51 protein-coding genes (1 of these 51 running past the window's edge) are annotated in these 57671 nt (G+C 41.4%); 43 read left to right on the top strand and 8 right to left on the bottom strand.

Annotated features, from left to right (window positions below; all coding sequences use genetic code 11):
- From BXO88_RS12775 to BXO88_RS12760, 4 genes are all read left to right on the top strand, one after another.
- A protein-coding gene (locus tag BXO88_RS12775; RefSeq protein ID WP_078038115.1) for a glycoside hydrolase family 3 protein crosses the window boundary here: on the top strand, positions 1–980 show its 3' portion. 745 nt of this gene lie to the left of the window's left edge; the window shows 980 of its 1725 coding nt (coding positions 746–1725); its start codon lies off the left edge, out of view; it ends in the stop codon at positions 978–980.
- 14 nt (positions 981–994) lie between these two features.
- A complete protein-coding gene (locus BXO88_RS12770; protein WP_078038114.1) occupies positions 995–1828 on the top strand; it encodes an HAD family hydrolase in 834 nt (277 codons plus the stop codon).
- Positions 1829–2021: 193 nt separating this feature from the next.
- On the top strand, positions 2022–2396 hold the full coding sequence (locus BXO88_RS12765) for a VOC family protein (protein WP_078038113.1): 375 nt from the start codon (positions 2022–2024) through the stop codon (positions 2394–2396).
- A gap of 396 nt (positions 2397–2792) precedes the next feature.
- Positions 2793–3737, top strand: coding sequence for a phosphatase PAP2 family protein (locus BXO88_RS12760; RefSeq protein ID WP_078038112.1), 945 nt, complete (start codon positions 2793–2795; stop codon positions 3735–3737).
- Positions 3738–3789: 52 nt separating this feature from the next.
- Here the strand turns inward: BXO88_RS12760 and BXO88_RS12755 are convergent, their stop codons facing one another.
- Entirely contained in the window at positions 3790–4674 is an 885-nt protein-coding gene (locus tag BXO88_RS12755) for a LysR family transcriptional regulator (RefSeq protein WP_078038111.1), read from the bottom strand.
- A 264-nt stretch (positions 4675–4938) separates the two neighbouring features.
- On the opposite strand from BXO88_RS12755, the gene BXO88_RS12750 reads away from it, so the two are divergent.
- The 5 genes from BXO88_RS12750 (at position 4939) to BXO88_RS12730 (ending at position 9469) form a co-directional block, all read left to right on the top strand.
- Positions 4939–5970 (top strand): glutamate ABC transporter substrate-binding protein, encoded by a 1032-nt coding sequence (locus BXO88_RS12750; RefSeq protein ID WP_206099990.1) that lies wholly within the window; start codon positions 4939–4941, stop codon positions 5968–5970.
- A 180-nt stretch (positions 5971–6150) separates the two neighbouring features.
- Positions 6151–6810: an amino acid ABC transporter permease gene (locus BXO88_RS12745; protein WP_078038110.1), complete on the top strand. Its 660-nt coding sequence runs from the start codon at positions 6151–6153 to the stop codon at positions 6808–6810.
- Complete coding sequence (locus tag BXO88_RS12740; RefSeq protein ID WP_078038109.1) at positions 6807–7634, top strand: amino acid ABC transporter permease; 828 nt, start codon at positions 6807–6809, stop codon at positions 7632–7634. The genes BXO88_RS12745 and BXO88_RS12740 overlap by 4 nt, the downstream gene beginning before the upstream one ends.
- Before the next feature lie 206 nt (positions 7635–7840).
- Positions 7841–8614, top strand: coding sequence for an amino acid ABC transporter ATP-binding protein (locus tag BXO88_RS12735; protein WP_078038108.1), 774 nt, complete (start codon positions 7841–7843; stop codon positions 8612–8614).
- A 162-nt stretch (positions 8615–8776) separates the two neighbouring features.
- A complete protein-coding gene (locus BXO88_RS12730; RefSeq protein ID WP_078038107.1) occupies positions 8777–9469 on the top strand; it encodes a gamma-glutamyl-gamma-aminobutyrate hydrolase family protein in 693 nt (230 codons plus the stop codon).
- Between the two features lie 273 nt (positions 9470–9742).
- Here BXO88_RS12730 and BXO88_RS12725 read toward each other — a convergent pair whose 3' ends face one another.
- Positions 9743–12142, bottom strand: coding sequence for a bifunctional diguanylate cyclase/phosphodiesterase (locus BXO88_RS12725; RefSeq protein WP_168171703.1), 2400 nt, complete (start codon positions 12140–12142; stop codon positions 9743–9745).
- An 896-nt stretch (positions 12143–13038) separates the two neighbouring features.
- Here BXO88_RS12725 and BXO88_RS12720 point away from each other — a divergent pair.
- Positions 13039–13674 carry a hypothetical protein gene (locus BXO88_RS12720; RefSeq protein ID WP_078038105.1) on the top strand — a complete coding sequence of 212 codons (636 nt, stop codon included), beginning with the start codon at positions 13039–13041 and terminating at the stop codon, positions 13672–13674.
- A gap of 175 nt (positions 13675–13849) precedes the next feature.
- Positions 13850–14803, top strand: coding sequence for an Abi family protein (locus BXO88_RS12715; protein WP_078038104.1), 954 nt, complete (start codon positions 13850–13852; stop codon positions 14801–14803).
- Between the two features lie 82 nt (positions 14804–14885).
- Here the strand turns inward: BXO88_RS12715 and BXO88_RS12710 are convergent, their stop codons facing one another.
- Positions 14886–15740 (bottom strand): IS3 family transposase, encoded by an 855-nt coding sequence (locus tag BXO88_RS12710; RefSeq protein ID WP_305778331.1) that lies wholly within the window; start codon positions 15738–15740, stop codon positions 14886–14888.
- Positions 15704–16273 (bottom strand): helix-turn-helix domain-containing protein, encoded by a 570-nt coding sequence (locus tag BXO88_RS12705; protein WP_078038102.1) that lies wholly within the window; start codon positions 16271–16273, stop codon positions 15704–15706. Before BXO88_RS12705 ends, BXO88_RS12710 begins: the two co-directional genes overlap by 37 nt.
- A 421-nt stretch (positions 16274–16694) precedes the next feature.
- Here BXO88_RS12705 and BXO88_RS12700 point away from each other — a divergent pair, with 421 nt between their 5' ends.
- The 9 genes from BXO88_RS12700 (at position 16695) to BXO88_RS12665 (ending at position 27769) form a co-directional block, all read left to right on the top strand.
- On the top strand, positions 16695–17885 hold the full coding sequence (locus tag BXO88_RS12700; protein ID WP_078038101.1) for an ATP-binding protein: 1191 nt from the start codon (positions 16695–16697) through the stop codon (positions 17883–17885).
- Between the two features lie 212 nt (positions 17886–18097).
- A complete protein-coding gene (locus BXO88_RS12695; RefSeq protein ID WP_078038100.1) occupies positions 18098–19681 on the top strand; it encodes a DNA/RNA helicase domain-containing protein in 1584 nt (527 codons plus the stop codon).
- Positions 19682–19689: 8 nt separating this feature from the next.
- Complete coding sequence (locus BXO88_RS12690; protein WP_078038099.1) at positions 19690–20010, top strand: nucleotide pyrophosphohydrolase; 321 nt, start codon at positions 19690–19692, stop codon at positions 20008–20010.
- A gap of 11 nt (positions 20011–20021) precedes the next feature.
- Positions 20022–20189 (top strand): hypothetical protein, encoded by a 168-nt coding sequence (locus BXO88_RS16575; RefSeq protein WP_155889854.1) that lies wholly within the window; start codon positions 20022–20024, stop codon positions 20187–20189.
- 296 nt (positions 20190–20485) lie between these two features.
- The gene (locus BXO88_RS12685; RefSeq protein WP_078038098.1) at positions 20486–20701 is read left to right on the top strand and encodes a hypothetical protein; all 216 of its coding nucleotides are present in this window, start codon (positions 20486–20488) and stop codon (positions 20699–20701) included.
- A gap of 495 nt (positions 20702–21196) precedes the next feature.
- Positions 21197–21964, top strand: a complete 768-nt coding sequence (locus BXO88_RS12680) for a PrsW family glutamic-type intramembrane protease (protein WP_078038097.1) — start codon at positions 21197–21199, stop codon at positions 21962–21964.
- A 409-nt stretch (positions 21965–22373) separates the two neighbouring features.
- A complete protein-coding gene (locus tag BXO88_RS12675; RefSeq protein WP_078038096.1) occupies positions 22374–23537 on the top strand; it encodes an iron-containing alcohol dehydrogenase in 1164 nt (387 codons plus the stop codon).
- Positions 23538–23780: 243 nt separating this feature from the next.
- On the top strand, positions 23781–25748 hold the full coding sequence (locus BXO88_RS16895; protein WP_242945226.1) for an ABC transporter ATP-binding protein: 1968 nt from the start codon (positions 23781–23783) through the stop codon (positions 25746–25748).
- A 242-nt stretch (positions 25749–25990) separates the two neighbouring features.
- Positions 25991–27769, top strand: a complete 1779-nt coding sequence (locus BXO88_RS12665; RefSeq protein WP_078038094.1) for an ABC transporter ATP-binding protein — start codon at positions 25991–25993, stop codon at positions 27767–27769.
- A 106-nt stretch (positions 27770–27875) separates the two neighbouring features.
- Here the strand turns inward: BXO88_RS12665 and BXO88_RS12660 are convergent, their stop codons facing one another.
- Complete coding sequence (locus BXO88_RS12660; protein ID WP_078038093.1) at positions 27876–28469, bottom strand: GNAT family N-acetyltransferase; 594 nt, start codon at positions 28467–28469, stop codon at positions 27876–27878.
- Positions 28470–28499: 30 nt separating this feature from the next.
- Complete coding sequence (feoB, locus tag BXO88_RS12655; protein ID WP_078038092.1) at positions 28500–30836, bottom strand: ferrous iron transport protein B; 2337 nt, start codon at positions 30834–30836, stop codon at positions 28500–28502.
- Positions 30837–31091: 255 nt separating this feature from the next.
- Between feoB and BXO88_RS12650 the strand changes: the two genes are divergently transcribed.
- From BXO88_RS12650 to queF, 13 genes are all read left to right on the top strand, one after another.
- Positions 31092–32225: an aldo/keto reductase gene (locus tag BXO88_RS12650; RefSeq protein WP_078038091.1), complete on the top strand. Its 1134-nt coding sequence runs from the start codon at positions 31092–31094 to the stop codon at positions 32223–32225.
- A 93-nt stretch (positions 32226–32318) separates the two neighbouring features.
- Positions 32319–33965, top strand: coding sequence for an HlyD family efflux transporter periplasmic adaptor subunit (locus BXO88_RS12645; protein WP_078038090.1), 1647 nt, complete (start codon positions 32319–32321; stop codon positions 33963–33965).
- On the top strand, positions 33958–34665 hold the full coding sequence (locus BXO88_RS12640; protein ID WP_078038089.1) for an ABC transporter ATP-binding protein: 708 nt from the start codon (positions 33958–33960) through the stop codon (positions 34663–34665). Before BXO88_RS12645 ends, BXO88_RS12640 begins: the two co-directional genes overlap by 8 nt.
- A complete protein-coding gene (locus tag BXO88_RS12635; protein ID WP_078038088.1) occupies positions 34655–35905 on the top strand; it encodes an ABC transporter permease in 1251 nt (416 codons plus the stop codon). The genes BXO88_RS12640 and BXO88_RS12635 overlap by 11 nt, the downstream gene beginning before the upstream one ends.
- Positions 35906–35929: 24 nt before the next feature.
- Positions 35930–36637: a response regulator transcription factor gene (locus BXO88_RS12630; protein ID WP_078038087.1), complete on the top strand. Its 708-nt coding sequence runs from the start codon at positions 35930–35932 to the stop codon at positions 36635–36637.
- A gap of 81 nt (positions 36638–36718) precedes the next feature.
- Positions 36719–38167, top strand: coding sequence for a sensor histidine kinase (locus BXO88_RS12625; RefSeq protein WP_078038086.1), 1449 nt, complete (start codon positions 36719–36721; stop codon positions 38165–38167).
- Between the two features lie 58 nt (positions 38168–38225).
- Positions 38226–39041 (top strand): hypothetical protein, encoded by an 816-nt coding sequence (locus BXO88_RS12620; protein ID WP_078038085.1) that lies wholly within the window; start codon positions 38226–38228, stop codon positions 39039–39041.
- 177 nt (positions 39042–39218) lie between these two features.
- Positions 39219–40151 (top strand): carbohydrate kinase family protein, encoded by a 933-nt coding sequence (locus tag BXO88_RS12615; RefSeq protein ID WP_078038084.1) that lies wholly within the window; start codon positions 39219–39221, stop codon positions 40149–40151.
- 318 nt (positions 40152–40469) lie between these two features.
- Positions 40470–40892, top strand: a complete 423-nt coding sequence (queD, locus tag BXO88_RS12610) for a 6-carboxytetrahydropterin synthase QueD (protein WP_078038083.1) — start codon at positions 40470–40472, stop codon at positions 40890–40892.
- A 63-nt stretch (positions 40893–40955) separates the two neighbouring features.
- A complete protein-coding gene (gene queE, locus BXO88_RS12605; protein WP_078038082.1) occupies positions 40956–41609 on the top strand; it encodes a putative 7-carboxy-7-deazaguanine synthase QueE in 654 nt (217 codons plus the stop codon).
- On the top strand, positions 41606–42181 hold the full coding sequence (folE, locus tag BXO88_RS12600; protein ID WP_206099992.1) for a GTP cyclohydrolase I: 576 nt from the start codon (positions 41606–41608) through the stop codon (positions 42179–42181). The genes queE and folE overlap by 4 nt, the downstream gene beginning before the upstream one ends.
- Before the next feature lie 132 nt (positions 42182–42313).
- Positions 42314–42997 (top strand): 7-cyano-7-deazaguanine synthase QueC, encoded by a 684-nt coding sequence (queC, locus tag BXO88_RS12595; RefSeq protein WP_078038080.1) that lies wholly within the window; start codon positions 42314–42316, stop codon positions 42995–42997.
- A gap of 147 nt (positions 42998–43144) precedes the next feature.
- The gene (gene queF / locus BXO88_RS12590) at positions 43145–43627 is read left to right on the top strand and encodes a preQ(1) synthase (RefSeq protein WP_044996653.1); all 483 of its coding nucleotides are present in this window, start codon (positions 43145–43147) and stop codon (positions 43625–43627) included.
- A 195-nt stretch (positions 43628–43822) separates the two neighbouring features.
- Here queF and BXO88_RS12585 read toward each other — a convergent pair whose 3' ends face one another.
- Positions 43823–44206, bottom strand: a complete 384-nt coding sequence (locus tag BXO88_RS12585; RefSeq protein ID WP_078038079.1) for a hypothetical protein — start codon at positions 44204–44206, stop codon at positions 43823–43825.
- Positions 44207–44484: 278 nt separating this feature from the next.
- On the opposite strand from BXO88_RS12585, the gene BXO88_RS12580 reads away from it, so the two are divergent.
- From BXO88_RS12580 to BXO88_RS12535, 10 genes are all read left to right on the top strand, one after another.
- Positions 44485–45240, top strand: coding sequence for an alpha/beta hydrolase family protein (locus tag BXO88_RS12580; protein WP_078038078.1), 756 nt, complete (start codon positions 44485–44487; stop codon positions 45238–45240).
- Between the two features lie 108 nt (positions 45241–45348).
- A complete protein-coding gene (locus BXO88_RS12575) occupies positions 45349–46521 on the top strand; it encodes an iron-containing alcohol dehydrogenase (protein ID WP_078038077.1) in 1173 nt (390 codons plus the stop codon).
- 277 nt (positions 46522–46798) lie between these two features.
- Entirely contained in the window at positions 46799–47137 is a 339-nt protein-coding gene (locus tag BXO88_RS12570; protein WP_078038076.1) for a hypothetical protein, read from the top strand.
- Positions 47138–47494: 357 nt separating this feature from the next.
- Positions 47495–49990, top strand: a complete 2496-nt coding sequence (locus BXO88_RS12565) for a bifunctional diguanylate cyclase/phosphodiesterase (RefSeq protein ID WP_078038075.1) — start codon at positions 47495–47497, stop codon at positions 49988–49990.
- 216 nt (positions 49991–50206) lie between these two features.
- On the top strand, positions 50207–51490 hold the full coding sequence (locus tag BXO88_RS12560; protein WP_078038074.1) for a DUF3798 domain-containing protein: 1284 nt from the start codon (positions 50207–50209) through the stop codon (positions 51488–51490).
- A gap of 171 nt (positions 51491–51661) precedes the next feature.
- On the top strand, positions 51662–53248 hold the full coding sequence (locus BXO88_RS12555; RefSeq protein ID WP_078038073.1) for a sugar ABC transporter ATP-binding protein: 1587 nt from the start codon (positions 51662–51664) through the stop codon (positions 53246–53248).
- 26 nt (positions 53249–53274) lie between these two features.
- On the top strand, positions 53275–54339 hold the full coding sequence (locus BXO88_RS12550; RefSeq protein WP_078038135.1) for an ABC transporter permease subunit: 1065 nt from the start codon (positions 53275–53277) through the stop codon (positions 54337–54339).
- Positions 54336–55445, top strand: a complete 1110-nt coding sequence (locus BXO88_RS12545) for an ABC transporter permease (protein ID WP_078038072.1) — start codon at positions 54336–54338, stop codon at positions 55443–55445. The genes BXO88_RS12550 and BXO88_RS12545 overlap by 4 nt, the downstream gene beginning before the upstream one ends.
- The gene (locus tag BXO88_RS12540) at positions 55438–55917 is read left to right on the top strand and encodes a DUF6672 family protein (protein ID WP_078038071.1); all 480 of its coding nucleotides are present in this window, start codon (positions 55438–55440) and stop codon (positions 55915–55917) included. The genes BXO88_RS12545 and BXO88_RS12540 overlap by 8 nt, the downstream gene beginning before the upstream one ends.
- 533 nt (positions 55918–56450) lie before the next feature.
- Positions 56451–57197, top strand: coding sequence for a hypothetical protein (locus BXO88_RS12535; protein ID WP_139355589.1), 747 nt, complete (start codon positions 56451–56453; stop codon positions 57195–57197).
- A 139-nt stretch (positions 57198–57336) separates the two neighbouring features.
- Here the strand turns inward: BXO88_RS12535 and BXO88_RS16730 are convergent.
- On the bottom strand, positions 57337–57671 hold a 335-nt coding region (locus BXO88_RS16730), incomplete at its 5' end, for a hypothetical protein (RefSeq protein WP_206099989.1).

Genomic DNA, 57671 nt, shown 5'->3' with positions numbered 1-57671 from the left:
CTGAGATAAAGGATGAGGATATCCTTCCTGCAACTCTTTCACCTGAACTTTTACAGGGCCTTCTCAGAGGACAGCTTGGTTTCAACGGACTTATCGTAACCGATGCGACACATATGGCAGGTCTCACTGCTGCGGCAGACAGAAAGCATGCCATGCAGGGAGTTGTGGCAGCAGGCTGCGATATGATACTTTTCTTCCATGATCATGAAGAGGATATAGCTTACGTAAGAGAGGGTATAGAGGACGGAACCATCACAGCGGAAAGGCTTGACGATGCACTCCACAGGATTCTCGGTCTCAAGGCACATCTCGGTCTTGATGAGCTTGTGTTTCCTGAGAAGGAGGATCTTAACATCGTAGGCTGTGAAGAGCACAAGAGGCTCGCTGAAAAGGCTGCGGATGAAAGCATTACCCTTGTAAAGGATACCCAGAAGATCCTTCCTGTGGATCCTGAAAAGAAGAAGCGGGTTTTACTATATTTTATCGAAAGCGCACCTGTTTCATCACTTGACGGGGCAGATCCTGCGAAGAAGCTTCTGGTGGATGAACTTGAGAGAGCAGGCTTTGAGGTCGAGGCTCCCAAGGACTACTACGAGTATGAGATGGAGTCTCCGTCGAAGTTCAATAAGTTCAGGATGATGGAGCATGAAAGCAGGGAAGAGTTCAAGAAGAACACGGATCTGGTGCTTTTCGTCATCGACATGAAGGGCTATGCAAAGGAGAACAACACAAGGCTCACCTATTCCGTTTCTCATTCACATGAGATTCCATGGTTTGTCAGGGAAGTACCGACAGTGGCTGTCTCTCTTAACTACACCAATCATCTATATGATGTTCCTATGATGAAGACCTTTGTCAATGCCTACGGCTCAAGTCCTGAGTACATCCGTAAGCTGGTTGAAAAGCTTACAGGTAAGTCAGAGTTCAAGGGGCAGTACAACGATATCGTATGGTGCGACAGATGGGATACAAGACTTTGAATCGAGGTTTAAGAATGTTGGATTTTGAGAAAAAACATGATCATATCGTATGTATAGATTCAGATGGCTGTGCCATGGACACCATGAATATAAAACACATAAGATGCTTTGGACCCTGCATGGTGAAGGAATGGGAGCTTTCAGAGTGGGAGCAGGAAATACTTGAAAGATGGAATGAGATAAATCTCTATTCTCTCACCCGTGGAATCAACAGATTCAAGGGACTCAGCATGGCTCTTTCAGAGATAAATGAGAAATACAGGAAGATCGATGGTGTAGAGGAATTATGTGTATGGAGTGAAACAGCTCCTGAATTAAGTAATTCTGCTTTAGAGTCAATGATCGGCACTTCACCTGTTTTTGAAAAGGCTCTCAGATGGAGCCGGAGTGTCAATGAAGAGATAGAAAAGCTTCCTCAGGAGGAAATAAAGCCCTTTGAAGGTGTGAAGGAAGCCTTTTCCCTCATTCATGAATCAGCTGACATCGCTGTGGTTTCCAGTGCAAATCCTGAAGCTGTAAGAAATGAGTGGGAAAGATTCGGACTTCTCGAAATGGTGGATGTGGTATGTACTCAGGAGGTGGGCAGTAAGAGCGCCTGCATTAAGATGATTTCTGAAAAGGGATATGAGAAGGATCATATCCTGATGGTGGGAGACGCTCCCGGAGACAGAAAGGCTGCGGAAGAAAATGAAATTCTTTTCTATCCCATACTTGTAAAGCATGAGGATGAAAGCTGGACAGAATTCCGTACAACAGCTCTTGATAAGTTCATGAAGCTTTCATATGAGGACTACGGTGTAGAAAAGAAAAAGCAGTTTGAAAGAAATCTGGATACGGGAGAATCGTGAGCCTCGTGGCAGATTTCACAGGAATCCGGCATATAGCACCAGCCCTCGTGAAGCGAATTCAGATGGACTGGTGTTCCCGGAACCGCTCTGCGCGGAACGATTCGATGTCAGTTTTTGGATATGTGTATTCTTATATAGGACCATAATATGTCGATAACCTTAGAAGGAATATTTTTCGGAAAGGGGTACATATATGAAAATAACAACATTTAATCCACAGATCATTACAAACGACGCAGAATCCATAGTTAAAGTCTTCGAGGCTCTCGGTTTTGAGAAGCATCATAATCCGCAGGGAATCGGAGATTTGAAGGTTGAGGGTATCAGGATGAAAGATGCAAACGGATTTTATCTTGACATTTCTTCTCCGGACATGAAGCTTCCTCAGGATTTTACTGCCATCCGTATGAACGTGGATGATTTTGATGAGGCATACAGGTTGCTTACAGAACGTGGATTTAAAAATTTCTACGGAGATAAGACTGTGGAAACGAAGAGCTCAAAGTCTGCCATTATGATATCTCCGTCGGGATTTCCTGTTAACCTGGTACAGCATATCAAGCAGTAAATTAACAGATAAACTGAAATCAATATACGACTATCTTCGGGACCTCACTGTTTTGTGAGGTCCCATTTATATGTAATAAGAGAAATGATATTTCAATACACAAAAAAAAAGAACCTCGAATCCATGAAGCACTCGCCATTTCATCTACCGTTCTTTTCATCACGAATCGTCTTAGATCTGTGAAGCACTCGCCACATCTCTTTAACTTGTTTATATTGTATCAACTTTCATACAATTCGTCAACATGAAAATTTTTTTCATTTTGCGCTTCAGCCTTTCTTATATTGCCTGAAAAACAAGTCGAAATAGTAAAAGGAATAATTTACAGAAAAGGGAAAGGGCAGGATAGGTGCTGCATAGGTTGTATGATATGCATATTGCCCCGGTGGTAAACAAATGGATATTGATATTTTGCTGATATTACAGTCATTTCGTGAAGGGGCAGGTGGATGCCTTACGGATTTTCTCTCCAAGATGACCTGGTACGGAGAGATGAATATAGTTCTTATCATCATGGGTCTCATATACTGGTGTGTCTGTAAGGATATAGGAACATATCTTCTGATGGGCTGGTCAGGGAACCGAATCGTCAATGGTGTCCTGAAGGTGTCAGTATGCGCCTACAGACCGTGGATAAGAGATGCGAGGATAGTGCCTGATGAGACAGCACTTAAAACAGCAACAGGCTACTCCTTCCCGAGCGGACATTCCATGAACGGTGCTTCACTGTTTGGAGGTATGGCCATAAGACGGGAACTTACCAGGGGACTTCGTGTGCTGCTTTGGATGATGCTTTTCTTTGTGGCCTTCAGCCGCAATTTCCTGGGAGTACATACACCTCAGGATACTATCGTAGGCTCAGTGTCCGGTGTTCTGGTAATGTTTCTGACTGGAAAGCTTCTGAAATGGCTGGAATCACATCCCGAAAAAGAAGTATTGATCGCTGCAACAGGCATACTTATCGCCATAGTATCTGCAATTTATTCTGCCTATAAACCATATCCTGTCGACTATGATGCTGCAGGAAATCTGCTGGTTGACGGACTTAAAATGGCAAATGACACCTTTAAGGCAGTAGGCTGGATGGGTGCATTCTTTGCCGGCTGGCTCTTAGAGAAACGTTTTGTGGGATTTACCACAACAGGCATTTCCATGCAGCAGAGATTTTATCGTCTTATGGGCGGCATGATGGGTTACTATGCTGTTACACTGATCATAAACAGCTTAGTGAAAAAGACTGTTACCGGTTTTACAGCAACAGTCATAACCTGCTTTATCCAGATGTTCTACATCGTTTTTGTTTTTCCTTATATCATAAAACTCTTTAATAAAGCTAAATGAAAGAAGATCAGCGTAAGACTATAGATACCACATTCAGTTTAAGAAGATGCATTTACAGCAATGTGGCTTTCGCGATTCGTATGAATTCCAGCATTTCGGTCGTAACCCATTTATTTTCCATATATATGACCTGATGGAACATATCTATATGAAAATTTTTAACATGTATCTGGGAAAGATAATTGCTTTCCAGATGTTCTTTTATTGCGAAATAAGGTAAAAACGAGCATCCTCCTGTTTCATGGATCATTTTTGATATGACCTCAGTACTTCCAACTTCGAGAACAGGTTCGATGGAAAGATTATGAAAGGCCAGATACTGTGTCAATGCAAACTGATAGTTATCATCAGCCTCAGTCAGATAAAAGGGCTCCTTTACAAGCTCTCTAAGCTTGATATCATCCTTCTTTAAGATAGGATTCTGGGGGCCGCAAACGAATATGCAGGGCTCCTTTTTCTCTATGACTCTTTTCCAGTGAACATTATAGTACAGAGCATCCAGAATATAGATTATATCCACCTCGTTCTTTTCCATCATTTCGGTAAGCTCGGAAGGTGAACCTCTGGTTATCTTAATGTGGTATTCCGGATGATATTCCCTAAGAAGCGTCAGTATCTCAGTGAGAGTGAACATACATAAAGAGTCCAGAGTCCCTATATGGAGTGTATGAGTTCTGGCAGATTCATTGCCAAGAGTACCCTTCAGAGAATTTATCTCATTCATTATGTTTTCTACATATTTTAGAAGAAGCTTTCCGTCCGGTGTGATCTTTACATTTTTTCCGAATCTGTCAAAGAGTAATGTTCCGAGCTCCGTTTCCAATGCTTTTATCTGTACAGTCACAGTAGACTGAGAGTATCCAAGCTCATGACCTGCCTTGGAAAAGCTCTCAAGCTCGGCTACCTTCTGGAATGTTGTAAGCTGTCTGATTTCCATAATAAACTCCGTTCTGTCTTAAGGTCCGTTTATTATACAGGTAAAAGGGAGAATTTACCATATGTGCTAATGAGAGCTTTTCAATATATCGGCAAAAATCCTAAATAACGTGTTATGAATCGTGATATGGGTTAGTCTACAGAGCAATAAATTTCAGTTATATCTACAGATTAGAAATATGTATTACCCAGGATTCTGAACCAGCTGATAAAATGTGTAAATCGAATGACACATCCTCAGTGGATGAAAAAGGAGGAGACGATTATGAAGAAGAATTTCAAGAGATTTGCAGCATGCCTTCTGGTATCAGCATCTATGGCAGTTTCAACAGCATGCGGTAGTTCGGCACCGGCTGCTACAGAAGCTGCAACAAAGGCTACTGAGGCAGCAAAAGAAGCTGTGACAGAGGCTGCAAAGGAAACAGCTCAGGCTCAGGAATCTAAAGCTCAGGAAGTGACAGAGCCTCAGGCAGCACCTATCGACAAGGCTGCTTTTGATGAACTCCTCACAAAGGGACCCGTAGCAGATGATGCAGAGATCGCATCTTCAGAGTGGGCTTCTGCAGTAAAGGCAGCCGGTGTTCTCAAGGTCGGTGGAACACGTACATCACAGCTTTTCAGCCAGCTTGATGAGACAGACAACGGAATCCGCGGATTCGATGCAGGTCTCTATCAGCTTCTTACCAGATATATCCTCGGTGATGAGTCAAAGTTTGAAGTGGTTCAGGTCGACTCAAGCACACGTGAATCAGTTCTGACAACAGGTCAGGTCAATGCAGTATTCGCAACATATTCAATTACAGACAAGCGTAAGGAGCTTATCTCATTTGCAGGTCCTTACTACACATCCAGACAGGCTGTACTTGTAAAGGCTGATAATGCAGACATCGCAGGGGTTGACAGCCTTGCCGGAAAAGTAGTGGCAACTCAGGCAGGATCAACAGGTCCTTCTATCCTCGAGGAGTTTGCACCTGAGGCAACTGTAGAGGAGTTCTCTTCAGATATCGAAGCACGTACAGCTCTTGAGCAGGGAAGAGTAGATGCCTATGTGACTGACTATACTCTTATGCTCAATGCTCTCGTAAAGGAACCCGGCAAGTACCAGATCGCAGGCGATGTTTTCGGACCTGAAGATAATTACGGTATCGGACTTCCTAAGGATTCTGACGGAGTTCTGTTCGTGAACAACTTCCTCAAGAAGATCGAAGAGGAAGGTCTCTGGAAGGATCTCTGGAAGGTTAGTCTCGGAGACAGAACAGGAATCAGCGAAGCACCTGAGGCACCGGCTGTAGGCTGATGGAAGACGTCTGTTCGAATTTCATAAGATAAAGGTCTTCTTTTTAAAGTGGATTGTTTTTCTAAAAAGGATCTACATACACTTTGACATGTAATGATAATTAGTGAGCAATGAAGATTACGGCATGGCAGAACAGGGTTCCTGTTCTGTCATGTCGTATGTGTATTTCAAGGAAAAGTTATGACTATTAGTGAATTACTATCTCAATATGGCGAAAAATACATACAGGCTTTATTCACCACATGGCAGCTGACAGCATTGTCATTTGCAGGTGCTTTGATGATTGGCATCATCATCACCGTGATGAGAGTTTGCCCTATAAAACCTTTACGTATATTTGGCGATCTATATGTGCAGATATTCAGAAATATCCCCGGGGCATCTCTTCTGATAGTTCTGGTTTATGCATTACCGAACCTGAATATCATTCTTTCGTACTATCAGTGCGTGCTGACTGCCACCACCATGATACCTGCGGCATTCTGCTCGGAATATCTCATGAGCGGAATTGACGCCATAGGCATTGGCCAGATCGAAGCAGCGAGATCACTGGGTATGACCTTCGGCACAATGATGCGGAAAGTGGTCATCCCTCAGGCCGTTAGATTTTCAGTACTGCCAATGACTAATCTCCTGATCGCAACCATGCTCACCACATCTCTGGCATCTCAGGTTCCATTGAATCCGAAGGACCTGACGGGACTTGTTTCATATATAAACACAAGAGATGTGGGCGGAGTCACTTCGTTTCTGATTTCTTCAATTATGTATTGCGGAACTGCTGTCATCATCGGACAGATCGGAAGCTTTATAGATAAGAAAGTGAGGATCATACGATGAATGAACAAAGAACAGTCAGAGATGCGCTTTATGAGCAGCCGGATGCAGGAACCCGAAAGAAAATAACATTGGTGACGGTGGTTTCACTCTTTGCCATAGCGGTCTTCATGCTTTACATTTTGAAGCTGTTTAAGGATAACGGCCAGTTTGATGAAAAGTACTGGAGCTTTTTCATGAGACTTACTACATGGAAGTTCATCGGGGAAGGTCTTTTGGGAACCGTCGAAGCTTCACTCCTTGCGGGTGTTCTGGCACTTTTGATCGGATTCGTTTTCATGGTAATGAGGATAAGCTTTTACAAGCCTCTCAACATGGCGGGTACCGCACTTACCGAATTCACAAGAGGAGTACCGACCCTTTTGTTTATTTATTTCTTTTTCCTTTATGTGCCGAAGATGGGCATCAACCTTCCATCCATATGGCGCGTTTCCCTCCCTGTTGCGATTTCAGCTTCAGGTATGGTTGCGGAGGTTTTGAGATCAGGTGTCAATGCTGTTCCCAAGGGACAGAGAGAAGCGGCTTTATCCATCGGCATGCGGGAAACCATGGTATTCACGAAGATCATTTTCCCTCAGGCCATAAGATATGTGATACCGGCACTGGTTTCAGATCTGGTCATCGTTGTGAAGGATACGACATTTTCATATATCGTGAACTTTCCGGATCTTATGCAGAACGCAAAGGTCCTGATATCAAACTACGACGCGCTGCTTTCTGTATATCTCATGGCAGCGGTGATCTATGTACTTATAAATTATCTTTTGAATAAGGTTTCTGTCACACTTGCAAAACGAGGCGGTATGGTACCGGTGGTGGGGAGATGAAAAGCTGCCGCAGTGATGTGTGAGTGACATGAAAGAGATATGTAAGTGCAGAAAAGAGATGGCCGGGATACATTCCGGGTGGAAGATAAAGCAGAGTTTAGTATAGCGGGTCAAATGGAAGTATTTTACATATCGGAGAATATCTAAATCGGATCATCTCACAGAGAATTTGGAACAGTGGATAAAGGAAAATAAAGGAAAAAATAATGAATAGTGAAGTTAATGTTACTGAGAAGGACTCAGATAAAACTATAGTTGAATTAAAGCATGTTGAGAAATATTACGGGGAGCTTCATGCCCTGAAGGATATAAATCTTCAAGTAAAAAAGGGAGAAGTGGTTGTTCTTATCGGGCCATCGGGTTCCGGTAAGTCAACATTGTGCCGCACCATCAATCGCCTTGAGAGCATAAATTCAGGAGAGATACTGATAGAAGGCAAGAAGCTTCCTGAAGGCGGCGCAGAGCTTGCGGGCCTTAGGGCTGAAATAGGAATGGTGTTCCAGTCCTTCAATCTTTTTGCCCATAAATCCATCCTCGACAATGTCTGTATGGGGCCGGTGGATGTGCTTCATCGCCCGAAGGAGGAAGTGAAGAAGGAGGCTATGGAGCTTCTTAAGAGGGTAGGTGTCGACTCACAGGCACAGAAGATGCCGGCGCAGCTTTCAGGAGGACAGCAGCAGAGAGCAGCCATCGCCCGTTCCCTCGCCATGCATCCCAAGGTGATGCTTTTTGACGAGCCTACCAGCGCACTTGATCCTGAAATGATTCAGGAGGTTCTGGACGTCATGATCGAGCTTGCCAATGAAGGCATGACCATGATCGTGGTCACCCATGAGATGAACTTTGCCCGCAGAGTTGCCAACAGGGTGGTGTTCATGGCAGACGGTGCAATAGTGGAAGAAAATACACCTGAGGAATTCTTTACAGCTCCTAAGTCAGAAAGAGCTAAGGAATTTCTGGAGTCGATAAACAGACACTAAGATTCTTTGTTTATTTCTTATGCAACAGGTGATAAAGACAGATATTTTCATGGTGCTGTTACATATTGACTGCTAAGTGTGACGAGTATATAATGCCAAACTTAGAATCAGGACATGAGTTTCAAATAAAGTTTTCAGGAGGATGCTGCTTTTGCGGCAAATATGATGGATACAGTAAAAATAGTTATTCCGGCGCTCCCATGCGATCTTACAAATTATGTCAATGCTATCGAGGCTCAGGGAGCAGAGGCGACAGTTAAGCATTGCTGCCAGGATTTTGATATCAATGATTTTGACGGACTGCTTTTGCCGGGAGGGATAGACATTGACCCGATATGGTATGGATGTATCAATAAGTCCTGCGGCGAAATAAATGATGAACTTGATAAGCTTCAGGAAAGATATCTCAAGGCTTTTGTTGATGCAAAAAAGCCGGTGCTCGGTATATGCCGCGGTCACCAGCTTGTCAATGTCTTTTTCGGTGGCAAGCTCATTCAGGATCTTCCAACGAAAAAGTATCATGCAAGAGACATTCTTTCCGGTCCAGACAAGTTCCATACCGCAGAGATAAGCGGCGAAGATTCATGGTTCAAGCCGATCTACGGAGACAAATTCGAGATAAACAGTTCTCATCATCAGGCATCGGAAGTGCTGGGAGAAGGTCTCATAGTGGACCTCTACAGTGCCACAGGAGACAGAGTTATCGAAGGCACTCATCACTGCACACTTCCCATCTGGACCACACAGTGGCATCCTGAAAGATGCAGAGCTTCAAAAATGCATCCTGATGTGGTGGATGGATATAAGGTACTTGAGTTTTATATTGATAAGGTGAGAGAGCTTAAGGCTAAATAATATGAAATAATTCATAACAAGTGTCAGGTTCTGCAGGAATCTGATATATAATATCAGCCCCTTCGGGACCAGAGAAAAGGTCCCTAAGGGGTTTGTTATATAGCGCCTGCCCATCGCGAAGCGAATTTAAATGAAGCTGGTGTTCCCACTGAAGAAACTCAATATGAGCTAACATTCCCAATAGCGCAAGGCGCGAAAAGAATCGGCATCGACTATTTTCACTCAATCAAATTACGTGAGTATCAATAGGTAGTGTCAGGCGTAACTCTTCCTTTAATCGGCTGAATAGTTTATGGCCTCATCAGGGTCAAGGGGCTCTGAGAAGAAGTAGCCTTGTATCATATCAGCATTGAATTCTCGCAGTCTTTCAAACTGCCACTCCTCTTCAACGCCCTCTATGGTGATGAGCTTGCCTATATCGTGTACAAGCTGGATTACGTCTTTTATAAAGGCATCCTTGCCGTCAACAAGGTAGCTGTCCACCAGAGATTTATCCAGTTTTACATTTTCCACCGGTACATAGGTAAGATATGCCAGGGAAGAATAACCGGTTCCGAAATCGTCAAGGAGGAGACTGATTCCCAGTCTTTTAAGGTCGGCGAAAAGCTTTTCGGATACATCCGTCTTCTCCACCAGAAGACTTTCGGTGATCTCGATTTCTATGTACTTTGGTTCAATACCGTATTTTTCAAGCAGAGACTCAAGGAATTCAACATAACCTGTATCATTCAGCTGTCTGCTGGAATAGTTTATGGATACGGGATAAATAGTCCTGCCTTCAGATTTCCACTTAGCGATCTGCTTTATAACGATCTCTGTAATGATACGTCCGAGTTTGGATGTCCAGCCGTTTTTCTCTGCTATAGGAATAAACTGACCTGGACCGAAAGGTGCGTCCTTAAGTCGCACAAGAGCCTCGAATCCTATGAGTTCCCTTGTTTTTGCGGAAACCTTCGGCTGATATTTCATGTAGAACCCGTCGTGGTCGAATGCATTTAAAAAGGCATTCTTTATATTGGATTCTTCGGATAGTTTCTGCTTCATTTCATCGGCATAAACACATACTATATTTTTGCCGTTAGCTTTCGCCTCATATAATGCGATTTCAGAATTGATGATATGTTCCTGAGAATCAGAGCTGTTATCAGAGTGCGAGATGCCGACACTTATTGAAAGCAGAATGTTTACTTCTCCTGCAACAAAGGGTTTGCTGAAAAGATCCACCAGGTCCTTTACTATCTCAGAGTCTTTGTCCAGCCAACTGCCGCATTTAAGCATTATAAACTCATCTCCGCCGTATCTTCCTATGATGAGATCATGAGAATCTGAGAAATATTTAAGGCGGTCGGCTATATCGTTAAGGATAAGATCGCCGGTGACATGTCCGTAGTTTTCATTTACATCCTTGAAGCCATCGATATCAAGCAGGATGATGGAATATTTACTGTTTGATTTAACATTCTCCTGAAGATAATTTACTATACTTCTTCTGTTTAAAAGATCCAGCAGCTCATCGTGTTCGGCCTGATACTGAAGCAAGAACTTCGAGTTTTCGATCTCAGTCTTTGATCTTTCCAGATCTTTAACATGATTTTTCTCATTAATAAAAGCAAAACTTATGGATCCGACCAGCGAAAGCAGGGACAGCATAATAAAGACAGCAATGGGAAGAATGTCTTTATAGGTTTCGTATAAAGACATGGGCTTATTTATGTATACAGTGTCTTCAGGCAGCAGCTTTTCGCTGATCCCGTATTTTTTCATGAGACTGTAATTGAAGCAGGTAATGCTTGCAGCATCGGTCATGAGATCATAATCGGTGATTTTTTTGTTGTTATTCAGTATATCGTTAAGAATGATCGCAGCCTGTTTTGCCTGATCAAAAGCATTCATATAAGTACCGCCCAGAATGCCCATTTCTCTGCCTCCGACATAATTTCTCATGATGGGGGCATCTGTATACTCTTTGATGGTGTTGGTCAGATCAAGGAGAGAATACTTATGTCCGGTGGCGTCATTGTAACAGGCCATGTAAAAAACGACTGAGTCATCAGGGAGTTTTTTAAGTTCCTCTATGATCTCGGACATAGTGAGTCTGGCGGTATTGATTTCGATAATATCGTAATCAGGCAAATCCTGAGTGTATGCTAAAAATTCATCAATATCTACAAGGCCGGCTTCGGATTCGTCATGAAGTGCCACAAATGTCTTTCTGTGAGGCATAGTTGCAACAGTATATTTTATGGTGTCACCTATGTAGTCAGGTTCGAAGACGCCTGTTATATAAGGATTGGCCTCTGCCGTGTCTGCACGTTCCCGGTTATTGATCGCGAAGAAAACGATGGGAAGTCCATCAAAAAATTCTTTCTGATGGTCCATGGCAAACTGGAGGGCTTTATCATCACTTACAATGATTCCTGTATAGTCTGCAGAGTTGTTGTTATAGCGTTCTGAGAAAAAATTGTAGAAACTTGAGACATTAGAATCACCGCTGAAGCTTTTGACATCCATGAAGGCGATATCGAATTGTATGCCGTTGTCATAAAAAACACTTTCGATTCCGTTTTTCTTTTCGTCATAGTTAGCGTGCATGGAGTCAAAAGAGCTTAAGTACAGGACATTTTGCCTGATCTCGACAGTGGAGTGATCGGGCTCCTGGTCCCTGGTGTTCATAATGTAATATGAAAGCTGTGATAAGGCTAAAAATAGGCAAAGTATACCTGTTATGGCAAAAGCGAATCTAAAAAAATTGAAAAGATTATTTTTCCGCATACAGGTCCGTTCCTTAAGTGCTGTTGTTTCGTTTGCATGATAAGACTTATCGACTACTATGTATTTCGGCAGGGCGGAGATTTATATTACTTGATGTTTGTATAACTTGAGGGAGTAGGAGATTTCTATTACTTTTGAGTACAGTGGGGATAGGGGTATGTGTAGTGACTGCAGGACAGGCAGCAATTGCAAATAAGTAATTTGCAATAATTAATAATTCAGTTAGCTAACAAAAAATTTGTTTAGCCAATACATTTTAAAGGTAGAGAGTCCTTCGGGGCTCTCTATTTTTTACCCTTGTAGTGCCGCAATGCATCCCAAACGAAGAAAAAAGCATTTTGGGATGCATAAATTAGGGAGTAAATGCATCCCAATATAGGAATATTGCGATTTGGGATGCATTTTCGCTTATAGTAGAGCAACTTTAGAATGAGAATGTGGCATAACACCTTAAAATATGCATCCCAAATGATAAAAAACGTATATGGGATGCATACCGAGATTTTAAAGATATAATTTATGCATCTTACATCATTGAGTCGTATGGTAATTTTTGTCGGACAAATATGATGTAACCCAGCATCCGTTGTATAAGGAGACTGGCGAGTATGATGATAAGAACAAGTTGGATATCCAACAGTTTGTGCATTAGACACTGAAAGTTAGGCTAGGAGAGGTTTTTGATGTTGTAAAAGCTTAGAAATTGTATGTCTTCTCACTGCATTTCATGTATAATTGAATGCAGTGGGGAGAGGTATTCCCAATAAAGGTCTATAAGAATTGCGGGAGAATAAACTATGGATGCAAAAGGACAGACATTTGCTGAAAAACATCCTAAGTTAAATACTTTATTTGGCTTATTATTATTTTTATTACTAGTTGCAGGTGGAATATATCTGCTGAATTTAATTCTTGTTTTTTTGAAAAATCTTTTTACGACATTTGGTTCTTTTTTAAGTAATTTTGTTTCATCAACAGATAAGGTAATTGTTGTGGCAATGATAACTGGAACTGTTTCGATTACAGGTGTGGTTATTAGTTCTATTATAGCCAAAATTGTAGATTATCGTTTTAACGTTAAGAAGCTTTTATATGATAAGCGAGAAATACCGTATGAGCAGTTTATAGAAATGGTATATTCTATTATGGAAGACACAAAAAAGCCTGAAAAGAAGCGAATGAGTGAAGAAGAAATTAATAAAAGAGTTTCTGAATTTTCGAGAGGCTTAACGTTATGGGGATCGAATAGAGTAGTAAAAAAGTGGATTAAGTACAGAAAAAATGCTGCTCAGAATCCGGATAAGGAGAATTTATTCCTTTTAGAAGAGATAATTTATGAAATGCGTAAAGATGTCGGATTAAGAAGAAAAATGAAGAAAGGTGTCATGCTATCGTTTTTTATTAATGACATAGAGAAGGCATTAAAAAAATAGTTTTTATTTTGTGCAAACAAATTTATTTTGCTGAAAATTAGTGATATATTACATCTGTAGTGCTTGTTTTTGATAATGATTATGGCTTGACAGATAAGGGCAATCTATCTATAATATAAGCATAAGATTAGGTCAGGAAGCGTACGACGCCCTGGCCATTTTTTTTGGAGAAAATATGAAAGAGTATAAGACTTTTAACCAGCAATTAACGATATTACGACAGAGGGGGATGATAGTTCCAACAGATGGAACTCCCAAACGATTTCTTGAACAAGAAAACTATTATAACGTTATAAATGGATACAAGGATTTGTTTTTAAAAAAGGATGCTAATGGTATTCCTTTAGATCCAGAGGAGTACCAAACAAATACTCATTTTAAAGAATTAAGGGCGCTTTTTCTCTTTGATAGGGAACTAAGATTCTTGTTTTTAAAATATATTCTTATTTTTGAAAACTCCTTTAAAACTGTTTTTTCACATGAGTTTTCTAGAAAATACCCTAAAGCAAATTCATACTTGGAATTACAAAATTATGTCGATAATAATCCCAAGAATGTTTTGAAACAGGTGTCTATCCTAACTAAAACTATTCATGATCAAGTGGATAAGGAAGGGGCGATAAAACATTATATTGAAACTTATGGGTCTGTACCTTTGTGGGTGTTAGTTAATAATCTTACAATTGGAAACATGTCTCATTTATATAATGTTCTTAAGGATACTGAGAAGAACACAATCGCTAAATACTATTCAGATAAGTTCGCAAAACAATATGGCGCAACTAATTTGCTTAGAGTTAGTGCTGAAGATATGCAATCTGCACTCAAAATTTTCAATTTAGTTAGAAATAGATGTGCCCATGAAGAGAGGCTTTACAATTCTGACTTTGGCAATGTTAGAGTAGTTAATATGGCGAGTCATTTTGGAATGACAAACTATAATAACAGAAGAATTGTTGTGGCTATTATTTACTTAAAAATAATGCTTAATAAGAATTATTTTAAGAAGTTTTATTCTGAGTTGATGGATATTATTAGAAGATATCAGGGAGAATTTGTAACAGTTTCTTTTGATAGTATACTTGATATAATGGGAATTGATTTGTTGGATATTCAAAAATTAAATTAACAAAAATGATCCATACATAGGCCAGTGCACCTGGGGACGCCCAGATGATATGTACCCAGAATCCTGGACACATATTTATGAACTAGGCGGAACACATGGATGCTATCCTGTATTGTACAGGTGGCATCCATTTTGTTTTTGCCTGAATTCTTTTGTTATTGTAGTAATCTATATATTCTGCAACAGATCTTGAGAACTCTTCGAAAGAAGCATATTCTTTCTCATAGCCATAATACATCTCATTTTTCAATCTTCCAAAGAAAGTCTCCATAATACAATTATCATAGCAGTTACCTTTTCGTGACATGGATTGTATAATGCCATGTTCTTTTAGAGTGTTTCTGTAATAAGCATGTTGATACTGCCAGCCTTGATTAGAATGGAATATAAGGCCTTCAACTGAAGGAAACTTATCAAAAGCTCTATTAAGCATTCTTTCTATCTGTTCCAGATTGGGACTCCTCGATAAATCATATGAGATGATTTCATTTGTATTCATATCCAGTACTGGAGATATATAGCACTTTCCCCATGAAAAATTAAACTGTGATACATCTGTTGTCCATTTCTCTAAAGGCGCAGTTGTACTGAAGTCCCTATTTACTATATTATCAGCAATCTTTCCGACTTCACCTTTATAAGAATGGTATTTTTCTTTTGGTCTTTTTCCTGCCAATCCCGCTTCATGCATAAGGCGTTGAACTCGCTTATGGTTTATTTGATATCCGCGATTTATCAATTCATGATGGACTCGTCTCACGCCGTATCTACGTTTGTTCGACTCAAAAATACTTTGTATTTCTTCAAGTATTTTTTTATTACGTTCACCAACAACATTTTTCTTGTTTATCTCAAAATAGTAAGTCGATTTAGCCATATGCATAGCCTTAAGAAGATGTTTTAATTGGAATCCGTTTTCTCTGAGTTCTTTAATGATTGCTGATTTTTCGCCTTGAGTCGCGCAGCTTCCTTTTCTTCTCTCAAGGCGATCTCTTTTTTTATTACTTCGATTTCAGCTTTTATGTATGCATTTTCAGCTCTTAAGCGGATTAGTTCTTCATACTCAGATTCATTAGGTTTTGGTGGTTTTCTTGTTCCAATTTTTTTCATATCTGAGTCCTTCGGTTTACGCCCTTTCTGTTTTGGTATAAGACCATTGTAACCATAAATCTTATATTTGCGAACCCATTGTTGAAGTTGACTATAAGTAACTCCAATCGAATAAGCAACACTCTTGAGAGACTCACCTGCCAAAACACGCGCAACTAAGGTATAACGCTCCTCTGGAGTCCATTCTTTGTTCTGTGATTTGTGTCTTAGAGCATCAGGGCCGCAAGATTCTTCAATTCTGGCCCAGCCTCGTATAGTGTTACGAAAGTTCTTCGTACTAATACCATCTGGCGTATCAGGCCAAAGACCTTGACGATACAAATCTACTGCGTTTCTTTTGAAAAGATAGCTATAGTGCATAAAAATACCCTCCTTACTGGTTGTCCAGTAAAGAGGGTACATATCAAGATTCGTACTGGTCTATTATTATGCCCATTTTTAGCGCAGGAATGGACATGAGACGAAACTATTAATCATATTTTTAAGAAAGGAAAATTCGGAGGCTCGCTGCTTCCAGATGAAGGTATGAGTTATGAAGGTATTTAAGTGAATGAAGGGATGTTGGATGAAGGTACGCCATGCAGCGGCGAGTATCCGAAAGGGTATCAAAATGGCATTTTTCAATTCAGCAATCACAGTATTACAGACATTATTTAAGGATAATACTATAGATATGAATGCTATATACTTTCAAAAATGAAAAATATTGTTGATTTTGAAAGTAAATAGTATAATGTTTTCAAAAGATAAAAATTATTAAAGTTTTGAAAGCGAGATATGTATGAAAATCATAGATCGAAAAGATTATTTGAATAGACTTATAAGATTAAGAAATACTCCTGATATTAAGATAATAACAGGGGTAAGACGTTCTGGAAAATCGGAATTAGTACGTGCATATATGGATTGGATTCGAACTAATGAGGATACAAATATAATATTTGTTGATTTTGCAGATTTAAAATTTGACGATTTAAAGACATACAAGGAGCTGTATAGTTATTGCGAGGGGCAATACGTTACGGGCAAATCTAATGTTATTGTTGTTGATGAGGTTCAAATGTGTGATAAATTTGAGCTTGCTATTAATAGTTTATATAACAGCCGTAAGTATGATATCTATATCACAGGTTCAAATGCATTTTTATTAAGCTCAGATTTGTCGACATTATTTACTGGTAGATTCATAGAAATTCCAGTTTACCCATTTAGTTTCTCAGAGTATTGCGAATACTATGGATATGATTCTAACACGGCAGATGTTTTGGACTCTTATGTTATGAATGGTGGATTGGCGGGATCTTATGTATATGATGAAAACGATGATAAGGCATCATATATAAAGGATGTTTATACTACAATTATAAAACGTGATCTCGTAGATAAATATGGAATTAAAGAAGAGGCTCTGCTAGATTCATTAACCGATTATATGATGGATAATATCTCTAATCTTACATCTGCCAGTAAGGTTAGTAACATTTTTAAGCAAAATAAAGTTGAAACCAATCATATAACTGTTGGCAATTATATAAAATATCTTTGCAGCGCTTTTATGTTCTACAAAGTGAAACGATATGACATACGGGGGAAAAAGTACCTAGAAACATCAGACAAATATTATCTAAGTGATTTAGGATTTCGTTATGCTATGCTTGGAACAAGAAACATGGATTATGGCAGAGCTTACGAAAATATAGTTGCATTAGAGTTGCTTAGAAGAGGTTATGAGATTTATGTGGGTAAACTTTATCAGAAAGAAATAGATTTTGTGGCAATGAAGCAAAATGAAAAACTGTATATACAGGTATCTGATAATATTTCTGACCCAACTACTTTAGAAAGAGAACTTGCGCCGCTAAAGGCGATTAAAGATGCATATCCTAAAGTGTTAATCGCCAACACATCACATGAAGATTATGATATCGAGGGGATAAAAGTCTTGGATTTAACAAAGTGGTTATTGAAATGATTAGATAGTGGAAAAAGTGTCGTAGGATAGCACACCACTACAGGCTGCTATCGCCGAAAAACACTAATAAGTACCTAAAAATAAAAGGGATTTTGTAGAGGTTAAAAAAGTCGATTTTTCCTTTAATTTAAAGAAAAGATGAAATTATAAAAACCTTAAGAATTTCGAAAATGACGGTTTTAAAGTGGGTAATGTGATAATAGTGAATTGATATGTTTAAAATTATTACTGGGGATTTTAAAAATAGTAAATATAGCGATGAGGAATATCTTGATAACTGGCCGATGCTTTATATTTTGGAAAACGGAAAGCAGGCTTATGTAGGTGAGTCAACTCATGCGAAAACCAGAATGACTCAGCATGCTACCAATGAAGAAAAACGAATCTTTGATAAAGTTCATTTTATTTATTCTAAGATGTTCAACCAATCAGTGACATTTGATTATGAATCCAAATTGATTCAATACGTTGTTGCGGATGAACTTTATGAAGTAATGAATAAAAATAACGGAATTGCAGACAAGCAATATTATCGAAAAAAAGAGTACGATGAAATGTTTGCCTCACTCTGGAGAAAACTTCAAAAAGAAAAGCTGGTAAAGCATTCACTTGAGGAAATTGAAAACTCAGATTTATTTAAATATTCTCCGTATAAGGAATTAAATGATAGTCAGAGAAAATCGGTAGAAGAGATTCTGTCAAAGATAAAAGAAGGTTCGGTAAATCGTGTGGTTGTAAATGGAATGCCGGGAAGTGGAAAGACCATTGTGGCGGTTTACCTTATGAAGTATCTTTCTGATCTCGATGAATATGCGAATAAATCAATTGGATTTGTCGTACCGCAGATATCTCTAAGAAAGACCATGAAGAGAATCTTTAAAAGCATATATGGATTATCTCCTTCACAGGTACTATCACCATCGGATGTGACAAAAAAGCATTATGATATTCTTTTGGTGGATGAAGCGCACCGACTTCACCAGTATAAGAACATTTCTTATATGGGAACGTTTAAGGATAATTGTAAGAAGCTAGGTCTTACAACAGATGCAGATGAGTTAGATTGGATTATTAAACAGTCTGATTGTACGGTTCTGTTTTATGACAGTATGCAGGTGGTTGGACCATCAGGAATAGATTTTGAACGTTTTGATAAAAAGATGGAAGATGCATTCAATAAAAGAACGATTGCATATTTTAGTCTTTTGACTCAGATGCGAGTTCTTGGTGGAAATGGCTACGTCGAATTTATAAAGGATGTTTTGTCAGGCAGATGTAAGGAAAAATATTTCTCTGAAAAGTACGATTTCAAGTTATATAAAGATTTCCGTGAATTTGAAAAGGATTTGTATAAAAAAGAATCAGAATGTGGTTTATCTAGAATGGTTGCCGGCTATGCATGGCCTTGGATCAGTAAAAAGGATCAGTCATTAAAAGATATTGAAATTCAGGGCATAAAACGTATGTGGAATCACTGTACAGAAGGATGGGTTCATACGGAAGAAGCAATCGATGAGGTTGGATGTATTCATTCGATTCAAGGATATGATTTGAATTATGCGTTTGTTATTTTAGGACGGGATATTGGTTATGATAAGGAAAACGGGAAGATTATTATTAGACCGGATCAATATTTTGACAGTAATGGAAAGAAAACCGCGACATATGAAGAATTATTGGAGTATATAAAGAATATATATTATGTGCTTATGACACGCGGCATAAAAGGTACATATCTTTATGTGTGTGATGAAGATTTAAGAAATTATTTGAGTGAATATATTGAGATAAAGTAAGGAACGATATGAAGAAGGAAACTATAGATAGAATCAGAAAATTCACAGAGGATCGTGATTGGGATCAATTTCATTCACCGGCAAATCTTGCAAAGTCAATCGTGATTGAAGCTGCAGAATTACTTGAGTGCTTTCAGTGGTCTGAAGAGGAATATGACTTGGAGCACGTCAAAGAGGAACTTGCAGATGTGATGGTTTATAGCCAGAATCTCCTGGACAAGCTTGGTTTGGATGCCGATGAGATTATCAATAATAAGATGTCTCAGAATGAAGCAAAGTATCCTGTTGAGAAGGCAAAGGGTAAAGCGGATAAGTACAATCAACTGTAAGATACTAGAACATGGAAAGGTGCAGTAAGCTCAACGTAGATAACTTCATCGAATGGGCGGATCAGTTCGATGGAGCAGAACTTTTCATGCATATGCAGGACTTTGTAAGTCTCTACCTTGGATCAAGAGCAACATCATCAAAGGCAAAAAAAGTAGCCGCCCAACTGAACGAGAAGTAAACACGGCAGTATTCATGCTAAGGGCTAAGCAGTTGGGCTTTTCACTATCAGAACTTGATCAGGTAGAGGAAGGGCTTGTCATGGATATGATAATCGAATCTGGTAATGACATCCATGATGATAAGTATAGGCAGGTTGCTTCACAAGAAGATTTTGATAGCTTCTGAACATATTATTACAGTATTCCATATATCTTCACATTTTTTAAGTATGCAGTAATTTACAACATATAGTTTAGCGATTTATACTGCCTTATTATCAGTAGTGTAAACATATAATTTGTGAAGGGAGTAAACATGCCAAAAGAGAAAATAACAGTTAAATCACTTATAGGATATGGACTATCAGCAGCTATATGGATTGCTCTTCTTGTTGAAACATTTATATACAAAAGATATGAAGAATCATTAGGGAGTTTAATATTACGAATTTTTGCTGTAATCTTTTTTACAGTAAAATTCATCAAAGAATATATCGCTTTTCATAAGCAAAAAAATAGTGATAAACAATAATGTAAAAACATCAATAGGGAATACCTATTGGTGTTTTATTTTGCCATATTTTATGATGCATTAGAGCAGAAGATACAAGAGATCAATGAACGCCAGGCCCTTTTGGATAACTTCATTAATGAACTTCAAAACCTGGATGGTCCATCACAGAATTTGACGAGGTATTGTTCGGAGTGATGGTGAGTGAACTTGAAGCAAAGAATGACGGCACAATAATATTCAGATTCATTGATGGGTCCGATATACCAATTACAGTTAAATAAAGAATGAAATATAAGGCTCACATGTGAGGAGGTATACACCTCATATGTGGGCTTTATTTTTGTTTTCAAAGAAAGTAGAATTGGTTTATTAAACAAATCGGTATATGCCGGTATAACGAGAATGTCTACAGCAGAATAGTGGAGAGAATCAGGAATCAATGGAGAATATATTGCATCTTCCCCCAAAAGATTCTGTGCTATAATAGGCAATCAAAAAAAGGAGACAACACACATGAACGCCATGTCTATTCTTTCAACAGCGATTACTATTGTTTTTCTTGGCTTCCTGTATTGGAGAATGGTCAAGAGAGAAATTCCAGAGCCCGTTGGCTGGCTGCAGGCCCTGCTCCCCATTGCTATCGGCTTGCTCTCTCATCCGTTGACGATTCCCTTCTCCATGCGCTACCTTAAGGCAATGGCAGCGGACCCGAATGCTGTGAAGCTGTCCGAAATGAACTTGATCCAGTCTTTGGAGCGCGCCCTCATTCTCGCCGGCGGTCTGGAGGAGATTGCCAAGCTGATCCTGATCATCGTTATACTGCTCATCTTTCGCAAAAAGGTTAAAAACGTTTATGAGTACATTCTGATCGGTGCGTGCGTGGGTATCGGCTTTTCCATTATTGAGGAGTTTTCTTATGGTGCAGACGATGCGACCATCGTCTCCACAATTGTGAGAATGATTTCTGTCCCTGCGCATATGACTTTCAATATGGTCATGGCGGAGTTTTTGGGAAGGGCGAAGTTCAGCAAACTGAACGGTAAAGGCTCTGTTGTTCTGAACTATGTGCTGGCGCTTCTTGTTCCCATTGTCGTCCATACGTTGTACGATGTATGCACTGCCTTCAACTCCAGTATGATGAGGGGTGAGGTGAGCGGCATGATCAGAGCCCTAATTGGTTATGTGGCCCTGCTGATCTATGAGCTCATCGTTCTTGTTCGCTTCAAGAAGAATACAGCGACGATCTGCGGCATGAGCACCCTGGTGAAAGAAGCGGCATAAGCCTGGCCGATTTCATAGCTCTTATGAATAGCAGAGCGTATTTTTCGATAACTTCCGGTTTGATGATAGTATATATGGGTCTAAGAGTACTCTCTTGATATAACAAAGTGAACACCTAACCTAAAAACCTGGGCTCACGCTAACCCTTCTGACACATAAAATCAGAGATTGTATCAACGTAGACAGTATGGAGGACTTTTGTGCGTCGTAAATGCAACGCAAAAAAATACGTTGCATTTACGACGAGCTTACATTCAATGCACCGTTTAATTTAGGCGCTTATCAATCCTTCATGGGAACATATTTTTTAAAAAAAAATCATTGACTTGGAGTTGACTCCAGGGAGTATAGTACAGATACAGAGATATGAACAGGCGAACTCACATGGGAATAAAAGGAGGTAATTTAGATGCAGAACTTTGATTATCAGACACCAACGAGACTGATTTTCGGTAAAGGCGTGGTTGAGAAGCTGCCGGAAGTTATGAGTCAGTTTGGCAAGAAGGTGCTTCTTACCTATGGTGGAGGAAGTATCAAGAAGATCGGGCTTTATGATAAGGTGAAAGAGCTTCTGAAGGATTTTGAGATTTATGAACTTTCAGATATTCAGCCAAATCCCAAGTATGACCCGAGCGTACTTGATGGTGTGAAGATATGTAAAGAAAAAGACATTGACGTGATCCTTGCAGTGGGCGGTGGAAGTGTACTTGACTGTTCAAAGGCTATCGCGGCAGGCGCAAAGTATGACGGTGATCCATGGGATCTGATTTCCTACAAGGCATTTGCGAAAGATTCTGTTCCGATCGTAGACATTATCACACTTGCAGCCACCGGAAGTGAATATGACTGCGGCGGAGTCATTTCGAGGACAGAGACAAACGATAAGATAGGATATATGGATCCGCATAACTATCCTGTGGTTTCTTTCCTTGATCCGACTTATACATTTACAGTATCGAAGAAGCAGACAGCTGCCGGATGTGCCGATGCCATGAATCACATCATGGAGCAGTATTTCTGCGAGGATTCCACACTTCTTAATGACGGTTTCATGGAAGCCGGATTAAAGAGCCTCATGGTCAATGCGAAGAAGTGCCTTGAAGATCCTGAGGATTATACCGCAAGAGCAGAGATGATGCTGACCTGTACCTATGGATGTAATGGTATTTACTCTTTGGGCAACAGCCAGACAGGATGGCCGCTTCACGGAATGGAGCATGCATTGTCAGCTTACTATGACATCACACACGGAGAGGGACTTGCGATTATCACTCCGAGATGGATGGAGCATGTGTTAAGTGAGAAGACATTGGACCGCTTTGTTAAGTACGGTGTCAATGTCTTCGGAATCGACGCATCTCTCGAAAAGTTTGAGATCGCAAAGAAGGCAATTCAGGCGACCTATGATTTCTTTTTATCCATCGGTATCCCTATGAATCTTAGGGCAGTTGGAATCGATGAGAGCAGAATCGATGAGATGGCTCATCATGTAGCTGTAAACGAAGGTCTCGAAGAAGCATGGGTACCATTATCAGAGAAGGATATCGCTGACATTTTCAAAGCATCCTTATAAGTTGGTCAGTCCGATTTGCACCTGAATTAATGGATTTGACGTCAAAATGCAGTAAAGAGGAACAGCTGCTGAAATTAATACAACCATAACAAAGCCTGTCGGAGATTTGATCTTCGGCAGGCTTTTTGCATTACGATTGGGGTACGATTTATAAAATGTTATATGGGCTGTTTTTTGTTATACTTATATAAAGTGAAAAAAATTTTTACAAAAATAAGCATTGTTAACAGAATGGAGATCATCATGAAATTGATATTCAGCTCCATGGGAAAATACAAAGAAGCCATAGTATTGGCGATTTTCATAAAGCTTTTGGGAACCATGACCGAGCTTTCTCTTCCCTATATTCTTGAATACATGATAGATCAGGTTGTACCTGCAGATGACATGAAGAGGGTCATACTGTGGGGTATTTTAATGTTTATAGCTGCAGTCCTGTGTCGCCAGTTAAATGTGTGGGCAAACTGGAGAGCCATTAACAATGCCCACAAAGTCAGCTATGATGTGAGACAGGCGCTGTTCAGGAAGACCGCCAATCTGTCAGGAGATAATTTCGATTCCTTCGGACTTCCGAGTCTCATCAGCCGTATGACCAGTGACAGTTACAATGTTCAGGCCTCAGTTCAGCAGCTCCAGAGTTTATGTGTGAGAGCCCCCATGATGCTGCTTGGTGGAGTCATTCTGACCTTATTTATGGACACAGCACTTGCCATGATACTCATAGTGATGCTGCCGCTTCTTATCTGCATCGTCTTTTTCGTTTCTACAAAAGGTATCCCCATGTACACCATGGTTCAGACAAAACTGGATTCAGTTGTCAGGATCATGAGAGAAAATATCACAGGAATCAGAGTCATTAAAGCCTTAAGCAAAGGTGAATACGAGAAAAAAAGATTCGCTTCTGCCAATGATGAAATGACCTGCAGCGACATCAAGGCCGGAACCATCATGGCTCTTCCGGGACCGCTGATGCAGCTTTGTCTGAATCTCGGTCTGACTATGGTAGTAATATTCGGTGCCATGAGAGTTAATTCCGGAGAAATGAAGCCCGGAGTCATCCTTGCATTTCTGACATACTTCAACATGATAAGTATGGGAGTAATGGGACTGAGCCGTATCTTCATGAGTATGAGCAAGGCAAGTGCCAGCGCAGACAGAATCGCAGCAGTGCTGGATACCGATGACGGGTGGAAGATAATAAGTGATCAGGAAACAACACTTGATTCTGTATCTGAATCCCAAGCTGACAGGATTTCTGATTTATATGATGAATCATACAAAGAGAAAGAATACGATACATTTTCGGACATCCATGCTGATGTAAATACATATGAACTGCAAAAAGGACATAAGGATGAAAATGCAGATATATCATATAAGGTCAATTCTCGCGAAAATCCAAATGACATATATACATTAAATCCCGAACGTGATGAAGCCAAAAGCGAAGTAGTACCTTTCATCGAGTTCCGTTCAGTCAATTTCTCCTACGGTGGCAGCAATAGGGAATCGGAGGATTTCACCGGCGGAGAAAGAGAACTTGCCCTTGAGAATATAAGCTTCAGCCTGAAAAAAGGTGAGAGCCTCGGAATCATAGGTCCGACGGGATGTGGAAAGACCACCATCGTGAATCTTCTGATGAGGTTTTACGATGCCGACAGCGGAAATATCTATATCGATGGAAGAGATGTGAGAAGCTATGAAAAGGATGAGCTTCGAAAGAAATTCGGAGTGGTTTTCCAGAACGATATGGTCTTCAAGGATTCCATCAGAAACAATATTGATTTTGGCAGAGACATCAGCACAGGGGATCTGGAGGCTGCAGCTATAGATGCGGTTGCCATGGAGTATATCAACAGTCTGGATGGAAAGATGGAGTATCAGGCGGCTATAAAAGGAGCGAATCTTTCAGGTGGTCAAAAACAGAGGCTTCTGGTGGCAAGGGCACTTGCAGGAAAGCCGGAGATTCTGATCCTTGATGACAGTTCAAGTGCTCTTGACTACAAAACTGATTCCATGATGCGGAGTGCCATCAGAAAGAATCATAAGGACAGCACCCTAATCATGATTGCTCAGAGAGTCAGCAGTATCATGAGCATGGATCACATTCTGGTGATGGAGAACGGACGTATCATTGGTTTCGGAACTCACAATGAGCTGATGGAGAACTGCAGCACCTATAAAGAGACCTATGAGATGCAGACAACGTAAGTAAGATATAGGTTTCCGAACGCGGCCAGGGAAAATGCGTTCGGAAATCCGGCTGAGCCGGATGATTTTTTGGCATGAGCCAAAAAACCACGTGTACGGATATCGAATTTCCGGGGAAATTCAATATCCTATAAATGTCCGAAATCGAGCAATAAATATCAACGATTGATTCACTTGCAATAAAAGTCTGATATTTGAACAGCATTTGTTGGAAGATTTAATTGTCTGAATAAGGAGTAACTATGCCGGGACCGGGAGACAGAGGAAGAGAAAAGCAGAAGCCTAAAGCTGCGAGGAAAACACTGCGAAGACTTCTTAAATACCTGATTGATTATATATGGATAGTACTTCTTCTTTTGCTGTGCGCCTTTGCAAGCAACATCGGAAACCTACTGGGGCCGAACTTTGCAGGAAAGGCTATCAATGCAGCAAGCGCAGGAGAGGGCAAGGTAAATATAGATTCCGTAATGCGCTACGGCTTTCTGATGCTGACGGCTTACATGGTCGGCAATATCCTGAGCTTCTTTGTGAACATCGGCATGATGCGCATCGGCCGCAAGGTTGCAAGAAACATGCGGAGGGATGTTTTCAATAAACTTATGGAGCTGCCTGTGGGGTATTTTGACAAGCATCTCGCCGGAGACATTATCAGCCGCGTGTCCTACGACATCGATGTTGTAAGTACCAGCCTGTCCGCTGACGTGGTGCAGATCATCACAAGTATAGTGACTGTGGTGGGAAGCTTCGTAATGATGTGTCTCATTTCGCCGCAGCTAGTGCTATGCATGGCATTCACCATTCCCCTTTCTATCCTTTTTACCCGCTACATGAGCAGGAAGACCCGTCCACTTTATCGTGTCAGAAGCATGGCTTACGGTGAGATGAATGGCTTCGCGGAGGAGATGTTCACAGGGCAGAAGACCATTCTCGCCTACGCCCATGAGGATTATGTCTGCGACAGATTTGAAGAGATAAACAGGAATGCGGCAGAAGCCTACAGAGATGCTGACGGACTCGGCATGACCATGGGTCCAACCATAGGAATGATAAGCAACATAGGCCTTGCAGCCATAGGTCTCGGCGGAGCGGTTCTATACATGAAGGGTATCGTTGGAATAGGACAGATCTCAAGCTTCATTCTCTACAGCCGTAAGTTTTCAGGACCTATAAATGAGATCTCAAATATCATAAACGAGATATTCAGCGCCCTTGCGGCGGCTGAACGGGTATTCCAGCTGCTTGATGAAACGGAAGAGGTGAAGGACATCGAAAATGCGGAAGTGCTTGAGGATGCAAAGGGACAGGTTGAGGCGAAGGATGTCTATTTCGGTTATGTGAAGAATAAGATAATCCTTCATGATTTCAATATGAAGGCGGAGCCCGGGCAGACCATCGCCATCGTGGGGCATACAGGAGCAGGAAAGACCACCATCATAAATCTCCTCATGAGGTTCTATGATGTTAATGAAGGCTCCATCTACGTGGATGAGAAAACGCTCAATGCCTACACTCTGCAAAGCCTCAGAAAGAACTATTCCATGGTGCTTCAGGATACCTGGGTCTTTAACGGAACTATCTATGACAACATTTCTTACGGAAAGGAAAATGCCACCATGGAAGAGGTGGTGGCTGCTGCAAAATCAGCCCACATCCATAATTACATCATGCGTCTTCCGAAGGGCTATAATACTGTCATAAGTGAAGACGGAGGAAACATCAGTAAGGGGCAGAAGCAGCTCATCACTATCGCAAGAGCCATGCTCTATGATACCAGCATGCTGATCCTGGATGAGGCCACCAGCAATGTAGATACCGCGACAGAACGAAAGGTTCAAAAGGCCATGCGGAGTCTCATGGCAGGAAAGACCAGCTTCATCATAGCCCATCGTCTTTCTACCATCAGAAACGCCGACAATATCTTAGTTGTTGATAATGGAAATGTGGTGGAACAGGGAACCCACGACTATCTCATGGAGAGAAAAGGGGCTTACTATAACCTGTATAAGAGTCAGTTTGAATAATATAGAATTTTACATTCTGCACGTAAGGCCGCTTTTGCGGCCTATGAATGCAGAATGTGTGAGAATCGTTAGAAGTGCGAAGCGATTCGGAATAAAGAATCTGTAATCAGTATTTTCCGAAATCAATTTCTCCCATCACTTCATCAAAGCTTTTTACCGGAGGCTGCTCTGAAACATGCTCTCCGATGGATTTTTCCATCCAGACCATGTTGTACCAGCGGTTGAACTTATATCCGCACTTATGGAATTCACCAACCATGCTGTATCCGAGATGCTCATGGAACTCGACGCTGTTTCTGGTGAGATATCTGTCCTCTTTTTCAGGATAGGCGATGCAGGCATTGAGATTCAGTATGCCCTGCTTTTTCAGTATATCTTCAAGTGCGTTGTAGAGACGTTTTCCGAGGCCGGTCTTTCGGAGATTTTTATCTACATAAATAGAGGTTTCAACAGCCCAGCTGTAGGCAGCTCTTTCATGGAAAGAACTTACATAGGCGTAACCTGCGATTGTTCCGTCTTTTTCAGCAACGATATACGGAAACTTTATCAGAACATTTCGTATACGTTCTTTGAATTCCGAAAGTGACGGTACGGTATATTCGAAGGTAATGGCTGTTTCTTCAACGTAGGGTGCATAAATTGCAAGTATAGCAGCTGCGTCAATTACAGAAGCCTTTCTGATTATAAATTCTTTTTCCATGATTTTTTCTCCGGGTTTTAAACATTGTTTTTAAAGTATAAGTGTCAAAAGATGTGTTACAAACGCGGCGAGCCACGCAAGGAAGCATTGCCAGAATACAACGCCCAATGCCCATTTTCGTCCAAGTTCTCTCTGAATCGAAGCTATCGCGGCAACACATGGTGTATATAAAAGTGAGAAAACCAAAAGTGAAGCTGCAGCGGCCTCAGTCAAAAATGCATGAACATCCTGTCCGTAAAGGATCTCCAGAGTTGAAACAACACTTTCCTTTGCCATGAAGCCGCTTATAAGTGCAGTACAGATCCTCCAGTCTCCGAGGCCAACAGGTGCCATGACGGGCGCAAGTATTCCTGCTGCCATTGCAAGGATACTTTCCTTCTGATCCTCCACCAGATTAAAGTGGATATCAAAGCTCTGAAGCAACCATATGATGATAGTGGCTATAAATATAACAGTAAATGCTCTCTGCAGGAAATCCTTTGCCTTTTCCCATAAAAGCTGTAATACGTTCTTCGGGCTCGGAAGACGATAATTCGGAAGCTCCATAACAAAGGGAACGGCTTCTCCTTTGAAAAGTGTACCCTTGAAAAGCAGTGCCACAAATATGGAGATGATTATTCCTAGAAGATAAAGACCGATAAGGATCAGAGCCTTATATTCCGGGAAAAAGGCATCCACAAAAAACGCATAGATCGGCATCTTTGCTGTACAGCTCATGAAGGGTGTAAGAAGTATGGTCATCTTACGGTCTCTTTCACTGGGAAGAGTTCTGGTTGACATGACAGCAGGAACTGTACAGCCGAAACCTATAAGCATCGGCACGATACTTCTTCCGGACAGACCTATCTTTCTCAGCAGCTTATCCATAAAGAAGGCAACTCTAGCGATATAACCGGAATCCTCCAAAAGTGAAAGGAAGAAGAACAGAGTCACTATTATAGGAAGAAAACTGAGCACACTTCCGACACCGGCAAATATTCCGTCGATGATGAGACCGTGAAGAACAGGGTTCACACCTGAAGCTATGAGTGCTGCGTCGGCAATTTCTGTAAGGGAATCAATTCCTGATTCCAGAAGTCCCTGAAGAGTTCCTCCTATTATATTGAAGGTCAGCCATGATACGATAAACATGATGAGTATAAATAAAGGTATGGCTGTCCATTTTCCGGTCAGGATACGGTCTATCTTTTCGCTTCGAATACGTTCTTTACTCTTTTCAGGTTTACGAACAAATGCGGAGCAGATTTTTTCGATAAAGGAATATCGCATATCTGCGATGGCTGCACTTCTGTCCAGCTCTCGTTCCTTTTCCATCTGCAGTACTATATGTTCAATGGTTTCTATTTCGTTTTCGTCAAGCTTCAGTTTTTTAAGGACCAGCTTATCGCCTTCGATCACTTTGCTTGCTGCAAATCGTAAAGGAATACCTGCATTGTTAGCATGATCCTCTATAAGATGTATGACAGCATGGATGCATCTGTGAACAGCTCCGTTATGATCGTTCTGATCACAGAAATCCTGTCTTAAAGGTCTTTCCTGATATCTGGCGATGTGGATGGCATGTTCGATCAATTCGTTGATACCCTGATTTTGGGATGCGGAAATGGGAACGACCGGGACCCCGAGAGCTGCCTCCATTTCATTGACATCGATTGTACCGCCGTTCTTCAATATCTCATCCATCATGTTGAGGGCAATGACCATGGGAACATTCATCTCAAGAAGCTGCATGGTGAGATAAAGATTACGCTGGATGTTGGTGGCATCTACAATGTTTATGATCGCGTTCGGCTTTTCTTTCATTACGAAATTGCGGGATACGATCTCTTCACTGCTGTATGGTGACATGGAATAAATGCCCGGAAGATCCGTTACCAGAGTATCGGGATATCCCTTTATAACACCGTCTTTTCGGTCAACTGTTACACCAGGGAAATTACCGACATGCTGGTTTGAACCGGTCAACTGATTGAAAAGAGTGGTCTTTCCACAGTTCTGGTTACCTACAAGGGCAAATGTAAGAGTAGTGCCCGAAGGGAGCGGATCACCGCTTCCTTTAGGGTGGAACTTTCCGCCTTCTCCGAGACCGGGATGTACGGAATTACGTATATTTGTCTGTTCGGATGAAGGCTTAGGGCTCAACTCTTTTGAACAGACTTCGATTTTTTCGGCATCATCCAGTCTCAGAGTAAGCTGATATCCGTGAATCAGGAGTTCCACAGGATCTCCAAGGGGAGCATATTTTACAACGGTCACTTCTGCACCGGGTATCACCCCCATATCAAGGAAATGCTGTCGAAGAGCACCTTTACCGCCGACCTTTGTGATGATGCAGCTTTCCCCGATATTTATATCTCTTAATGTCATTTTGTACTCACTTTCAGTTTTATATAGAACTACCTTCATTTATGTGTTCTAAGATGATAGCATATGGAATGATTTTAGCATATAAACAAAAGATAGAAAGCAATTATAAATGGTAATGCTTACACAATCAAATTTTTATACACGATTTGATAATCGGTAGTTTGTGTTATATATTTATATTTGACACAACTAAGTTTTGAGTAATCGTACATTGAAACTGTACATGTACATTTTCTATGAAAGGGTCAGGGGAAAATGGAGAATCGTATATTTCCTGAAATGAAGAAGCATCTGGGATTTGGTATGATGCGTCTTCCTATGAATGGCGATAATGTGGATACAGAGCAGGTCAAAAGGATGGTGGATCTGTTCCTTGAAAACGGCTTTAATTATTTCGATACAGCCCATGGATACATAAACGGACTGTCAGAGCTGGCGATTAAGGAATGTCTCACAAAGAGACATAAAAGAGAAGAGTTTCTTTTGACAGACAAGCTTACAGGACAGTACTTCAAAACAGAAGCAGACATCCGTCCCTTCTTTGCCAGTCAGCTTGAAGCCTGCGGAGTGGACTACTTCGATTTCTACCTCATGCATTCTCAGAATGCCAACAATTTCAAGCATTTCAAGGCATGCCGCGCCTATGAAACCGCATTTGAATTAAAGAAGGAGGGAAAGATCAGGCATGTGGGTCTGTCCTTCCATGATAAGGCTGCGGTTCTTGATCAGATACTTACAGAGTATCCTGATATCGAGATAGTTCAGATACAGTTCAACTATATTGACTATGAAGATGACTCAGTACAGTCAAAGAAGGTCTATGAAGTGGCAAGAAAGCATAACAAACCGCTTCTTGTGATGGAACCGGTTAAGGGCGGCCATCTGGTAAATCTTCCTGATGAAGCATCGGAGCTTTTAAAGAGTATGAAGAACGGTTCCAATGCAAGCTATGCCGTCAGATTTGCAGCGAGCTTCGACGGCATGGAGATGGTGCTTTCAGGTATGAGCAACATGGAACAGATGGAGGACAACATCAGTACCATGAAGGAGTTCAAGCCTTTCACTGAATCAGAATTCGATGCAGTAAGGAAGGTGAAGGAGATCTATGCAAAGCTCAATACCATACCATGTACAGGCTGCAGGTACTGTGTTGAAGAGAATCATTGTCCTAAGGACATACTTATTTCTGACATGTTCTCCTGTATGAACAAGAAGCAGATATTCCACAGCTGGAATGAGGATTACTACTATGAGGATGTGCTTACGGCTGATCACGGTAAGGCCAGCGACTGTATTTCCTGCGGCGGCTGTGAAAGAGTCTGTCCTCAGCATCTTCCTATAAGAAAGCTTCTTAAGGATGTAGCCGCAGAATTTGAAAAAGATGCGTAAAATCTAAAGAAATCTTTAGATTACTTTAGCAGACAATAAAGGTTGAGCCTCTATGATGTGAACATCGAAAATGTTCAGTCATGGAGGCTTTAAATGTTTATAAATAAATCAGATTCCAAAAGCAGGTTCCGTCCAACCGGAAAAATAAGGGTCATAGCTGCTGCCGCAACTGCTGTTGTGATAACCGTCGGTGGAATAGTTCATCATAAGATAAGTGCCTCTGCTGCCATAGCAGAACCTGTGGAAGAAACAGCTATGGTTGAGAAAATGGATCTCCAGAAAAGCATCACTTTAAACGGAACCATAATCAGTTCCGAAAGCAAAAGCTTAAGCTCAACCATCAGCGATGCTGAGGTAAAGGCTGTCAATGTCAAGGTCGGAGACACAGTCAAAAAGGGGGACGTTATCGCAGTCCTCAGTACAGAAAAGCTTGAAAAGCAGCTGGAGCTTGCGAAAGCTGCACTTGATAATACAGTAGAGAAAAACAAGATGGATATAGATGAGGCGGGACGTTCACTTGCAAATGCTCAGAATTCCATGAACACTCAGAATGCGCAGGCTGCTGTAGACATTAACACAACCACAGAAAAGCTGCATACCAGTGAAACAGATCTTCTCAATGCCCAGCAGGATATCCAGAAGTACATACTTGAGGAGACCACACTTCAGACAGAGATTGACAGCTGCCAGGATATATATGATTCAGAGCAGGCTGTTCTCAGGAATAAGCAGCGAAAGCTCACCAGAATGCAGAATGGAGAGGGTGACGGGGATGATGCCGGAGACAGCAGTACTACAAAACTGCAGCTGGACATAGATCAGATCACAAATTCTCAAAGCGACAGGCAGACTCATATAAGTGAGCTGAAGACAAAGCTTTCAGAGACGCAGTCCAAAAGAAAGGAAGCTGAGAGTAAGCTTGAGACTGCAAAGGAAAGCATTGAAAGCTGCAAACAGAGTCTCCAGAAATCCCAGCTCAGCCTGAATGAGACCAATGCAAACAACCGGAAGACCATTCAGGATGGTCAGTCCAACATTGAGATGGCAAAGCGAAATGCAGATTACAATGAAAAAAATGCGCAGAATGATGTAGAAAAGATCAGGGATCAGATCAACGAGGCTGTTATCATCTCCCCAATCGACGGTATAGTGACAAATCTCAATGTCTCCGTCGGTGAACTTTACAAGGGAGATGTGATAGCTGTTGTTCAGAATACATCGGGCTTTAAGGCAAGTGCCGAGGCTGACCAGTATGACATAAGCGATATCGCTAAAAATATGAAGGCTTCCATAAGCACGAAAACAACCGGAGATACAGAAATGACAGGAGAAGTCACCTTTGTTTCACCGATACCGGGAATCACAAATACATCGAAGGATTCCACCTCCACAACAAAATCCACCTCCAATAACTATCCGATAGAGGTCACCATACAGGATCCGAGCGACAGACTTCGTATAGGAATGACTGCAAAGATAAAGATAATTGAAAACGAAGCAAAGGATGTTCTGGCGGTACCTTCCTCATATATAACTACTGATGAATCCGGTGAAAATGTTGTAACCGTGAAAAATGATGACGGATGCAGCAGAATGGTCAAGGTTGAGACAGGTCTGAAGACCGACTACTATATCGAGGTAAGATCAGATGAACTTAAGGAAGGTGATACAGTTGTAGGGACAGGCTCATCTGACTTCGGAGGAGCTCTAACTTCAGAGGGAGGTGCTTTCTTTGAATGATATCATAATGAGTGCGAGGGACATCAGAAAAAGCTATAATGTGGGGACCGAAAACGAGCTGGAAATACTTCATGGAATCGATCTGGATGTTCATAAGGGTGAATTTGTTTCCATCGTTGGCTCCAGTGGCTCCGGAAAATCAACCTTTATGAATATACTTGGACTCTTGGACAGACCTACTTCAGGTGCCTATACTCTTAACAGCATTGATGTCAGTAAGTCCACAGATGATGAACTGAGTCACATAAGGAATCGTGAGATAGGTTTTGTATTTCAGACCTACAACCTTATTCCGAGAACAAGTGCCATAAAAAACGTGGAGCTTCCCATGCTTTATGCGAGAGTTCCCGAAAGGGAACGCAGGGAGCGGGCGGAAATGCTTCTGGAGCTTGTCGGCATGAAGGAAAGAATGCACCACACACCAGATGAACTTTCAGGCGGACAAAAGCAGCGTGTTGCCATCGCAAGGTCTCTGGTGAATCATCCTTCCATGATACTTGCCGATGAGCCTACGGGTGCACTTGATTCCGCCACAGGACGCATAGTCATGGATCTTTTTCATAAGCTTCATAAGGAAAACGGAATCACCATAGTCCTCATAACTCACTCTAATGAGCTTGCAGAGGAGACCGAAAGGGTAGTGACATTGAAAGACGGACATATCATAACAGAAAGGGCCGGACTCAGATATGCTGGTTGAAAACATTAAACTCTGCCTCACAGGGCTCATGGCGAACAAGATACGAACCTTTCTAACCATGCTTGGAATCATCATCGGTATAGCCGCAATGATTGCCATCATGACAGTGAGCGATGCCATGAACAGCTCTGTCATGAATTCCATGGGCAGCATGGGAGCAGATAAAATCGAGGTGTTCATCATGCAGAAGGGCTATGATGAATCTACATCCAGAGAAATGAAAACCAAAGATTATTTTACCGATGAGATGCTTGATGATCTTAAACAGACCTTCGGAAACAGGATCTCAGGTATAGCTCTCTCAAAGGATATAGGCTCTTCCCGTATAGAAAAGGGAAAAAGCTATGCGAACATACAGCTTAAAGGTCTGAATCCCACAGCATTAAAGTCGGAAAATCTTTCGATGCTGAAGGGAAGAAGTATAACCGAAAAAGACGAAGAGACATTATCAAAAATCGCGCTGGTGTCGGATAAATACGTAGAAAAGATCTTCGGAGGAGACGAAAAGGCAGCTTTGGGAAGCGAGATAGAGGTGCTTGTAGACAATAAATATTACACCTACACTATAGTTGGAGTCTATCAGTACATTGACAGCGGAATGTCCGCCGGTTTCTCACAAAACGATATATCTACCAATGTCTATATCCCGTTTGCAGTGGCTAAGATGCAGGTGGAGAAAGGCGATCTCTATGATGAGTTTTCCCTGAAGGCAGGCGAAGGAACCGATCCCGATACACTCTGCTTTGAGGTTCAGAATTATATAAATACAAAATATTACGAAGACAATGATGCCTATGAAAGCTATGCTTACAGTATGAAGGCTCAGCTGAAGCAGATGAATTCCATGCTGAGCACTCAGAAAAATGCCTTCATGGCTATAGGTGCCATAGCTTTACTGGTAGGTGGAATCGGTGTTATGAATATCATGATAGTTTCCATCACTGAAAGGACCAGAGAAATAGGAACCCGTAAGGCTCTTGGCGCCACCAACAATGACATTCGCCTTCAGTTTATCATCGAAGCAATGGTCATATGCCTTCTCGGAGGTATCATTGGTATAATTACCGGGCTTCTGTTCGGTATGGCTGCAACGAAGGTAATGGGATATCAGGGAACCGCATCTGTTGCAGGAATCCTTGCCTGTGTGCTCTTTTCTATGGCCTTTGGTCTTTTCTTCGGATATTATCCGGCAAACAAGGCGGCGAAAATGAATCCTATAGAAGCGCTTAGATACGAATGATATGACACACCAGGGAGAAACAGTATGAAAGAGAACAACTACAGAATACTTATCGCAGAAGACGACAAAGATATCATCGATCTTCTTGAATTATATCTGGAAAATGCCGGTTACGACGTTCTGACAGCTGAAAACGGACTTCTCGCGTGGGAATGTCTCGAAAAAGAACAGAATATAGATCTGGTGATAATGGACATCATGATGCCGGAAATGAACGGGTATCAGCTTATCCGTAAGGTCAGGGAACATCACAATCTTCCTGTCATAATCATTTCTGCAAAGACCGAAGACAGCGATAAGATACTGGGACTTGATCTAGGTGCTGACGATTACATCTCGAAACCCTTCAATCCGCTTGAAGTGGTGGCGAGGGTGAGATCGAATCTCCGGAGATATTATCATCTTAATGATAAAACACCAGAGGACGATGGACAGCTGCATGTCGGTGAGCTTACTCTGGACACCAACAGCATGTCTCTGAAAAAGGGAGAGAAAGACATATCACTCACACCTATGGAATTTAAGATCCTCAGTCTTCTCATGCAGAACCCGGGAAAGGTTTTCACGAAGATACAGATATATCAGCATGCCAGCGGAGACTACGTGGAAAATGATGAAAATACCATCATGGTACACATTTCAAATCTTCGCGAGAAGATCGAGCGTGATCCGAAGATGCCTGAATATCTCAAGACCATAAGAGGACTAGGTTATAAGCTCGAGAAAAAGTAAGTCTGAAAGTATCCTTCGGACTTAAATATTCATAAACGTGTCATACTCCAAAAAATAAATGAGGAGACACTGGAGAAAACAATGAAAGCATTTGCACTTAACAATAAACGGGGAAGCCTGTATTTCCTCATCATGAGGGGGTATCTCGGCTTTATCTCAGGCACCATCCTGCTGCTACTTTGCCTTTATTTCGGAAATTACTTTGCGACTCAGAAACTTGATGAAAAGTATCTGACTAATGCTTATTACGACCATTATGCCTACGAAGAGGATTTCGTAACAGAAGACGGCAGAAAAAATACTCTCATGATAGAGTACAGATATACGGATAATGAAGATGGCTATCCTGACTCATCCATAAAGTACATGACGATTCTGGATGAAAACGGTGAGATCCTTTATTCAAATTCCGATTTAAGTCTCGATAAATTCAGGGAATACATCAATGAATCCCAGGACGACTCTAACTATGTGTCCATGTTCAGAAAATACAAGGAAATCAAAACCAGAATAGATACGGTGACTGCAGGATTTCTGGTAGTAGGTGAGATACTTCTCATGCTTTTCTTCGTTTTCAGAATAAACAAATCCGTTCTCCGTCCACTGAATCTCCTGAAAAATGCCATGGAAAACTTCAAGGTGAAAGAGGACAAGCTCGAGCCCATCAGCTATACCGGTCCGAAGGAACTTGAAGAAATATGCGGGTCCTACAATGACATGGCAGAAGCCCTCAGAAAGAGTGATGAGGAGAGAAGACGACTGGAAGAGGGACGTCAGCGCATGCTTGCGGGCATCTCTCACGACCTGAAGACTCCAGTCACCGTTATTCAGGGTTATGCCAATGCTATTCTCGACGGCACTATCTCTCCGCAGAAGGAGCTGACTTACGTGGAAACTATATTCAAAAAGTCCCAGGTGCTTTCGGAGCTTATCAATACATTTCATGAATACAGTCGTTTGGAACATCCTGACTTTGTACTGAAAAAGACCAGAGGTGATCTCTGTGAATATCTGAGGGAATATATCGCAAATCGATATGATGAGCTGGATATCGCAGGCTTTGAGCTCGAAGTCAACATCCCGGATAAAAGCATATATGCGGTTTTTGACCAGCTTGAGCTTAAGAGGGTATTTGAAAATCTCATCAATAACACCATCAGACATAATCCTAAGGGAACTACGATCTATGTCGAGCTTGAAAAATCGGATTCTCTTATATTGAGCAGTCAGTACAACCTGTATTCCCACAGGAATAACATAAACAAAACTGCTGAAATACAGAAAGCATCACCTATGATAAGGATCCTCTTCGGAGATGACGGTGTCGGAATATCCGATGATGTGAGAAAGAATATCTTCGATCCCTTCGTTACCGGAGATGAGTCGAGGAAATCAGGAAATGGCTCCGGTCTCGGCCTGGCGATTTCAAAGAAGATAATAGAGGCTCACGGCGGTTTCATACATCTGCGAGAAAGATCGGAAACAGATCACAGTACAGAATATGAGATACTGCTTCCTGTGGAAGGATGATAAATAAACCTCATGATGAAGGCTTAGAAAAAGCAGCCTTTGATAATAGGAGAATTATATGAGATTGGAAAACAGAAATACTTATAAATCAAAACTGATTCTGAAGGCTAAAATTTTCGGTATGATCCTTGTGGCTTTTATGTGTTTTACTGCCGTGATAAAGTCAGGGACCATTGCAGTCTACGCCGCATCTTCCGACCTGAAGGATTACAGCTTTTCATCTCTTCAATGGGACACAGACGATGACGTGATGATGGCGTACTGGGATCAGTCTGAGGATGATCAGCGATACAAGCTACAGCTTTACAAAAATTCTGTTTCTGTTGAAAACAGGGTTGGAGGTGCTGTTACTGTGACCAACAAGGATTACTATGATTTCACAAAGCTTGTTGTGTCGGAAGGTGCAGGGAATTACATCTTCACAGTCACAGGGCTTAAGGAAAATGATACTCAGGTCTCAGATGCTGCATACATAGACATTGGCAAACTGCATAAAATAGAAGATAAGTACATCGGCGAGCATCCGAAGACTGTGTTCGGAAAATATTCTATAGAAAAGATGGATCTCATTCAAAAGACGGATCCCGTCACTGCCGCAGCCTACGCTCATACGAAGCCGGGCTACAATGCTGCCGAAGCGTCCACTATGGCATCCATTCCGTCCCTTAACAACGGCTGGCTCAAGCTCAAGGATGGCGACTGGTATCACTTCACAAATGGCATGATGGATACCGGATGGTTTACAGATCCGGCAACCGGCGATAAGTACTATCTTAATTCTGATGGAACCATGAGAACAGGATATCTATATCTGGACGGACAGAACTACTATTTTGAAGCATCAGGTAAGCTGTCACATGCTGTGAATGGCTGACGGCGTATTCGGATAGCTGCTGAATCAACACAAAGCCTACGATTCTCTATAAAATCCTTGTAAAATATCTCTAAAAAACTCAGAAAAATACAAGGTTTTAAGTTACAGCATCTTGTCTGAGGCCTGACATGGTTGTATAATTCATAAACATTTTACAGAAAACAGAGGGCGCAGAGCATGACAAACGGAATAGTAGTAATAGGAGCAACATTCGTAGATATCAAGGGCTATCCTTTGGAGGTATACGTTCCAAACGGAAGAAATGCCGGTACAGTGATGGAGGTTCACGGCGGTGTATGCCGTAACGTTGCTGAGGATATCGCCAATGTTGAGCTTAAGCCTACATTTGTAAGTATAGTAGACAACAGCGGAACCAGTACAGATGTTGTCAACAAGCTCATCCGTCATAAGATAAATACCAAATATATCCGCAGAGTTGAAGGCGGTCTCGGAACATGGCTCGCCATTTTCTCAAACGAGGGCGATGTCATCGCATCTATTTCCAGAAGACCTGACCTCAGTGAGATCTCCAATATACTGAAGGAGCAGGGTGATGAGCTCATCGGCAATGCTGACAGCGTTGTTGTGGAAATAGATATGGATTCATCTATCCTTAAGCAGATATTCGAGCTTGCTGAAAAGTATCATAAAGAGGTTTATGCCGTTGTTTCCAACATGTCTATCGCCATGCAGAGACGTGATCTTCTCAAGCGTACAGGAGTGATAGTTTGTAATGAGCAGGAAGCAGGTATGCTTTTTTCAGACGACTATTGCAGCATGACACCTGAAGAGTTCATGCACATTCTGGACAGACAGGTAAAATCCGCTAAGTATCCTCGTATGGTAGTTACCATGGGATCAAAAGGAGCAGTTTACGCTTCGATGGACGGAGAGCCCGGCTTCTGCCCAAGCATCCCTGTAGGAGTTATAGATACCACAGGTGCAGGTGATGCCTTCTTCTCAGGCGTTGCCATCGGTCTCACTTACGGAAAGTCTCTCGGAGAGGCATGCCAGATCGGTACCAGACTTGCAAACTCCGTTATCTCAACTACTGACAATGTCTGTCCGAGATTCATGCCTCAGGAATTCGGTATCGAAGCAGACAGATAATTGGATATAATTGTGAGTATTGAAGCTCTCGATATCGGATTCTGATACTCGTCGTCATAAAATAGTATTGCATGTATCATGTTTTGGTGATACTATGATTCGGCATTTAAATATATGGTGGAAGTCATGATTACGGCTATCACCGATGACAGTTCATTTGTACCTTCCTGTCACTAAACAAAACCAGGACTACATACATTAAAGAAGACATACTTCTTTTTGATACCGGATGCTGAAACGATCATTCTGGTCATGGCATCATATCTATGTGATTTGTAGCTCTGCTTTTGCAGAGCTTTTTTTGTTGGAGTAATTTACATGTATTTTTTGAAATCAGAATCAAGTTTCGATGCCGCTCATTTCCTGAAGGATTATGAAGGCAAGTGCAGAAACATTCATGGACACAGATGGAGAGTTGTTGTTGAGATAAAAGGGGAAAGTCTGAGTGAAGAGACTCAGACAAGAGGCATGCTCATAGACTTTTCCGATCTCAAAAGAGCGGTTAAGGATGCCTGCGATTTCTTTGATCACAGTCTCATATATGAAAGCGGATCTCTGAAAGAAACTACCATAAAGGCACTTGAAGAAGAGAACTTCAGGTTAAATGAAGTTCCTTTCCGCCCTACTGCAGAGAATTTTTCCCGGTTCTTTTTCACAAGTCTAAGGGATAAAGGTTTTAATGTTCACAGAGTTGATGTCTACGAGACTCCGAACAACTGCGCGAGCTTTGAAATGGAATAAATTTACCGGCAGTGTTCTCAGTGAAATATCCTGACAGAACTGAGATGATTTAGAGGAAAAGAAATGAAAGTAGTGGAAAAATTTGTAAGCATTAACGGCGAAGGCACAAGAGCCGGTGAGCTTGCTGTATTTATACGTTTTAAAGGCTGTAATCTGAGATGCAGCTACTGCGACACCATGTGGGCGAATGAAGGAAACTGCCTGTACACAGAGATGTCTCAGGAAGAAATATTGACATATATCCTGGAAACAGGCGTTAAGAATGTTACTCTGACAGGTGGAGAACCCCTGCTTCAGAAGGGAGCTCATGAGCTCATACAGCTTCTTCTGGAAAACGGGCTTTCTGTAGAGATCGAGACAAACGGAAGCGTAGACCTGAGACCATTTACGGGAGGCAGACGTCCTTTATTCACCATGGACTACAAGCTTCCTGGCAGTAACTGTGAAGATGGCATGCTTCTTGAGAATTTTGAGCTTCTCGATCCTCAGGATACTGTAAAGTTTGTATCCGGCAGCATAGAGGACCTCGAGCGTGCGAGATGTCTCATCGAAAAGTACGGGCTTACGGAACGCTGCCATGTTTACATAAGTCCTGTGTTCGGAAGCATTGAGCCAAAGGACATAGTGGATTACATGATAGAACACAAAATGAATGATGTCAGATTACAGATACAGATGCACAAGGTCATCTGGGATCCGGACAAAAGAGGTGTCTGATGATAGATAAAAAAGCAATTGAAGAGCATATCCGTGGAATTCTCATTGCCCTGGGAGATGACCCTGACAGAGAGGGTCTTCTGGAAACTCCAAAGCGGGTTGCCGAAATGTATGAAGAAGTTTTTGCGGGCATGAATTACTCTAATCATGAAATAGCCGAGATGTTCGACAAGACCTTTGAAGATGGTCTGGATGCCAATGCTGATTCCCAAAGCGTTGTGGTCATGAAGGACATCGACATTTTCTCCTACTGTGAGCATCACCTCGCCCTTATGTACGACATGAAGGTCAATGTTGCCTACGTACCAAAGGGAAAAGTCATCGGGCTTTCTAAGGTGGCAAGAGTCTGTGACATGGTGGGAAGACGTCTGCAGCTTCAGGAAAAGATCGGCAGAGACATCGCAGATATCATGACTGAGATAACCGGAAGCGAGGATGTTGCCGTGACTATCGAAGGATGTCACAGCTGCGTGACTGCAAGGGGCATCAAGAAGCAGAACACCAGGACATTTACGGCTGAACTCCGGGGCAGCTTCAAGACTGATCCGAGCCTGCAGCTGTATCTTAGATAAGGATAGAATCCATGATTCATTTGGTTCATTTCTTGTTGATATATTAAACCGAATATTGGAGTTCCAATAGGATTCCACATCATTAAGTCATATATTCAGGCAGAAAAAACGCCTGAAAACGGGGAGGAAAAAATGCAGGTAATGGTTCTTTTGAGCGGAGGAGTTGACTCCACGACCGCTCTCGGTATAGCAGTTGATAAATATGGTAAGGAAAATGTCATCGCCCTTTCAGTTATGTACGGTCAGAAGCACGACAAAGAGATAGGTGCTGCTGAGGCCGTGGCAAAGCATTACGGCGTTGAGCATCTGTATCTTGATCTCAGTAAGATCTTTCAGTACAGTGACTGTTCACTTCTTAAGCAGTCAGATGAAGCGATTCCGGAGATCTCCTATGCTGAGCAGATAAAGGAGACAAAGGGAGAAGTTCCCGTAAGCACATATGTTCCTTTCAGAAACGGTCTGTTCCTTTCTTCCGCAGCCAGCATTGCCCTCAGCAAGGGCTGCAGCCTTATCTATTACGGGGCCCATGCCGACGATGCTGCAGGTTTTGCATATCCTGACTGCTCCGATGCTTTTGTCAATGCTATGAACGAGGCAATCTGGGAGGGATCCGGACATCAGTTAAAGATCGAGGCACCCTTTGTAAAGGTGAACAAATCAAATATCGTAAAGATGGGACTCGATCTTAAGGTGCCTTACGAGCTTACATGGTCCTGCTACGAAGGCGGTGAAAAGCCATGCGGAAAATGCGGAACATGTATCGACAGGGCGGCAGCATTTGCAGCAAACGGAGTAGAGGATCCTGCATTGAAATAAGATTCTGTAACAGTAAGAATCTGAATTGTCAGGTATATCAAATATACGTACAGGCTTTTCTAGTGTATAACACCCATACTGTTTCATGATTGATACGATATACATCTGACCAGGTATACAGCAGTATATCGGAGAAAAGGAGAAAAAATGAGAGAAAACGAAGATCTGACACTGCTTGGAAATCAGCAGGTAAAATATAAATACGAGTATGACCCGTCTGTTCTTGAGAGCTTCAACAACAAGCATCCCGAGAATGATTATTTCGTAAAGTTCAACTGTCCTGAATTCACATCACTATGTCCTATTACCGGACAGCCTGATTTTGCAACCATCTATATTTCCTACGTTCCGGATAAAAAGATGGTAGAGAGCAAGAGCCTGAAGCTTTATCTGTTCTCCTTCAGAAACCACGGAGATTTCCATGAGGATGTTGTTAATGTGATCATGAAGGACCTTATCAGACTGATGGATCCTAAATACATCGAGGTATGGGGAAAGTTCCTTCCGAGAGGCGGTCTTTCCATCGATCCTTACTGCAACTACGGAAAGAAAGGCACAGCTTGGGAGAAAGTCGCATGGGACAGACTGACTCAGCACGACATGTATCCTGAAAAGATAGATAATAGATAACCGATAAAATAGAGGGATCGGAAGCGGATCGAACTACAGCATTTTATAAATCTTTAAGAAACGGTCATATGGACCGCGGAATATATTAAAAAAAGCACTCATTCAGAGATCCTTTCAGATCTACTGATGAGTGCTTTTAAAGTTCCTTATTTGTAGTAGAAATTGAATCCTGAAATATCTGATTTATCTGGATGATCAATACTGCTTAAGGTGGATAGCGAAGCCTGCGATCATCTTATCAAGATAGATAAACTTAAGAGAACCGTCTTCGTTGTACTGAGCAGTTTCCTTCTTTAAGCCCATACCTCTCTTTTCGAAAAATTCAGCCGCCTTGGCTACATCGTGAGCACCGATAGCGATATGTCCCTTCTCTCCCGGACCGTCCTTCTTCATAATCTCGATAAGATCTGAAGCAAAGATCGAACTGTTTCCAACTCTCGGAATGAAAGCCATCAGTGTGTGGAATTCATCAGCGATGCGTAATGCATCTTCCTCGCCGTCTGCATTGATACCTACATGAAGTACACAAAGTTCAAGCTCCTTTACCGCATCAAAATCCTTTGACATCTCGTCTGCCATAATATTACCTCCTTGATTAGTAAAATCATCCCCTTAAAAAATACTATGGAGGATGAAGTCACCTTTGCCAGTGTTCAGTGTACATATGATGATGTATTGATCACACTTATGAAAGCTTTAGTATCATAAGTTAATAAAACACTCTATGTCGCACGAATTTAAGTTTAGCACTCCTATAGGATTTATGCTATAATCTTCGCTCAAAAGGTAATGAAATACGAGCATAAAACAATTTGTGATGCTCTTATATCATAGTTGACAACAGGAAAGGCAGGCTAATGGAAAAGTATTTCGACATAAACGAACAGGGTTTCAGCATCAGATGTAAGGTATATTTTGAAAAAGACATACACAATTTAAACCACATTGTCCTCGCCACATACGGATTTGGAGGAAATAAAGACAATAAAGCCATAGAAAAATTCGCGGAAAGAATAACCACCAAGTATAAAGGCTTCGGTGTGGTATGCTTCGACTGGCCTTGCCATGGAAAGGACGCCCGAAACAAGCTTATCCTTGATGAGTGCCTGACATATATGGATCTGGTCATCAAACATATTAAGGAAGAAATGGGAGCAGAAGCTGTTTATAACTATTCCTCAAGCTTCGGTGCATATGTAACACTCTGTTATCTTCATGACCATGAAAATCCATTCAGGAAGATCGCATTCCGCTGTCCTGCCATAAAGATGTATGATTCCATGGCGGCTCACGTAACAGAAGATGACTGGAACAACCTGAATAAAGGTAAGGAGATCCTTCGTGGCTATGACAGAAAGATAAAGATCTCTCTGGAATTCTTAGAGAGTCTGAAGGTTAATGATGTCAGCACCTACGATTACATGGATTATGCAGACGACATCATCATGATACATGGCACAAAGGATGAGATGGCTCCTATCGAAGTGGCAGAGGAATTCTCTGAGAACAATGTCATCGAGCTTATCAAAGTTGAAAATGCCGATCATCCTTTCTCTAATCCAAAGTACATGGACTTTGCAATTCAGAAGATTCAGGAATTTTTTGAACCGTAAAATAAAAAAATGATGTGATTAAATTTGGCACAATGTGTTATACTTTTAATCAGGCAAGGCTAAGAGTGAGGATACTTATTTCATAATTAAAGAAGGAGAAGGGACACTATGAATGATTTCAGGTATTTCACACCAACAGAGGTAGTCTTCGGTAAGGATGCGGAGGATAAGACCGGAGATACAGCAAAGAAGTACGGATCAAAGGCATTACTCGTATATGGAAAGGGAAGCGTTGTAAAAAGCGGACTTTTGGACAGAGTAAAAGCTTCATTAGATAAGGCTGGCGTACAGTACAAGGATTTCGGTGGTGCCAAGCCAAATCCTACACTTGCACATGCAGAGGAAGGTGTCAGGGAAGCAGTTGAGTTAGGTGCGGACATGATCATTGCCGTGGGAGGAGGAAGTGCCATCGACACATCGAAGGCCATAGCCCATGGAGCAGCGAATCCGGATAAAAAGCTCTGGGACATCTGGACAAGAAAGGTGGAGCTCACTAAGTCTCTTCCTGTAGGTACAGTTCTCACCATCGCAGCTGCAGGAAGTGAGATGAGTGATTCAGCCGTCCTTACGAACGAAGCTATAGGAAAGAAAGCCGGAATCAATACAGATATGAACAGATGCAGATTTGCTATCATGAATCCGGCTCTTGCCGCAACACTTCCTAAGAATCAGATCGCTGCAGGTGTGACTGATATCATGATGCACACCATGGAAAGATATTTTATTCCGGACATAAAGGCAGATATGACTGATGAGATAGCTGAGGGTCTCCTCCGTACAGTTATAAAGAACGGAGAGCAGGTTCTCAAGGATCCTGCAGATTATGACGCTATGTGTGAGATATTCTGGGCATCCAGCCTTTCACATAACAATCTTACAGAGTGCGGAAGAGGAAAGGATTTCTCAGTTCACAAAATCGGCCATGCATTATCAGCCAAGTATGATGTAACTCACGGAGCATCTCTAGCGGCTGTATGGGCATCATGGGCAAGGGAACTCTATAAGGGAGCTCTTCCGAGATTTGCGAGATATGCAAGAAACGTTTGGAAGATAGATGAAGCTGATGATGAAAAGGCAGCGGTTTTAGGCATTGACAGAACAGAAGAGTTCTTCAAGAGCATAGGTATGCCTGTAAGGATCAGAGAGATGAATGTAGATCCATCAGATAGCGATATCACAGAGCTCGCACTGGATGCAACAATGCAGGATACAGTTAAGTTATCAAGGATCCGTCCGCTTTCAGCTAAGGATGTGGAGAAGATCTACAAAGCAGCATTATAATAGGAAGATTTTTGATCTTCCTACTGCATCAGAGGGGAAATATTTCCCCTCTTTTTTTGTCTCAGCTAATTCTATTTGTATTGTTCAATCGACTTAAGTCTCGTTAACGGCAGGATTTTTGCAAATATCTTGATTTTCTACACGCGAAAGATAAAAAATCAGCGTTTGGATAAAAAAAAGGACACATTTCGATATTGATATATGCTAGAATGGTGAAGTTTTTGTGGGTTGAATACTAAGAGTGGGCTAATGCTCCCATACGAAAGGTGGATTTACAATGAAACTGGAAGATTTACAGAAGAACGATGGGATAGGAATGGAAGAACTTAGAGTTACTCTTATGGAGATAGCTAACAATATAAGTAAAAGCATAAAGGGACACTGGTCAGTTCAGCCTGATCCAAGAGCCATAGAATCTTTTTGTGCTTATAACATAAACTCTCATTCAACAGGTTATGAAATTTGCCGTTTTTATCCTTTTCTTGATGCTAACGGAGATGTGTTTATCGCTATCAGTTCCAGAAGAACTAATGTAAGCTGCAGATATGAAAAGAATCTTGTGTCAGGTATCTATGATATGGTCATAAACAGTATCATGCCGCTTGATATTGCATAATATAATGTCCGTTTCTAAAGACTTTATAATGATCTTTTTCTCTTCGTGAAGCATGTATAGACCTGCATTTTGTCACGAAGAGCTTCATTAAGTCACTAAATACTACTAATATAATGCACTACAAATGTCGTTTATTATGATGTAGAGGGAGGGAGTCTAGAGTCATGCAAATTGTCCGGGCTTTCCTGCCTATGCATGGTATAGATGTTTGAAGGTGCTTTTTTTTATTCCTGATAGACTTATGATGTCTTAAATCTCAGGCTTATTGTATTTCAAAATATACATTCAAAGCTTCTATCGTCTATAGTATAATGAATTGCATTATTTAAAATTTTTATAGCACAAACGGCTGATTGTATGAAAAAAAGAGGTTTTCTGCGCATAGCAAGAGGAGTGTTTTTTCTCATTGGAATAGTATGTTTCATGATCACTCTTATTATGCTTGCATATCAATTATACGAAAAAGATTCTTATCGTATCGACAAACCACATCAAGCCGACCATAAAGTACTGTTTCTGTGTTCATACGATCCGATGTATTTCACATATAAATATCAGATCGAGGGCTTGGAAGACGAGCTTTACTCAAATGGTATCGAATTCGATGTTGTGTACATGGACACAAAGAAATTTCGGTCAGAAGATGATTTAAAGGAATTCTATCATTTCTTTAGGCAGCGATACGAAAAGAACAGTAAAGGTTTCGAAGGCATCTTACTCGGTGATGATGACGCTTTGATTTTCGCCATAGACCATCAAGAAGATTTATTTGATGGTTTACCTATGGTTTTTTTTGGTGTAAACGATCTTGGACTTGCTCATAAAGCTGAGACAAATCCATACATAACCGGATTCTATGAAAACAACTTCCTGGATCAGACCTTTATGACTGCCATAAAGCTGTTTCCGGATCATAAAAATCTTGTTTCGATTCACGATGATTCAGCAGCAGGCAAGTCTGATATAAACCAGTTCTATGCATTAAAAAACGAATATAGCGAATATTCCTTTGATGATATAGATACATCTTTGTTGACCAAGCGTGAACTCATCGAAACCCTCAGGGTCCTTCCTTCAGATACGCTTTTATTCTACATGACCTGTTACAATGACTGTCAAGGTAATGTACATTCATTGTATGATTCTACAAGTGTTATCGTGAACAACACAGATGTACCTATATTCAGAAATTATGCCGAAGGAAGAGATTCCGGCGTCCTGGGCGGTACATATATGGATTTTTATACCCAGGCGAGAGATGCTGCACACATAATGTCTGATGTCATAAATAAAAAATCAGACATTTCAAAATATGATCTTTCTTTATACACTCCGGGTATAACAGAATTCAACTATCCTCTCATGAAGAAATACGGGATATCGACAAAACAGCTTCCTTCAGATACTGTATTTTACGGTAAGCCTGTTACCTTCTACGAGCTTTACAAGAATATGCTTCCGGTCGTGTTCTTTATGGCGGTATCATTGGTATCCTTCATTATCTCGGCATTTCTGGCTCTTAAAAATGAAAAAAGACAGGTAAGGATACTTCGATCATCAAAGGAACAGCTCCTGAATTCCCAGAATAAGCTTGTCTATCAGGCTAACCATGATGAACTTCTGGATCTTCTGAACAGAAGATCCATAGTGGAATATCTGAGCAACAACCTCAAAAATGAGCAGATATATTCTGTACTGATGATCGATATCGATGGTTTCAAAGACATTAACGAAAACTATGGTCATCAGATCGGAGATAAGATCCTTGTAGATATATCCGATACACTCAAAAGATATGCAGAAAAAAACAATATGATCCTCGGTCGATACGGCGGAGATGAATTCCTTATGCTTTTCAAAAACAAAAGGCTGGATAGTTCATCACTGATCGTTAAGGGGATCGTTACCTTGTTTAACAAGCCTTTCGGTGCAGACAATGTCAATGTCATGTTATCTGCAAGTATCGGTATATCCAATTCAGACCGCGAAACAACTCCTGAGCAGCATATCATCAATGCTGAGATCGCCATGTATGAAGCCAAAGCAAGAGGCAAAAATATGGTCTTCGTATATGCAGAAGATATGAAGAACAAGCTCATCATCGAGTCTACTATTAAAGCAGCCTTCCTTGAAGCCTTTGATTCAGATGGCTTCTATCTCATGTACCAGCCGAAGGTTTCTGCCTCCACAAAGGAGGTTATAGGCTATGAGGCACTGATAAGACTCAGAGATTATCCTTACGGTCCCGGAGCATTTATTCCGGTGATCGAAAAGAGCGGGTGGACCATCAAGCTTGGACGACTGATAACCAGACTCGTGGTCGAGCAGATATACAAATGGAAATCCCAGGGCATAGAAATACATCCTGTTTCCATAAACTTTTCGAGCAGACAGATACATGATCTCGGATATTGCGATTATCTTCAGTCACTGCTGTATCAGTATAAGGTTGATCCGAAATACGTACAGATAGAGATCACGGAAACACTTCTTTTGGAAGAATCTTCAAGAACCACAGAGCTCTTCGATAAGTTCAGAAGGATGAATATCAAACTTCTTCTAGATGATTTCGGAACAGGTTATTCATCTCTGGCTTATCTGACCTATGTACCCGTCGATGACGTCAAGCTGGACAAATCTTTGGTGGATACTTATCTCTGTGCGGGTAAGGAAGCCTTTATAAAGGATGTCATTCAGCTTGTTCATGATATGGGAAAGACCATCACCATAGAAGGCGTAGAGCACGAGTGGCAATATTTAAAACTTGCCGAATTCAAGGCGGATACCATACAGGGATACTACTTTTCAAAACCTCTCAAACCGGATGAAGCGATCAGGTACAGAGCTATATGATCTAAGACATGAGATCTATCAGATTTCATGTCTTTTTTTATGTTTCTTTTTAAATATAAATATCTAACACATGACTACTTAAAGCTTAAAAGAATAACATATTATGGCTTATATAAAAAAATATTATCAAATTATAAAGAATCTATTTATTTTCATATAATTATCTGCTATATTTTAAAAATGCATTATAACTTTAAACTGTTAAAGGAGGAAAGTATGAGAAAATTTATTAGCATTTTAACTGCAACTGTACTGCTTTCCGGTGTTCTGGCCGGATGCGGCAGCTCAAGTGGTGCAACTATTCAGACAGTTGAAGAGAAAGCCACAACAGCCGCAGCTGCAGAACAGAAGACAGAAGAGACTGAGGCAGCTCAGAGCGATGCAGCTGGTGATTATCACATCGGTATCGTTACAGGTTCTGTTTCCCAGTCAGAGGATGACAGACGTGGTGCAGAAGCATTTCAGGCAAAGGTAGGTGAAGACAGAGTAATCCTTGCTACATACCCTGATAACTTCACTGAGGAGCTTGAGACAACAGTTCAGACCATCGTTAACCTTTCAGATGATCCTGAGATGAAGGCAATCATCGTAAATCAGGCGATCCCGGGAACAACAGAGGCTTTCCGTCAGATCAAGGAGAGAAGACCTGACATCATCTGTATCGCAGGTGAGTCACATGAGGATCTTCCTGAGATCGGAAGCGCTGCAGACCTCGTATGTAACAACGATTTCGTAGCTCGTGGATATCTGATCATTCGCACAGCTCATGAACTCGGATGTAAGACATTCGTACATATTTCATTCCCACGTCACCTTTCATATGAGACCATGAGCCGTCGTGTTGCTATCATGAAGGCAGCCTGCGAAGAGTTCGGCATGGAATTTGTTATGGAATCTGCACCGGATCCAACTACAGACGTTGGTGTTCCTGGCGCACAGGCATATATCGCAGAGCATGTTCCTGAGTGGATCGAGAAGTACGGTAAGGATTCAGCTTACTTCTGTACAAACGATGCACACACAGAGCCACTTTTAAGAGGTCTTCTTGAGAATGGCGGATACTTCATCGAAGCAGACCTTCCTTCACCTCTTATGGGATATCCTGGAGCACTTGGACTTGACCTCACAGAGGAAGCAGGTGATTTCGAGAAGATCCTTTCAAAGGTTGAGAGCGCAATCGTTGAAAAGGGTGGTGAAGGCAGATTCGGAACATGGGCTTACTCATATGGCTACACAGTTTCAGCAGGTCTTGCACAGCACGCTATGAATGTTATCGATGGAAAGAGCGAGCTTACAGATATCGATGATATCTCAAAGGCTTACGAAGAGTTTTCACCAAAGGCTTCATGGAACGGATCACAGTACACAAATGTTGATACAGGCGTAAAGTCTGACAATACATTCCTTGTATACCAGGATACATATATCATGGGTAATCCTGGAAAGTTCATGGGATCAACTTCTGTTGAGGTTCCTGAGAAGTACTTCACTACCAAGTAATTCAGTGTAGGGCAACATACACTTACTAAAAAAGATTTACCTGTGTGGGGAGAAATCATCTCCCCACATTTTAAATCTAGTGACATGTATATATGACATGTCATACAGAGTCAGTCCTCGCATAGCGAATTTAAATGGACTGACCTTCCCAAAAGGGAGAAAGGTTTTACAATGGAAAAAGCGCCTCTGCTTGAAATGCGAAATATTAAAAAAGATTTCAACGGCAATCAGGTTCTCAGTGACATCAACATCACCCTGAGAGAGGGCGAGGTCATCGGACTTTGCGGAGAAAACGGTGCCGGTAAATCAACCTTGATGAAGATCCTTTTTGGCGCGGATGTCATCAGGGAAACAGGAGGATACGGCGGAGATATCCTCATCAATAACGAAAAAGTATCTTTTCAATCTCCATTTGATGCCATTGCAGCCGGAATCGGCATGGTACATCAGGAATTTTCATTAATACCGGGTTTTAAAGCGACAGAAAACATCCTTCTTAACAGAGAATCAAAGAAAAAAAGCATCCTTTCTGATCTGTTTTCAGACAGACTCGACACTCTCGATCGTAATGAAATGAATAGAATCGCTCAGGAAGCTATACAGCAGATGGGCGTAAATATAGATAAAGACATGGTCATCAACGACATGCCTGTAGGTCATAAACAGTTCACCGAGATAGCAAGAGAACTTTCAAAGAAGCAGCTTAAGATTCTTATCCTTGATGAGCCTACTGCGGTTCTTACAGAAAAAGAAGCTGAAGCTCTTCTGGATTCGATACGCGGTATGTCAAAGAGAGGAATCGCCGTTATATTCATTACTCACAGACTTGGCGAGATCCTTTCAGTATGTGACAGAGTTGTCACCATGCGTGACGGCTATGTAGTCAATGAAACTCCTGCCTCTGAAACCTCTATTCCGGAGATCACCAGCTGGATGGTAGGAAGAGACGTTGCAGATACAGGTTCAAGCTATGTCACAGAAGATATCGGTAAAGACAAGAGAACCATCCTTTCTATAAAGAAGCTTTGGGTAGATATGCCCGGAGAGACAGTCAGAAATGTCAACCTCGATGTAAGAGAAGGTGAGATCCTCGGAATAGGCGGTCTTGCCGGACAGGGTAAACTCGGAATTCCTAAAGGAATCATGGGGCTTTGCAATGCCGGTGGAGAGATAAACTTTGACGGACAGGATATTCCGCTTAACGATCCGAGAAAATGTCTCGATGCCTCCTTCGCATTCGTTGCCGAAGACAGACGTAATGTAGGCTTACTTCTTGATGAATCTCTGGAATGGAATGTTTCCTTCCCTGCTATGCAGGTTCAGGATAAGTATCTGAAAAAGTATTTTGGCGGACTTATCAAGTGGAGAGATGATGAAGCTATCAAGAAGGTGACTGCAAAATACATCGACGAACTGAAGGTCAAGTGTACAAGTACCAAACAGAAAGCAAGAGAGCTCTCCGGCGGAAACCAGCAGAAGATCTGTCTTGCAAAGGCATTTGCACTCAATCCTAAACTTTTATTTGTAAGTGAACCTACCAGAGGTATCGACGTAGGTGCGAAGGCTCTGGTGCTTGATGCGCTTAAGAAGTTAAATAAAGAGCAGGGTGTTACCATCGTCATGGTATCCTCCGAGCTTGAAGAACTCAGACAGACATGTGATCGTATAGCAATCGTTTCCGGCGGAAAGGTTTCAGGTATCTTACCTGCAGGAGAGAAGCTGGAGAAATTCGGTGAGCTTATGCTTATGAATTGCTGATGTCCGGTCAAAAGGAGCATTTAGAAATGAACGAACAAAAACTAACATTAAAAGATCTGATCAAAAGCAAGGCTCAGGAATTCGGATTACCAAGACTTATCATCACAGGTTTCCTTTTATTACTGCTTGTGCTCTCACCTATAGTAGGTGCGGATCTTCCAACACAGATTTCCAATATCATCAACAGATTCAGCTGGAACGGAATCCTGGTACTCGCGATGGTACCCATGATTCATTCCGGATGCGGACTTAATTTCGGTCTTCCTTTAGGTATCATTTCAGGTCTTTTGGGAGCTACCTTATCCATTGAGTTCGGTTTCGAAGGACCTGTCTCATTTATTATGGCGGCACTCCTCGCAACGCCTTTTGCACTTGTTCTCGGTTCTGTTTACGGATGGCTTCTGAATAAGATCAAGGGTGGAGAGATGATGATCGCAACCTATGTAGGTTTCTCATCAGTTTCCATGATGTGTATGATGTGGCTCCTCCTTCCTTACCACAGCCCTAACATGGTTTGGGGTATGGCTGGAAAGGGTCTGAGAACAACCATTTCCCTCGAGGGCTACTACACACAGGCACTTGCAAGCTTTCTGCAGATAAACATTGGCAACCTGACCATACCGACCGGTGCACTTTTATTCTTTGCACTGCTCGCCTTTGGAATGTGGGCTTTCCTTCACACAAAGACAGGAACAGCCATGACAGCAGTAGGTTCAAACCCTGATTTTGCGAGATCTGCCGGCATCAATGTAGACAAGATCCGTATGATTTCTGTAGTAATGTCTACATGGCTCGCAGCTATCGGAATTCTCGTTTATGAGCAGGGCTTCGGTTTTGTTCAGCTTTACATGGCACCGTTCTACATGGCGCTTCCTGCAGTTTCAGCTATCCTTATCGGAGGCGCAACTGTTAACAAGGCTTCAATCATGAATGTTGTTATTGGAACAATTCTGTTCCAGGGAATCGTTACCATGACTCCGACAGTCATGAACAACATGATTCATCTCGATATGAGTGAGGTTATCCGAATCATCGTTTCAAACGGTATGATTCTTTATGCACTCACAAGAAAGACGGAGGGAACAAGATGAAAAACAAATCAATAGGTGATTACCTGAGAAGATTTTCGGTTCCTCTCATGTTTGTTATCATATGCCTCATATGTGCACCGATTTCAGGTCTTTCACCAAATTATCTTATCAATGAGATCGTTACCAGAATAGGCAGAAATGCATTTCTCATCCTGAGCCTTCTGATACCTATCATGGCAGGAATGGGACTCAACTTCAGTATGACACTGGGAGCTATGGCCGGAGAGATCGGTCTTATCCTCGTCAGTGACTGGCAGATCGTAGGTATCCCGGGAATGATACTTGCCATGATCGTATCCATCCCTATCTCAACCCTTCTTGGTCTTTTCTGCGGAAAGGTCCTCAATATGGCTAAAGGTAGAGAGATGATCACCAGCTACATCATCAGCTTCTTTATCAACGGTATATATCAGCTTGTTGTGCTTTATCTGATGGGTCCTGTGATTCCAATTGTTCACAGCACCATCAAGCTTCCGAGAGGATATGGTATCAGAAACACGGTTTCACTTTTGTCCATGCGTCAGCACCTTGACAATCTTATCCCACTTAACATCATGGGCGTAAAGATTCCGGTTGCCACATTTATAGTTATTTTCCTGCTTTGTCTCGTTATCATCTGGTTCAGAAAGACAAAGCTCGGTCAGGATATGAGAGCCGTTGGTCAGGATATGGATGTATCCAGAGATGCAGGTATCGATGTTGAGCGTACAAGAATCATTTCAATGATTCTATCCACAGTATTCGCAGGAATCGGTATGATCATTTACCTTCAGAATATGGGTAATATCGCTACCTACAGTTCACATTCACAGATCGGTATGTTCTGTATCGCAGCACTTCTCGTTGGTGGTGCCTCTGTAGATAAAGCCTCTATCGGAAATGTATTCCTCGGAATCATTCTTTTCCATACAATGTTTATCGTTGCACCTAAGGCAGGAACTGTCATCACAGGCGACTCTATGATCGGTGAATATTTCCGAGTATTTGTATCCTACGCTGTCATCACAGTAGCGCTCATCATGTACGAAACTAACAAGAGAAAGAACAAGAGCAAGGCCGGAATGCAACTTGCACTTGATCAGGAGCAGGAGGAAGCAAATGGATAAATCAAAGAAAAGAAGATTGATATATCGAATCGCAGCTTTCGTTGTCATTCTCCTGATCGCCGCTGCTATGTTCATTATCGGACGTGGCCATACAGTATATTTTGATAATAAGATGCCTGAAAATGTTGGAACAGAGGTAAGTGTTCCTTATAAGATCGAGGTAATTGTAGCAGACAAGACTGTTGCAAAACTTAAATCCGGCGAACGTGGTATGGCAGATACCATGGGCCAGAATTTCAAGATGCAGCTTCTTGTCACAAAGGAAAAGGGCGGAGATGCCGCAAGACTTCAGGTTGGTTTGAAGCTTCCGTATAACATGGACGGAATCATCATCAATCTCCCGGCTCTCTTAGCCGGACTCGACGAAAATGCATACCTTTCAGAGTTCGTTTATGTACCTTCCGCAGAAGAGATGAAGGAAGAGGAAGTTGTTACGGACGACACAGACGGTCAGATGAACTTCGAAGGATGATTTCGAAACATTAAGACATCACACATAAATCCGGTTATTTGGATCTCATGATCAACGAGACCTTTTGGGTATTACATACTTCAAAGGTCTCGTTGATTTTTTATGCCAATGTCTACATCCGGTATACAATCACATATTTCTTATTATCCCCGGAGGTCGTGAAATAAATGATTTTATTAAAGGAAATGATTATACCCTGACAATAGCATGCCGACATTTTAATGATGAAGATTTTTGGAAAGGGGTCAACAATGAAGTCTAAAACAATTTAAAAAAACTCATCATGGCGGTTCCTATAATTTTATCAACTGTTTCTTTACTTGGTTTAATGAGCTTCTCACAAAGTACGCGGACGAAACATTAAAAAAGGCTGCATAACTGAGAGACAAAATTAGTTCATATATCTTTATATTTTGTAAGGTCACGGTTATATACTCTGAATCAGTTTAGGTTTTATAATCAGTTTATCAATCATTAATAAGAAAGGTCTTGATATAGCATTAGTAAGAATTATGCTATATCCGAATAGTATAATGAATAAACTGATGAAGAAGAGAGGCTTTACAACTGTTGTGATGGTGTCAGGTTTAGTACTTTTGGTATTTAGCCTGAAATATATTATTGCAACAACATTTATAGTAGGATTGGGCGTCTTTGATATGGTAAAGCCGTATGAAAAGCAGGCAGGAATTAATAGCTACGATAAAGAATATTTACTCAATGAATATGGCTCCGATCTGGATAGTGGCTTTTTCATTTTTCCTGACGATATCGGCAATGCACTTACAGCAACTTACGAATCATCTCTAAAAACCGGATTATTTGATACCGATGGCAGTATCTTCCTTACAGCAACTTATACAGATGAAAATTTCGAAAAGGAAATAGACCGTCTTTCGCATATAAGCTGTACTGTGTTTGATACTGATGTAGAAGATAGCGATTATCATACAACCGAGATTCTATATGATACAAACACGTATAATTATCCGGCGTATGTTGCATCGGATGGGTATGACCATGTATATGAATATGCACTGGTCGATTCTGAGAATAACAGAATCATTTACGTATTACTGTCATATCCGGCTGATCTGATAAATGGAGCAGGACTGATAGGCAATATGGATTATTTAAAGAAGGACAAAGAGGCATATATTATAAACTACGGTTCTGCTCTCGAAAGATTCTCTATATACAGTTTTAGTTTCTCAGAGGGCATTTGGAGCGAATATTCTCCTGAGGATGAAAATCACCCGAGAATAGGAAAAAACAGGTGATACGATATAAGACCTTTTTTTGGGTATATCACGAAAAACCCTTAAAAAGGTCTTTTAATATTGTTAGCTACTAAGAAGAGGTATATATTATGCCCGAAAAAAATGTAAATCAACAGAAAACTTTGATGGTGAAAAAATACTATTCCATGCTAATTAGCGGCACATTCAACATACTGCTCACACCCTTGTCGCTCATGTCGGATACTCTGATCTCAGGTCTGTTTCTCGGCTCAGACTCTGTTATGGCCGTAACACTGGTTTCACCTTTGATTTTAATGGCGATTTTTTCAGGAAGTATATTTTCTTTAGGCATACCGATACTGTATTCGGCAGCCATCGGTAAATTCGATAAGTGTGAGGCGGACCGTATATTCGGTTTCGGCCTGCTGATGTCAATAATTATCGGAGTTTTAATTTTCGGCCTTTCGTCATTTATAGTGGGTAACCCCACCATTGCTAATTGATTAAATTTAA

This window comes from Oribacterium sp. C9, assembly GCF_002007235.1.
Taxonomy (GTDB): domain Bacteria; phylum Bacillota; class Clostridia; order Lachnospirales; family Lachnospiraceae; genus Oribacterium.
This window is presented reverse-complemented; position numbering and strand designations above follow the sequence as displayed.

Excerpts from the sequence above, each read along its gene's own strand:
- BXO88_RS12770 (WP_078038114.1), top strand. The coding sequence starts at position 995 with ATGTTGGATTTTGAGAAAAAACATGATCATATCGTATGTATAGATTCA.
- BXO88_RS12765 (WP_078038113.1), top strand. The coding sequence starts at position 2,022 with ATGAAAATAACAACATTTAATCCACAGATCATTACAAACGACGCAGAA.
- BXO88_RS12760 (WP_078038112.1), top strand. The coding sequence starts at position 2,793 with ATGGATATTGATATTTTGCTGATATTACAGTCATTTCGTGAAGGGGCA.
- BXO88_RS12755 (WP_078038111.1), bottom strand. The coding sequence starts at position 4,674 with ATGGAAATCAGACAGCTTACAACATTCCAGAAGGTAGCCGAGCTTGAG.
- BXO88_RS12750 (WP_206099990.1), top strand. The coding sequence starts at position 4,939 with ATGAAGAAGAATTTCAAGAGATTTGCAGCATGCCTTCTGGTATCAGCA.
- BXO88_RS12745 (WP_078038110.1), top strand. The coding sequence starts at position 6,151 with ATGACTATTAGTGAATTACTATCTCAATATGGCGAAAAATACATACAG.
- BXO88_RS12740 (WP_078038109.1), top strand. The coding sequence starts at position 6,807 with ATGAATGAACAAAGAACAGTCAGAGATGCGCTTTATGAGCAGCCGGAT.
- BXO88_RS12735 (WP_078038108.1), top strand. The coding sequence starts at position 7,841 with ATGAATAGTGAAGTTAATGTTACTGAGAAGGACTCAGATAAAACTATA.
- BXO88_RS12730 (WP_078038107.1), top strand. The coding sequence starts at position 8,777 with ATGATGGATACAGTAAAAATAGTTATTCCGGCGCTCCCATGCGATCTT.
- BXO88_RS12725 (WP_168171703.1), bottom strand. The coding sequence starts at position 12,142 with ATGAACACCAGGGACCAGGAGCCCGATCACTCCACTGTCGAGATCAGG.
- BXO88_RS12720 (WP_078038105.1), top strand. The coding sequence starts at position 13,039 with ATGGATGCAAAAGGACAGACATTTGCTGAAAAACATCCTAAGTTAAAT.
- BXO88_RS12715 (WP_078038104.1), top strand. The coding sequence starts at position 13,850 with ATGAAAGAGTATAAGACTTTTAACCAGCAATTAACGATATTACGACAG.
- BXO88_RS12705 (WP_078038102.1), bottom strand. The coding sequence starts at position 16,273 with ATGCACTATAGCTATCTTTTCAAAAGAAACGCAGTAGATTTGTATCGT.
- BXO88_RS12700 (WP_078038101.1), top strand. The coding sequence starts at position 16,695 with ATGAAAATCATAGATCGAAAAGATTATTTGAATAGACTTATAAGATTA.
- BXO88_RS12695 (WP_078038100.1), top strand. The coding sequence starts at position 18,098 with ATGTTTAAAATTATTACTGGGGATTTTAAAAATAGTAAATATAGCGAT.
- BXO88_RS12690 (WP_078038099.1), top strand. The coding sequence starts at position 19,690 with ATGAAGAAGGAAACTATAGATAGAATCAGAAAATTCACAGAGGATCGT.
- BXO88_RS16575 (WP_155889854.1), top strand. The coding sequence starts at position 20,022 with ATGGAAAGGTGCAGTAAGCTCAACGTAGATAACTTCATCGAATGGGCG.
- BXO88_RS12685 (WP_078038098.1), top strand. The coding sequence starts at position 20,486 with ATGCCAAAAGAGAAAATAACAGTTAAATCACTTATAGGATATGGACTA.
- BXO88_RS12680 (WP_078038097.1), top strand. The coding sequence starts at position 21,197 with ATGAACGCCATGTCTATTCTTTCAACAGCGATTACTATTGTTTTTCTT.
- BXO88_RS12675 (WP_078038096.1), top strand. The coding sequence starts at position 22,374 with ATGCAGAACTTTGATTATCAGACACCAACGAGACTGATTTTCGGTAAA.
- BXO88_RS16895 (WP_242945226.1), top strand. The coding sequence starts at position 23,781 with ATGAAATTGATATTCAGCTCCATGGGAAAATACAAAGAAGCCATAGTA.
- BXO88_RS12665 (WP_078038094.1), top strand. The coding sequence starts at position 25,991 with ATGCCGGGACCGGGAGACAGAGGAAGAGAAAAGCAGAAGCCTAAAGCT.
- BXO88_RS12660 (WP_078038093.1), bottom strand. The coding sequence starts at position 28,469 with ATGGAAAAAGAATTTATAATCAGAAAGGCTTCTGTAATTGACGCAGCT.
- feoB (WP_078038092.1), bottom strand. The coding sequence starts at position 30,836 with ATGACATTAAGAGATATAAATATCGGGGAAAGCTGCATCATCACAAAG.
- BXO88_RS12650 (WP_078038091.1), top strand. The coding sequence starts at position 31,092 with ATGGAGAATCGTATATTTCCTGAAATGAAGAAGCATCTGGGATTTGGT.
- BXO88_RS12645 (WP_078038090.1), top strand. The coding sequence starts at position 32,319 with ATGTTTATAAATAAATCAGATTCCAAAAGCAGGTTCCGTCCAACCGGA.
- BXO88_RS12635 (WP_078038088.1), top strand. The coding sequence starts at position 34,655 with ATGCTGGTTGAAAACATTAAACTCTGCCTCACAGGGCTCATGGCGAAC.
- BXO88_RS12630 (WP_078038087.1), top strand. The coding sequence starts at position 35,930 with ATGAAAGAGAACAACTACAGAATACTTATCGCAGAAGACGACAAAGAT.
- BXO88_RS12625 (WP_078038086.1), top strand. The coding sequence starts at position 36,719 with ATGAAAGCATTTGCACTTAACAATAAACGGGGAAGCCTGTATTTCCTC.
- BXO88_RS12620 (WP_078038085.1), top strand. The coding sequence starts at position 38,226 with ATGAGATTGGAAAACAGAAATACTTATAAATCAAAACTGATTCTGAAG.
- BXO88_RS12615 (WP_078038084.1), top strand. The coding sequence starts at position 39,219 with ATGACAAACGGAATAGTAGTAATAGGAGCAACATTCGTAGATATCAAG.
- queD (WP_078038083.1), top strand. The coding sequence starts at position 40,470 with ATGTATTTTTTGAAATCAGAATCAAGTTTCGATGCCGCTCATTTCCTG.
- queE (WP_078038082.1), top strand. The coding sequence starts at position 40,956 with ATGAAAGTAGTGGAAAAATTTGTAAGCATTAACGGCGAAGGCACAAGA.
- queC (WP_078038080.1), top strand. The coding sequence starts at position 42,314 with ATGCAGGTAATGGTTCTTTTGAGCGGAGGAGTTGACTCCACGACCGCT.
- queF (WP_044996653.1), top strand. The coding sequence starts at position 43,145 with ATGAGAGAAAACGAAGATCTGACACTGCTTGGAAATCAGCAGGTAAAA.
- BXO88_RS12585 (WP_078038079.1), bottom strand. The coding sequence starts at position 44,206 with ATGGCAGACGAGATGTCAAAGGATTTTGATGCGGTAAAGGAGCTTGAA.
- BXO88_RS12580 (WP_078038078.1), top strand. The coding sequence starts at position 44,485 with ATGGAAAAGTATTTCGACATAAACGAACAGGGTTTCAGCATCAGATGT.
- BXO88_RS12575 (WP_078038077.1), top strand. The coding sequence starts at position 45,349 with ATGAATGATTTCAGGTATTTCACACCAACAGAGGTAGTCTTCGGTAAG.
- BXO88_RS12570 (WP_078038076.1), top strand. The coding sequence starts at position 46,799 with ATGAAACTGGAAGATTTACAGAAGAACGATGGGATAGGAATGGAAGAA.
- BXO88_RS12565 (WP_078038075.1), top strand. The coding sequence starts at position 47,495 with ATGAAAAAAAGAGGTTTTCTGCGCATAGCAAGAGGAGTGTTTTTTCTC.
- BXO88_RS12560 (WP_078038074.1), top strand. The coding sequence starts at position 50,207 with ATGAGAAAATTTATTAGCATTTTAACTGCAACTGTACTGCTTTCCGGT.
- BXO88_RS12555 (WP_078038073.1), top strand. The coding sequence starts at position 51,662 with ATGGAAAAAGCGCCTCTGCTTGAAATGCGAAATATTAAAAAAGATTTC.
- BXO88_RS12550 (WP_078038135.1), top strand. The coding sequence starts at position 53,275 with ATGAACGAACAAAAACTAACATTAAAAGATCTGATCAAAAGCAAGGCT.
- BXO88_RS12545 (WP_078038072.1), top strand. The coding sequence starts at position 54,336 with ATGAAAAACAAATCAATAGGTGATTACCTGAGAAGATTTTCGGTTCCT.
- BXO88_RS12540 (WP_078038071.1), top strand. The coding sequence starts at position 55,438 with ATGGATAAATCAAAGAAAAGAAGATTGATATATCGAATCGCAGCTTTC.
- BXO88_RS12535 (WP_139355589.1), top strand. The coding sequence starts at position 56,451 with ATGAATAAACTGATGAAGAAGAGAGGCTTTACAACTGTTGTGATGGTG.